Source organism: Paenibacillus sp. LjRoot153, assembly GCF_964253085.1.
Lineage (GTDB): Bacteria > Bacillota > Bacilli > Paenibacillales > NBRC-103111 > Paenibacillus_E.
The window spans coordinates 2,536,542-2,594,212 of record NZ_CAXUQH020000001.1 but is presented as its reverse complement, the minus strand read 5'-3'; the positions used below and the strand labels follow the sequence as shown (position 1 = coordinate 2,594,212).

Here is a 57,671-nt window from a genome sequence, read left to right as displayed (position 1 = left end):
TCGGCAACATTCCAACCCTCGAACGCACGATCATACACCGGAATATCGAGGGTGACCGTTTGTGCGAAACGATTCGAAGAATCAAGCAAGCTGGTGCTTGCGCTCGCGCTTGGATTAGCCGAGGTGGTCGCGGATGGAGATGCTTTGTTCCCGCTGCCGTTATCATTGCAGCCCGCCAAAAGACTGGTACTCATCACGGAGGCCAAAATCACAGGGACCCATTTCTTAATACTCATCGTATTTCCCCCAATATAAAATTAGTTACTACGCAAATGCAGCTATAAGGTTATTCCTTAACCGCCCCAAGCATCGTTCCCCGAACAAAATACTTCTGAATAAACGGATAGACGCAGACGATCGGCAATGTTGCGAATACAACGACCGAAGCCTTGAGCACCTCGGGATTGCTAAGCTCCACTTGGGTGCTCTCCAGCTGAAAGCTTTCGGTCGCCTGGATAACCAGATAATAGAGTTTCAACTGTAACGGCCGCAGGTCGGTATTCTGTTTAATGTAGAACAGAGCATCTTGATAAGCATTCCAGCGGCCTACCGCATAAAAGAGTGATAACGTTGCCAAAATCGGCTTGCAGAGCGGTAGGACGATATTCAGTAAAATTCGGAAGTGTCCGGCTCCGTCAATTCTTGCCGATTCCTCCAAGCTAACCGGAATACTACTCGAGATGGAGCTCCTCAAAATCAGCAGATTGAATGCGCTGAACGAAAGCGGCAGTATGAGTGACCATATGCTGTCCAACATTCCCAGGCTGTTCATTAACATGTAGTCGGGAATAATCCCGCCATGGAAGTACATGGTGAACACAAAGATAAAAGTCAGCAGCGTACGGCCTTTCAGCTGCTTGCGCGATAACGGATAGGCCGCGCAAATCGTAACGATCATCCCCAGAATCGTGAACAGCACAGTAATGAGGACGGAAACGTAAAGTGATCTTAGGATACTGTCGTCTGCAAAGATTTTCTCGTAGGCCTGGGCAGTGAAGCCTTCAGGCCAGAGATACACCTTGTTAGCGATTACAAATGCGTCATCGCTAAAGGATTTGGCGACGACATGTATGAACGGCAGAGTGCACGCAAGGGAGGCAACAATCAATACCAGGTGGATCATCACATCCCAAATGTCAAAGCGAAATCTACGTTTTACGGCATTCGTGCCAGCAGATGATTTCATGGGTTCGCATCCTCTCTAAATCAATCCGTCTTCGCCCAGTTTCTTCGCGATCCGGTCGGCGACCAAGACGAGGACGAGCCCGATGATCGATTGAAATAAACCTAATGCGGTCGCACGGCTGAAGTTGCCGCTTTCAATCCCCCAGCGGTACACCAGAACCGGTATGGTCGTGGTGAACTCAGTAGTCGCCTTATTCTGTAGGGCCATAATCCGCTCGAAGGAGCCACCCATTACACCGCCCAAGCTCAAAATCAGCAAAGTCACGATCGTCATCCGGATCGAGGGTAAGGTAACGTTCCACATTTTACGCCATCGGCCCGCACCGTCGACGATAGCCGCTTCATACATCTCTGGATTTATGCCGCTGATAGCCGCAAGGTAGATGATCGACCCCCAACCCATACTCTGCCACACACCGATGGCCAAATAACTGATCACCCAATTGGTATCCTCCTGTAGAAACGGGATCCTGATGCCTCCCAGCTTCTCGATGAGATTATTCACCATGCCGTTGCCTTCGCTTAAGAGCTGATAGGCGATGGCACCGATAATCACCCAGGATAGGAAATGGGGCAGATAGAGCAGCGTTTGATTCATGCGTTTGAACATAAGGTTTTTGACCTCATTGAGAATAAGAGCGAGCACAATCGGCATCGTAAAGCTGAACAAAAGGTCCAGGATATTCAACACCAGCGTATTCCGAATCGCTCGGCCAAAGTCGGGTTTGGCGAAAATCTCTTTAAATACTTCAAATCCTACCCATTCACTACCCCAGAAGCCCCTCGCGATTTTATAGTCTTTGAAAGCGATCGTGAGTCCGAACATGGAGGCATACTTAAAGGTCAGAACCATTGCTATAGGAAGAAGCAGCAGCACGTAGAGCTGCCAATCCCTGCGCAGATAGTGGTATATCCCCCATTTGTACTTCTTGGACAACGATAAAGCGGTTACATTTTTGGTATCAGAAGTTGCCATTGATTTCACAGTCTCACCTCCTCAGTACTTGGGGTCTCCGGTTGATTTACCTCATCGGTTCGTTCCGGATCGGTCTCATCATACCGTTCAGTTTGCTGATCGGTAAATCATGAGTATTGATTGAACCCGTCATTTTTGATTAATGTGCAGCAAAATCGCTATCCTGGGACTTTCTAATGATCAATTCTGATAGGTAGGAGCAAAAGTTAAGCTGCCTTTGTCGGCCATAAGGACCGAAAAGACAGCTCGATGACCCCTTGGTTTACGGACGGAGTGTCGTTCATTTTTATTCAGGATGTCCGTGACTTCGCCGCCTTGTAACTGCTCGGAGGCATCCCTTCGAATTTTCGGAAAAACCGGTTAAAACTTTGTACATTATAATAGCCAACTTCGAGTGCAATCTGCGTGATGTTCAACCTAGAATCGACCAACAGCTGCTTCGCCTTCTCGATTCTGAGCTGGTTGAGATAATCGATAAGACTCATGCCTGTCATCTCGTACACGATCTTGCGCATATAAGAGTAGCTGATCCCAATTTCCTTTGCCATATCCTCAAATACGATTTCTTCGCGATAGTGTTCGTTAATATAGCTGATCATGCGCTCCCCATAGTTGTTAGTCTCACCTGGTGAGCGCGCCAAGTGCTGCACAATCTCCCTATAGAAATCGCGAAAATAATCTTCCAGCTCCTCAAGCATATCAATGGATGCGAGAGTCGCGTAAATATTGCCTCTTCCGGCGAAAATCCGAGCCGTGTTCACATAGTTCTCTCTTAGGTGCTTGATGGTTACACCTGCTAATTGATGGTAAATAAATAAGATATTATCGTAGGAAATGTATTCGGCGGAACGGATTTCGCCGCTTATGATTTCCAATTCTTTGATAATGCTGTCGAGTTGACCATCGTTCAAGTAGTTTAGAATTCGTCTTTCGCTGTTGGCAGGATAAATATATCTCTTGTCGCGCCCCTCTTGCTCCTTCCAATAGTTGATTCCACCACTGCCTGCAATCATGCGGTGCTTGACTCCCTCCATCGCTTCGATCACGCGTTCCGCGACGCTGTCACTTGACTCTGTCGGACTGCTTACTCCTATCGTGACAGAGTGTTCCAAGAGTTCCTCCGCTTTTTCACGAATTTCACTGAGTGCGACGTCAATCCCGGCACCGTCCCTTTCAAATTCCAGCAGTCCAAAGTTGATCACAATAGCGAAGCAGCCGGCTCCTTGATATACGCATCGTGTATGAACCACATTCGGAAACATGCTGTCGCATTGGGAGATCAGCAGTTGACGATGGGTACTACGCATCTCTGGATTGTTCTTGCTCACATACTTCCTGTATCGATCAATTGAGATGACGGCAACAATAAAATAACGTGCCGGAAACATGGCGGCGGCAGCCGGGGTCAGTTCGCCCCGCAGCAGATTATGAACCGCAAAGCTGCTTGCATCCTTTTCACGGATATGGAGCAGCCCATGGAGCGCATCTTCTTCCTCCTGCATTCGCCGGAACGCCGCATCCAGATAAGCGAGCTCGTTCCTGCCTTTTACACCCAAATGACCGCGCTTGCGTAATGTCCGGACCAATTCCCTGGCCGGCTTAGATAACCATGTCGCGAAAACGATGGTCAGAATGGTCCCTGCAAAAATAATGCCCGCTGTAAGGAAAATGATATTTTTCTGTAAGGTATGTGCCTTGGTCATCAGTTCATTGACCGAGTAAATCTTCACGTAAATCCATCCGAACTGCTTCGACCGAGACCACGTGTAGAGCAACCGTTCTTTGTCAAGCTCGCGTAATTCATATCCCTCCGCTTTGTCCTGCGCTAAGATCTCACGAATAACGGTCTCCTCACTGCCGTTCTTAAACAGCATGCTCTTGTCATAGTGTGAGATAATGGTTCCCTTTGAATTCATGAGCATGTATCTTTGCTCACCGCTACTTGATGAGCGGATATCATTCTCCATTTGGGTTTCACGCAAATTCACGACAATCGTACCGCGCATGGTAGTTGAGAGCCGGTTGAGCGGCAGCACATAGGAGATAACGTCCACACCCGAATCAAGCTTACGCGGATACCAGACCCCACTGATTCCTTCCCGCTCGGCAAGGGCTTCCTTCATCCAATCGAAATCCTCGTACCGCTCCAACTTCGTGATGCCTTTATCTGTCGACACGACATAGTCCGAATCGCTCACGTAAAAGAAAGAGGAATAAACTCCGTCGCCGATCCGGTTAAGACTCATCAGATCTTGCTGTACGGATAATGCGTTAAAGACATTTTCGTAATTCGAATTGATTTGCTCAAAGGTTTTGTAAGGGCGGATCTTGTCAAAGAAGTGGGTCCCGGCAAGACGTATCGTGTTCTGGGCCAAGATGTCGAGCGTTTTCTCGTTCAGATTGCGGTTGGCATTCAATCCGGCGAGAGCAGAATCTGCAATGGCATGCTCCGAATTCCCTAAAATCTGTGCACCGCTGTACCATGTTAATGTCGCTGTTGGAATGGCCATAACGCAGAACAGAATTAATGCTAATTGAAGCATCATTGGAAACCGCTTCATAGCGCCCCTCCTCATTTGATCGGATTCGTCTTCCAGAGCTCTAATTTCCTTCCACGTCTTAATGCGTATGAGAATGTGGGGCTACAGACATTATCCAATTCTCCTTCACAATAGCAGAACCAATTTTGCATACTCTAACTAACGAATCACCCAAATTAATCTCCGAGCTTTCCTCTTAATTAAGTACGTAAAATAATACATATTCTACCACAAATAACTGCCAGTTAGTTTAATCGTAAAGAACTCTACCTTTCCTACAATGCTTCGGTACTTATTATTGGGTTTTGACAAGAAACCTTATCTCATAAAACAAAAAAAACGCGATTTACGCGGCAATGTTACATCTGAATATCTTCTGCAAGTCTTAGCAATAAAGAATATTTATGCCACGGCTCACGTGTTTTAAAAGTTGTATTGATCCTCACTCACTTTTTCCATCCATTCGACGGTCTTTCCGTCAAGCCGTTCTTGAATAGCTGTATGCGTCATTGCTGTGGTAGGCGAAGCGCCATGCCAGTGTTTCTCGCCGGGCGGAAACCAACCACGTCACCGGGACTAATTCCCTCGATTTGACCTCCGTTGAATTCGCCCTATTTGTTTAACTTTTTTGAAGGATAGCCATAATCCGAACTGAAATATACTGCCTTCTGTCTTTTTCTATTCCACTGAGGAAATTCCCATATATCGATATGACGTGTTTTTTATTTTTGGCAATTGTTGTAGAATGACAATATTACATAGACCTTTCGAGGAATAGCTATCCGATTGGAGCAAAATAATGATCTATCGAAATTTAGAAGAATGCTTAGTTGATTTAGAAAAGAACGGACATTTGGTTCGTATTCATGAAGAAGTTGATCCTGAACTTGAAATGGCAGCCATTCATATGAAAGTTCATGAAGCCGGTGGCCCGGCCTTATTGTTCGAGAATGTTAAAGGTTCGAAGTTTAGGGCGGTATCCAACCTTTTCGGTACAGTAGAGCGCAGCAAATATATATTTCGAGATAATTGGGAAAGCGTGAAAAACGTAATCTCTTTGCGAAGCGATCCTATGAAGGCAATGAAAAGTCCACTTAAACATATCGGTACGGGGCTTGCTGCCTGGAAAGCACTGCCGATCAAAATAACCGGTGGTCTGCCTGCTGCTTTTGAGGAAATCAGCATTGCTGACCTCCCACTCATCAAGCACTGGCCAGAGGATGGCGGTGCATTCGTCACCCTGCCTCAAGTGTATTCGGAAGATCCGGAGAAACCAGGAATTATGAATTCCAATCTGGGGATGTATCGGATTCAACTGAGCGGGAATGAGTATGAATTAAATAAAGAGATCGGCTTGCATTATCAGATTCATCGCGGCATCGGAGTCCACCAGGCAAAGGCAACTAAGCAAGGAGCCCCTTTAAAAGTAAGCTGTTTTATTGGCGGGCCGCCGGCGCACACGTTGTCAGCCGTTATGCCCTTGCCCGAAGGCATGAGTGAGATTACTTTTGCGGGCTTGCTCTCAGGGCGCCGATTCCGCTACAGCTATATTGATGGCTATTGTATTAGTCATGATGCTGATTTTGTTATCACAGGAGAAATATATCCTTTCGAAACCAAGCCGGAGGGCCCTTTCGGCGATCATTTGGGCTACTACAGCCTTACGCATCCTTTTCCTCTCATGAGAGTCCACAAAGTATATGCAAAGAAGAATGCGATCTTTCCATTTACTGTCGTCGGCAGGCCCCCTCAAGAGGATACGGCGTTCGGAGCGTTAATTCATGAACTCACAGGAGATGCAATCAAGCAAGAAATTCCAGGTGTCAAAGAAGTTCATGCCGTAGATGCTGCGGGCGTACACCCCTTGCTCTTTGCGATTGGCAGCGAACGTTACACGCCCTATCAACAAGTCAAGCAGCCGGCAGAGCTACTCACGACTGCTAATCGAATTTTAGGGACGGGACAAGTTAGCTTAGCCAAGTACTTATTCATCACAGCAGAAGAGAGCCAGCCTTTGGATTCTCATGATGTAGAGCATTTCTTAACTTACATTTTGGCTCGAATAGACCTTCATCGGGACCTTCATTTTTATACCAATACGACTATCGATACCCTAGATTACTCAGGATCAGGTTTGAATAGCGGCAGTAAGGTTGTATTCGCGGCAGTCGGAGATAAAAAAAGGGATTTATGCGTAGAGGTTCCTGGCGTTTTCAATGAAATACCGGGGATCCAACAAGCGCGTTTGGTAATGCCGGGAATCGTCGCGATTCAGCTTTCTGAATTTAAAAGTTACGGCGAGACACAGGTTGAAATGAAAGATTTATGCGAGGCTATTGGAGCAAAGGGGCCACTACCTGCTTGTCCATTGATCATCGTATGTGATGACTGCCATTTTATGAGTGAGAGCATTAACAACTTTGTTTGGGCTACATTCACACGTAGCAATCCTTCTCATGATATATATGGCGTGAACAGTTTTTATGTGAATAAGCATTGGGCTTGCGATAATGTTGTGATTGATGCGCGAATTAAACCGCACCAAGCACCGTCATTAATACCGGATCCAACGGTTGAAAAAAACATCATGCGATTATTTGCAGCAGGCGCGAGTTTAGGCGGCATTCAAAAGTAGTAAAAGAGCAAAACAGCGTCACAACTTTAGGGATTGTGGTGCTGTTTTCTTTTGGAGCCACTGTCCATACTGATCTAAAAGTTTTGTTTTCTGTTCATCTGTTATTCTTTCGACTTCTACAATGACCTTACGTTTTGATTCGTCAACGCTAACCGTATAAACTTCAATACCTTGGAGTCTAAATTCGTCAATTTGTTCGTTAGTAAAATACATTTCAAGTTCAATCTAATTTCTCCTTTATTCGTCAGATGCTGAATAGATCATCTTCATCTTCATTTTTTTTAGATGATACATAGGTTAACAAGATGGAGAGGGCAAAAGCGCATACGTAAGCAATTCCACACTTCAATCCTGCTTTCACACCAAAGAAGAGATAGAGAATCCACATCAGGATGAAAGGTCCCGTAAAGAATCGAATCATTATCACATCCATTTTAAGTTTAAGTCCAATACCCGTTATCAAGCCAACCATTAGACCCGCTGCCATATAGATATGATTGAAATAAGCATGTCTTAATCCGTCAAATTCTCTTCCCTTCAACCAAAACGTGAACCAAAGACCATTTAAATACTTGGATACAAACAAGCCAACCATCAGACTTATGAGCCCAACTGCTGCATGCCTTAGATAATACAAATAAAACAACTCCCCAAAATATGATTCTTTGCTAATTTCCATTTAACATGTTCTGAATGTCTAAATAGCTTTGTTCGCTTATTATTTCATCATAATGCCCAAATCTAAAGTCAAGGAATTTACCATTCTCATACTCATATCTTAATATATATAATCCAGAACCAATGTCCTTGCTGTTTCCTAATGCCTTCACAACCTCTTTGTTAGTCATCTTCTTCGTTATTTTTCGCAATTGTGTTGCTGTTACCTTTTTTATCTCGTTTGATAATACTAATTTTTCAATATTATTTTCATTACCGACTGTTTTTTCTTCTTTAACAACCGTACCTTCTGACTGACTATCGTTGTTGGTGCAACCGAATATAACCGTCAAACATGTCACGGATACTAAAAGTAGAGCAATCATGCGGAAATACATTGTACATTCTCTTTGCTAAATTGTGGTTACCTTTTATACGACTCATTTGTACTATTAGTTGTATACAAACAAAAAAACGTTCTTCATATCAGTGAATATTCACAAAAGTAAACATCCAGGCTCATCCGCCAAGATGATCAGTGGATCCTTGAAATCCCCAACGTAAATCCTTCTAGAATAAACCCTTTTGCAAAGAAAAATCGCCTTTCCCCTATTTACGCTAACTTACTTATTCGATGATGAGTACTACCTTTAACAACAACAGACTGCCGATTAGGTCGGCAGTCTGTTGTTGTTAAGTGACCCCTGATCTTACTTTTACCAGGACTAAAAGTAAAAGTCTTTACAAATGAACACATATTTGCTCATTATCAACCGAGACATCGAATTTCTCCACACTTACTTCATAAGATTTGGTGCGCATGGCTGCATCTACAATCATGCAACCTGTCTTGATATCGAATTCCCATTGATGCCAAGGACAGCGTACGATTTCCCCTTCCCTTTCGTACTGGAAATCTCCTACCTTCGATGAGACAATGGCCGCCGTTGTTAGACCTTTGCAAAGTTCTGCTCCCTGATGCGGACAAATATTGCGCAGCGCATAGAACGCTCCATTTATGTTATAGATACCAATACTGCGTCCTTCAACCGATACAATGAGATGTGTACCCGGCAGAATTTCGGACACCGTTGCGACGATATGTTTCTTCTGCATTATCTTTCACTCTCCGTCTTGCGCGGTGGCAAACCGTATAGTTTCGCAGCATTTTGATAGAATACAGCGTCCCATAATTGCTCATCCAATTTAATGTGTCACAAATCCAGCCCCTGTTGGAGGACTATTAATACCTTCCCCCTCCATCCCGACATGAATCGTGAATGGCAAGTTATGACGCTCACATGCCTCATAAATAGGATCATAATACCGGTTGCCATAAGGGAGTGATGCACCATTGGATACAATGACCTGAACCATATCGTTTCGTCCACCGACTCGATCAATTTCTTTCGCGGATAATCTTGGCTCTTGCTTCGGAATAAATACAGATCCCCGCAGCCTGCTGTCTTGTGACAGCCAGTGCTCGATCGTATAGTCATTGACGGCACAGCATAATGCTGCAGCGTAATCGTAATTTATTGTACTATGCATCGCATAACTTTCCCCAGTCAGAATGCCATATTCGACATGACTAGGATCCAAATGATGTTTCTGCATAAAAGCCAGATCACTTCCAGCAGGTCCACCGTTGTCAGGGTATGCATCGACCATTCTTCCCCCAAGTCCTCCATTAAAGTGCATGCCGCTCGGCAATGCGGGGCCATAAAGTCCTACGAGATCTTGGTAGGCACGAGGTAAATAAGGTTTTAATATTTGAATTCCTGTACTGTGATGAATGTCGCAATCAATAATAGATCGTTTCTGTTTGCGTCGTTTCCTTACATTTGTGTTCGTATCCGGTTGATTGGTTGGCATGTTGTTCCCCTCCAAAATGTCATTTTGGTTAACCAGTTGATCCGATTCGCAATCAGATCAACCAGCTACCAAACTTCTATCTTACCTAATCTCCAACTAACGACTACTAGTTACTGCCTGAAACTGGATTCACGATGAAATTATCAAATTTCACTTTCTGGAGGTGAGCATATAGTCCGATTTTCCCATTAGCAAAGGAAGAGTCCGATGCCGTTAGAAGCAATGTGCCATCCAGATAGCCAGTCAACGAGCTGCCATTCACCTCAATTGACAAGTGGTGATACATCCCTGAAGCAGGTGGAGAAGCGAGCCATTTATTCTGCAGCACGGTTTGAACCCCATTCTGTATCCTTACCAGCTGTAAAAGACTATACGTCGAATTATAGGACAAATAATAGTAATTCTGACTATCCACGTATCGGGCAATGAGCCCCACTTCCGATTTCCAAGTGTCCACTTTTACATCAGCGCTAACGTTATAGTCGGTCTATACGCTCTGCCCTGCAACCAGCTTCAGCCCTCCCTTCGTGTCGTCGCCATTGGCATAGACATGATTGGAGCTATCCTCTGAAATGATCTGCCATGTCCCCCAGCCATTAACATCCTTCCAGCCGTGAAGGTTACCATGCTCATAATTATCTTGCAGCAGTGAGCTATAGGTTACTGTTGTAACGGATCCACCAGCAGACGACTGTTTGCTTGCTGTATCCACCGCTTTTACAGCATAGGTGTAGGACGTATTCGGCAATAGCGTATTATCCGCGTAATTAAGTGTCTTTGCATTCACGCTGGCAATTTGTGTACTGTCTCGGTAGACCGCATAACTTACGACACCTGTATCATCCGTAGACGCTCCCCAAGACACATAAATCTGTGAGCCGCTTAACGGAATTGCTGTTACATCTGTTGGCGCTGTAGGCACTTCTGTGTCTTCTTTGACAATCATCAACCGCCTTAACTGCGTACGTGCAGTACCTCGCGATAAGCCATTATCTGTAAACGTCTGTGATTGGGCACTCGTCGAGGAAATAAGCGTCCCATCCCGATAGATCAGATACTGAGTTACACCAACTTGATCTGTTGCTGGGCTCCAAGATACAACTACTTGTGTGCTGTTTAGAGCCTGGGCTGTCACATTAAATCATACCGGCTTTTCCAACTTCCCCTTATTTCTGCCAAGCTTTCAAAAAGCTTGTAGGCACGACAGCAATGAAATATAGAAAAAAACTACAACAGGAAGTTTAATGAACAAACGAGGTCAGTCGAACTAACATCGACTGACCTCGTTTGTTGCAAATTTATGCGGATATACAACTTCAAATTCAGCACCGCACGGCCCACCATCCAGATTGATTTCCAAATCCACGGTTGAACCCACCGAAAAATAGACTTTATTTCTAAGAAACTCTGGAAAAGTTAGATCGATATTGTGAAAAGTTAAATAAAATAGGGATCGAGGCCAAAAGGTTTACAGCAAAAATAATTAGTGGAGTCTCTGTCAGCCTCCCACAACAGAAGAAAAAAAAAAAAAAAAAAAAAAAAAAAAAAAAAAAAAAAACGATTCGTGTTCGCGCATCTATTTCGCGATAGGAACCGTTTTTGTTTTTCTCGCTATTAGTGTTGTATTAAAGAATTTTACCACACACAAGTTGCTGATAAGATGATTACCAAAAGAACAAATAGAACCAAAACAGCTGCTGCGCTAGTACCTACTCCGCTCATATTTACTCATTCCCCTCAGTGAATTTTCATTACGATATAAACATATGCTCCCTACATAGTGATTGCTTGGACATAAGTCAGGCTGCTTGATGGAAAGAATAAAAAAACCGTTCCTCCAAAATAGAGAATGCGGTTTTCTGTTATTCTATATTATAGTCCTCAATAATGTCTTTTAAAATAGGTGATCTGTTACCCTTACTCAATTGCTCCCACTTCAAAAGGCCGCCGCATTCTTCTCACTTGATAAGGAATACTCTCCTTAAGAATCTCAAGAAATTAACGTCCTTAAAAGAATCCATTTGCTTGCTCAGATGGTGAAGCTCCCATTGTTTTCCTGCAAGGTTCTTATTTATTTCAGCTATCACCTTATCAAATTGGTCGAGTTCGTTATTCAGGTTGATTCTGGCGGTATGTTCTTCCCTCTTTAAGAAATCATACTCCAGGCTATAGGTTTGCCTTATGTTAGATATCATGTCCTGCAACTTGTTTTGATAAGTTTGTTCCAAGTTATTCAATATTGATTTCTTGTCTTTAAATTTTGATTTTATGGCTGTGATTTCACTACGAGGAACGGATTGGGGGATTTTAGTCCTATACTTGCGTTCTATCTTTTTTTTCCACTCTACCAGCGCTTTCGCTTGGGTTGGACTCATTCCTACATGAACCGAACCCCCGTTTTTTAATATCATATACACCTTTTCAATTTTTTTGCGGCCATAGGACTGGAAGATATTAATGTCCAAAAAATCAGCTGGCGTACGAATTCCGCTCGTTCTTAAACGCCGTTTGATTTCATCGTCTATATCCGGTATTTTTTCTTGGCTAATCCTATGCTTCATTAATTGATCTTCCAGCCAAGTTTTTTGGAAAGAGGCCAATGCGCCGGAAAGCTCGGTTTTTTCCTCCTGATCTATGATTTGTTTTTCACCCAAGATTTCACTTATATGACTCCGGAGTTCCTTCTGCAATTTTTCCGTTTCATTCTTTTCTCGTTCCGATACTTCCCCTTGCCTTCGTAATATATCGTTTACCTTGTCTTCCTCCATTTGTTGGAACCTATGCTTTATATCGTTGACTTCGTTCAATCCGCTTGTCAGATCGGAAACAACATATTTAAGCTCCTTAATTTTTTTAGGCGTGGTTCTCTTTACTTTAACAGTGGGAAGTTTCACATAACACCAACTTAAAAAGGCCATCTCCACACCTAATCCCAAAGTCGTGCAGGATACTACAGCTGTAACTGGAGCGTTTCCATACATAACAGCTGCAGCCGATACTGCGGTAGTTAATACCAATAATGAAATGGTTCTTTCCAACACGAATCTATCTTTTGACAAAGGCTTGCAAGGTATTTCTTCCGTTGTGAGATAATCCAGTACCCACGACGAACCAACAGGATACGATGTTTCTGCTTGTGATTGGACAACGGTTGACCGCATCTTCCTAGCGAGCCAATCAGAGAAGGCTGCTAGATGAGGAATTAATTTTGTTGCATAGGTGGCTGAGTTAGAGGCGGCTAAAGGATGCACAGCATCAACCAGTGATTCGGGATCAGGGGGCCGAGGTACGTTCGGCATTTCTATTGTCGTAACATCACGAAAGGAGTTTACCAAAAAACGTAACGTTTCATCATCAATAAGTTCCAGAAATTCAAAAGCGCGAGATGCGCCAGGCGAAACAAAGTCTTTTTGTCGAAAGAGGAGACATTCTTCACCCTCTCCCGCTCCAAGCGAATTCCATAATGAAGCATCCACAGAAACGGTTGCTATTGAAATCAAAATGACCCACGCTGAAAAGTTATCGATATACGGCCCAAAATGTTCTTCGTTTCTTCCGGGGTGTTGATAATTTCTGTGACCGAGCTCGTTGCTTTTCATGCCGTTTAAGCCTGGTACATACATACCATCATAATCGATCAGAATAATTTCATCATTGTGAATCAAAATGTTGCCATGCTGCAGGTCTCCATGCGCAATATTTGCCATGTGCAGCTCAGTGATCATTTTCACCCATTTATTTGCTAGTCCTTTCAATATTTCAACGTTATGCAAATTTCTTTGGATATACTGAAGCAGCGATTCCCCCTCAACCCACTGCATTTTAACGACTGGAAGCCAATTGCCATTAATTTTTATGCCTTCAGAGAGGTACTCAAAAGGGACGATATAAGGGAGATTAACGGAGCTTAAATGCAAGCTGATGGCATCGTAACGGACCTTTTGATCCTTCACGTTATTGGTAAAGCACCTGACCGCCCATTCCGTCTTTCCGCACTTTATTTTGTAAACACTAGCGAAGCTTCCAGAAATAGGACGCGGCAGTCCAAGTTTATCCAATTCAGGGAGTCCGGATTGAAGCTCCGGGTCCTTGAAACAAATTTGTGGATTTTGTATCGCTTCCCTATAATCCTGTGGAGTGGGCCATAACATCACCTCACATCCCCTTACAATAGATTTATCCGAATTAATGTAACATCATCATTTCTTAGATAAAAGCCGCTGTCGCGGTAAATTAACTTCCTTTCGGACTGAACTAAATTTATGAATTCAAGTTCACTGGCTAACTCATGTATTTTCTTTATTAGGCTTGGGTCTTCTTCGTAACGAGTTAATATCCAGCATGCCAGGGCATCGGTCATTAACAAAAAGGTGTCTCCCGTTTGGGCAGTACCGGTCCATTTTTTAACGAACATTTTAAGGTGAATGTTATTGGCTGTGTTACTCGATATAAGAACCGGCCTATTATGAAAATCATCGACGGAGCTCAAAGGAAAAAAGGCGATAATTTTATCACCCCGAACTTGAAATATACAGCTGTCACCGATCGCTACTGCATCAAACCCCGCGGATGAGGCATCCGTCAAACGAAAAGTGATTCCCGCTAAAGTAGAGAACGCCCCGCTTTTTAGCTTCTCCTCAGCGTACCAAGGAAGGTTTTTGGCATTTAGTTTTTTCTTCCATGCCTTTGACAATTTGGAAACGGATTTATCGATATGTTTACTATCAAATTTGCCATTGCAATAACCGCTTGCGAGCAAATCAGCCCATATGTCGGCAAACGAAGATTCACTAGCCCCATCGGCTATGGCAAATCTATAATACGCAGAATCCTTACTAACAAAAATGCTGCTGCCAACGGCATCTTCATATTCATCTTTGCGGTTTCCCGCCTTTGGCAATGAAAAACATGTGTTTTCTATTTGCACCATAGCCCCCCCTACCTAAGATTGGCGGGACGCGTTCCAATGTCAAGCGCTTGGATCACAAGGGTTAAATCGGCATTTAATACAAATCCCCTTGCTCCATCCGAAAGATTCAATTCATGTTCTTGATTGGCCACCTTGATCATAAATGGTGTCAGCATGCTTGAGCCTTCGTAGAGCATCCTGGAATATTGGTCAGGCAGTCCATCCGAGGTTTCCGGAAAACGCAGCTCAACCGCATTCGGACTGCCCGAGATATGCAAGTTGAACAGCAATACATTTCCATCGTCCGTAGCTAGTAGCCTTATTTGTTCCATTGCAGCAGTCGGATCACCGTCAGTGGATTCTCCATCGGTAATATGAATGACCACCGGCGGAAAACAATGAGAGTATTCACTGATCCATTGGCTCAAGATGAGATGGGCTGTATTCAACGCCTGGCACATTGGAGTACCGCCGTTCGCGACAGGATCAAACCAAACAGGAAACTTAACAAGCTGATCCACAAGCCCGCCTGCCCCATCCGGAACTTTTTTCAGACGTTTTTCCAATCTTGACGGATTATCTGCTATTTCACTAATCGGCACTAATTCCTTTCCGGCTAATACACCGCCGAATGCCGGGCCAACGCTGGCGCCATAGCCTATCACACCAACATGATAGTAGTCGCGTATACCTTCCGACTTTGCACACTTTATACTAAGATTTTGTAATAAACGATTTATTGCATCGGAAACACTTCCAGCTTTTGAGCTAGCCCCGAACGGGTCGGACATCGATCCGGACTGGTCAATAATAAACAGAAAACAAGACGGATCTGAACGGCTGATTTCTGCTGAATACATGATTTTTCCTCCTCAAAAAATGTACATATTCCCATCATATTCCGGCAGGAAGTGAAATTTGTACTTTTGAGGAAAAAAAATATTGGATGGTTATTTTGGATTTTATTTGCTAAGTAACGGTTGGTATGGAAGAAGCTTGGAATTCAAAAACGTCCATTTTCATGATGGACGTTTTTGAAGCATGTCACTAAGATTACTTCTTCAACAATTGTCCTATTTCTTTTCCATTAATTTCAATAAATTATAAATCATCTGTGCGGCCTCAGCTCTATTACCAACTCCCTGTGGTACAAATAAATTTCCTTGGCGACCTTGAATCAGATTCAATATCTTTGCGCCCTTTACATAAGGCATTGCCCAAGAGGAAATCATATTTTCATCATCAAATTTGCTACTGGCTAGAGTAACAGCTTCATTATGATAAATCTGATACGCTCGCATTAACATGGTGATCATTTCTTCTCGTGAAATAGAAGCGGAGGAATCAAAAAACGATTCAGTCTTTCCTTCAACAATACCTGCCTTAACAGCGATCGCAACTTCGTTGAAAAACCAATCCGATTCTGTTACATCAGAGAAAGCGATGTCGCCTTTACTTGTTAATTTTAGGGCTCTCACTAATAATGCCGTGAAGTCAGCACGTGATACTTCTCTATTCGGCTCAAAAGTAGTTGAACTTGTTCCATTCACAATTTGCTTAGCTGCTAACTGTTTGATCACATCACTTGCCCAGTACTCACGAGGAACATCGTCAAATTGTTTCTTAAACTCAATAGCTGCATACTTACTAAAATGATGAATTTCAGCAACAATCTCCCCGCTTCGATAATTGCCATCTATGAATTCGAGTGAGCCGCTATCCCCAATATAATAAATAGAGACTAGTTTCTCGTTCAATGATGGATCCATCTTAAACCTCAATGTAATTGGCTTAGTGAAACGTGTTATTAACGTTGACTCGTTGTTTTCTGTAATTAATTCCAATTTAAATTCATATACCTCACTGGCTAAGTTAAGGTTAGCTCCAGCTAAAACCCCAGCTTCAGTTATCAGGTTTTTGGCTGCAGAGTTTGATAAGGGATTCATTGTTAAGGAAACCGTACTGCTCCTCATCTGTTCCTCTGACATATTATTTTTTAACTCAAGAAGCAGCCCTGCTGGAAACTCCATACTGAGATTTTCTTTCATAACTACTAAACTGGTTTGTCCATCAATTTCAAAAAGGTTAAGCGGTACTTTTACTACCTTAACTGCTTCCGTTACTTCTACGGTTACTTTTCCATCACCATCGTTAGTAATCATATCGGGTGTTAGTGTAATTGAAGTACTTGGTTCGTTATTTAAAGGAATTGAAGGGATAGAAGGATTATCTCCAGACCCGGAATTCCCGCCACCAGCACCACCGATTACAACACTTACTTTAGCGTTGCTAGTAACTTCGGAAGAATCAAGCTGAGAGTTCACAAGGGTCAATCCCGTAAGGAAAATATCCGCTGTACCTGATGCTATACTTTTAAATGTAAGGGTATAAAGCGTTGCGTCCCCGTTCACCCCCGAGGATGCCCCTACGATCGTTCTCGCCAATTGAATCTTATTCCCATCCAGAATAGGATTGACTGAAAATCCGCCAGGTAATCCGCTTACTGCATTCTTAAACTGTAGCTTATTGGAGTCAAAGGTCAAATTAACTTCGTATGCATATAAATCTTTCAGCTGTGACCCGCTTAGGTTAATCATAATATCGTTACCAACAATAGAAGTATCGTTAGTCGTAGTCAAATGAAATTGTGGTGGTGTTTCCGCTTGTGCAGCCTTCACAGGAATAATCCATAATAAACAAAGCATCATAATGGCTAGTTTTAAGCTAATCGAACTCAATTTTGGTAACATAAGTTCTTCTTCCCTTCGTACAAAATAGCCGGAAGGAAGGCAAATCTGCCTTCCCCCTTGACTTGTATACTAATCTGTTAATAGTTCAAAATAAGTCTGGCAATATAAGCAAGATCAGTAATATCTATTCTGCCATTATTATTATGATCATAGCGTTTAAACACATTCCAGTTAGCAGTAATGGAAGTTTTGTTGTAATACTTCGACATGACTCCCAGATCCCCGACAGTAGCATGCGTATTAATTGATCCTACAAAAGATTGCAATGAACTGTTCAGCATCGAAACTGCTTGATCTACTTGATTCTGTGTAGCATTGGCATTATTTGAAGTCGCTTGTGCTCCGCTGATTGAAGCCTGTAGAGAAGTCTTAGATCCAGTAGGATATTGACCCCACAGGTTACCTTCTGAAGATTCATTTAACAATGCATTCGCAGTAGTAATTACAGTATTCAGACCAGCTTTATCAACAGTAGAGACAGAGCTTATGCTTACGTTGTAAGTGGGTCCATTTCCTACTTGTAATACCACTCCATTATCATCGGAAACTGTCACATTAGTTAAATATACGGAACTAGTAACGGTACCTGACAGAACTCCTGCACTGAATTGCAATTGAAGAAGGTCCCCACTTGAACTGATAGCATTCTCTTCCCCTTGCGTGTAAGCAAGTATGCGCACTTGTCCTGGAGCTACTTCGTGACTGTCGATGACTTCGAGCCCGGCTTTTAGAGATTGTACGCCAAGCAATTGAAGCTGCGATGCATTAAAGTTTACTGTAAGATCCTGAGCGTAAACGTTCTGGGTAACATTTACCAAACCATAGTTCACATTAAAAGACTGACCTGGTATGACACTGCTTACACCAGTTAATTCTGCCGAAAATGCCGTAGATGACGACGCCGGCTGAATACTCAGCGAATTGTGAATGGATGCCGTTGCCCCAATAGAGTCTGTTACACTAATCTGCACGGAATATGGACTTGATGTATCCGCGTCTACTGCTGGAGTACCTGTAAGCACCATCGTCGAAACGTCAAAGCTCAAACCTTGCGGAAGCCCTGTTACACTCCATGTGTAGGGAGCAGTGCCACCTACTACACCAAGATCAAGCTGTTGATTATAAGAAGTTCCTACCTTGCCGGCTGGCAGCACCGTATTCTCAGTCGGTTTATTGATCGTTAACGCATTTTGCGTAGTCTTTAGACTGTCAATACGAAGGTCAGGCTCATTAAATACAACATAAATCGTATGTTGTCCTACAGGTGCATTACTAACTACTGTTTCAACGTCCACGTAGCCAAGTTCATTTACCGTTTGATCGGCTGCTGTGGGCATTGTATAGGTCACTTTACCCGTAACAGGTACTTGAATAGTTGCAAAAGGTGCATTACTAGGAGAGTCAGCACGCAAAGTAATCGTACCTCCGCTTCCTTTAGTGCCCACTCGTGCTGTAATTTTTTGAGCGCCTGTAAAATCAACGTTCGGTAGAGCTGTCCATGAACCGTTTTCTTTGGACATAACTGTATAGTATTCACCTGCGACTTTATCTGCTCTCAGGCTTTCTATTGTACGCTCTTTAGAAGCTTCATTGTAGACAACTGCATGAGAAGCGAAGGAATGATCGAATACGTTGAAACCATCAGTTCCATTCAAAGAAGCAACATTTTCTCCTGCGATATTGATAGTGTGCTGAGCACGAATATCATCAGATGAATGACCTACCATTAGGGTATAATCGCCATTCTCAACGATATAATCCCCCTTGTTGACGTCCCAAATTGCAAAATCTTTTGGATCAACAGAAAGGGTAACAACTTTATGTTCTCCCGCAGTAAGAGGTACTTTTTCATAAGAAACCAATTTCTCACCAGGCGTGTACTGCCCATAGGCGGATCCATTTTTCTTAAGGTAAAGTTGTACGATTTCGGAAGTAGCAATACTACCCTCGTTCGTGATTTCTACCGACACATTAAATTTCCCATTGCTATTTGCAGAGTCAGGTGCAACAAAGTCTTTGTATGTAAACTCAGCGTAGCCAAGTCCATACCCGAATGGATAAGTAACCGGAGCATCTGTATACATATAGGTCAGCTTTGCTTCAGATGGATCGGCATTGTTCATGTCTGACACATAACGTGGATCTAATTGACTCAAAGATGTAATTGTTGTGTTACCTTCAGGAATAGAATACTTATCAATTGACGGCAGAGCAGTCATATCCGCATACCATGTTGCCGTAAGTCTACCAGTAGGCGAGTAATCGCCATACAGAACATCCGTCAATCCCTGAGCATCGAATTCTCCAGAATAAGGCTGTGTGACAATAGCGGAAATATTAGGATCATTCTGTAGCTCTTCAAGAATGACAGGTGAGCTTGTTTGCACGACAACAATGGTCTTTTTATTTTTGGCTGAGAAGGCTGACGCAACGTTATGGGCCAATTTATAATCGTTATCCCCTAGATAGAGGTTAGCACGGTCACTTCCCTCCGCAGCACTATTACTAGGATGCGCGCCAACGAAAACCAGAGCATAATCCTGCGTATTTGCCATAGCAGCGATATCCGCGCCAGCTTGTTTAACGATTGTTTTTTCAAATTTAACTGCATTGGATCGGCTGTTGAAGTTTGTAATATTTCCAATTGTAGAAGAATCGGTAGCAATATTGCCATCTTGAGTCGTCGTTAAAAACCGTCCGTTGAAGATACCTGTTTGGAATGCTAAACCATTAGCTACCAAGGAAACCGTACTATCACTGTTCTTTTCAATACGCAATTTTGGCGGTATGGTGCTATTAGTTGCCAAAGTTGTTAGAGAAGTCCAGTCAGGATTAGTCAAGGTCAATACAGCTGAAGAGGTATTGCCTACGCCAGCGCTATTTGTGGTTGGTGCTGTAACCCACAGGCCATTTGCTTTGGACTTCAAGCTATCAGCATTCTGACCCCAGTCCATATCCTCGAATAACTGTGCATCGGTAAATTGGTCATCTGTTGGCGAATAATTTGCTACCAGTTGACTGCCCGCTCCAGAACCTGCTGTCAAGTATTTCCCGTTTTGAACGGATTTCAGTGCAACAACCTCACTGCCATTTGCATATTGCACATTGCTTGCCCCGATCGTATTCAAAATAGAATACAATGAAGTTTTACCAGAATTAGTAATGTTCGGCGTAGCCGCAGAGTATTGAGCCTTCATCCTCATATCTGCGTATATGCCTGTAATTGCTGCTTTCTTATTTTTCACAAGCGGCAAAGCCTGATCGGTATTTTTCAACAAGACCACTGATTCCCTAGCTGCCTGCAGGGCAACTTGCTGATGCGCAGGTGTATTAAAGCTCGTAAGGCTCGTAGAAACATCCTTTGCTTGGTTCGCAAACGGATAATTCAAGGGAACTCCGTTTGCATCTACTTCGTTAAAGAAACCTATGCGGACAAGTTGGTTTACCAATGGCCTACCAGCTTCTTGAACATCTTTAAGTGTAATACCGTAAAGTCCTTCATTTACCGCATTAGCCAGTGTCACGACATCTGTTTTATCAGTTCCTGAGGCTCTCACTGACTCCGAATGAGCCAGAACCATTAGTGCAAGTGCATGCTTTCGATCTAGCGTATATTGCGTATCGTATCCATTGCTAAAGCTAGTGTTGAACAAATGATTTTCACCGTTGAAATCTGGTGAAGAATACATGCCATACCGGGCAATATTGTTCCCTTGAATCAAGTAAGGGGAAATAATATTGGGTATGCCGTTAGTACGCCCAAAGGAGGTCATAACACCAGAAACGGAGCCGGAAGCTAGGCCTTTAAATGCGGAAGGAGTCTGATATTCGTAGATGGCTCTTGCGCCTGCAGCTGTGCTGGAAGTCTGACGAAACCACTCTGCATTATATAATGAGTAATGTTTCGTACCGACAACCGCACGCTGCCAGAAACCGTCATTGCTATTACTTTGATTCGTACCAGCTAGTCCAGCCGCCATATTATCGACCATAGTAGCTGCCAAATAAGGATCTTCTCCATACCCTTCAGGAAACCGGCCGTTCAATGGATTGATCCGAAGATCCGAAAGCGCGGTGAATGCTATGGGCTTTGAAGCGTTCGCGCCGTTATGAATGTTAGCAGCACCTTGTTTGACGTTGATTTGACTAATCTTTTCGCTTCCCATGACTTGACCGACCTCAGTTAATAAATCCTTGTTCCATGATTGTCCCAAGGCTACTAGAGCCGGAAAGTCTGTCGATACCCCATACACGTTGTCTGCTGCCGCTAGCCCTCCGGGAATTACCTTCCCCTTATTCGGATTATCAGCCATAACCATCGTATAGTTATCACGAATTCCAGTTGCGTAAAGTGCAGCGCCCTCAAGTCCTATGTATTCGAAATAAGCATCTACGAAAGCATTAAGGTGGTCCGGATTACCGTCGAATAGCGGCATACCGTCGAAAACTCCACCTACTTGTTTATTGAAAGTAATACTACTTGCAGAAACTAAAGTTGGAATAACTACTACTGAAGAAAACGCTGACATGGATAAAGTAAGTGCAATACCAAGGGTCGCAGTCCGCTTGCAGAGCATCTTCGACTTAAAAAGTTTTTTCATCTTCTACTTTCTCTCCTTGTTTCATATTAGTATCCCAAGTAATGCGCTCCCACAGGAATTCATAATCTGTGAACCTAAGTAATGAAGGCGAAACGGTGTTCTTTCTCAAATCTCCTTTCTGTATAATGTAAAGTGTCTACACTATCCAATTACTTTTTTTCTAACAATTCAATCGTAAACGCTTTCATATATATCCACAATCTACGCATTCTTCTGTTGACGTCCAATTTTTTCGGGTGAATTTTTCCAAATCGATCTACTTAATAAGGGAGAAAACCTCTATCGAGACCATTCAAAGATGAGCGACCGCGTTTAGATAAAGGTTTTATCGCCAAATAGAAAAACGGAGTCCTTTGTGGATCTCCGCTTGTTTTTTATTTTTGATATTGTTCGTCTAAAGCATTCTGAAGTTTGAACATATACATTTCAGGCGAATAAGTCGACCCTGCAACGAGAAGCTGAGCATTATCCCACGCGGTCAATTGTGTTTTTGAATCGAAGAACGCTTCGAACCAGAGTGCTCCTCTTTTGGCAGAGTCAAACCTTTTTTGAACCATCTGAGTCAAAGGAGGTACTTCTTTTGGCATCGTTTCAACTTTAAATCCTGTAATCATCCCTAAGTCGTTCATCGCACGATCTCCGTATGAGCTAAACACAGCCTTCATCCAGTCTCCCACAGTCGAATCATAAGCTGCTTTAGAGAAGGAAGTTGTTAATCCTGTATTCATTGCGTAATCGTCAAGCGTTCCCATACCGTCCTTCACAAGGGGAATATTAAAAAAACCGATATTCTCGGTGCCAATTTTATTTATTACTGGATTATTGAAATCACGCAATTCCCAGCTTCCCGTATAAATCATAGCTGCCTTGCTTTGGAAGAACATATCTTTAGCTGATTTGATGTCAACGGTATTAACATTTGATCCAAAATATCCTTCGTTGTTCATTTTTTGAACGACCTGAGCAGCTTCGATAAAACCAGGGGATGTGACCTTAATCTCCCCTTTACTGACACGATCCATTACGTTTGGTCCGTATTTCCTTATGACATAACTACCAATATAACGAGTAATCGGCCATTTATCTTTACCAGCAACGGCATATGCCTGAATTCCTTGCTGCTTTAATATATCTGCGGCCTTTAACATGTCATCCCACGTCGTTGGCTCGCTAAGATTATTATCGGCAAATATTTTCTTATTGTACCAGAATCCCTCGATGTTCATTTCAAGCGGAAGTGCATACAATCCCCCACCCCTAATCTGCTCTTTCAATAACTTTACGGCGGCAGGATTCAGCTTATCGTAAATGTCTAGTTCTTTAAATGTTTTCTCCAGATCAAGAACTTCGTTCAGCATGTTTTGAAGCGGTCTTCCCGATTCGAAAGAAAATAACGTTGGCAGATCATTACTTGCAGCGAGCAATTGCACTCTTTGACGCAAATCCACTTGAGCGACCGTTTCAAAGCGGAAGTTTACCATTGAGTCCGTCTTCTCATACTCCTTAGACAAATCCTCGATAACTTTAGCTGCGCCCCCTCTTGCTGTGGTTAAATAACGAATCGTCTTCTCCTCCCGTTTATTCGATCCTAAAGAAGATTCGTTTTTAGCAGATAAACTGAATAGCCCGCAGCCGCCAACAAACATACTAAGCGCAGCCGAAAGCAACACGGTGATTATAACCCTCTTCATGATCCCTACCTCTTTCCATGCCAACTATTTCCTTCGCTGAATGTCCGATATTGTCTACGAGACAATATCAGATTACTTTATATAGCACGCTAAAGAAAGAGGAAAAGTCAAACCGCAAGGCAGAGATCTTTTTTTTTTGAACATTCTATAGAAAATAGAGACAAAATAGTATTTTATCATAGGAACTATAAAATTCTCACTAACCCTTAACTGAACCAGCCGTCATACCAGCTACTATTTTCTTATTAAAGAAAACGAATAACAGCAGAGGCGGAATTGTGATCAGTAAAATATTCATGAAAAGCAGGTTCCACTGTGTGACAAACTGACTTTGGAAATTATACAGGGTCAATTGTACCGTAGCATTCTTGGATCCTGGAAAGAAATATAAAGGATTCGTAAAATCATTGAAAATACCAACGGAAGACGTAACAATGATCGTAGCTGTAACGGGTTGAAGCAGTGGAAGAATCATTCTAAAATACAATTGCCCGCCTCCGCAACCATCCACAATCGCAGCTTCATCGATCTCTCTGGGAATGGCTGACATGAAACCTTTATACAGCAGCACACAGAAAGGGAACCCCAGCGCAACTTCGACAAGGACAAGCCCTGTCATCGTTTTGAACAATCCCAGACCATCCAGCACCCAGATCGTCGGAACGATGGCAGGAGGAATAATTAAACCAGATAACACGAAAAAGTTAATCCAAGGTGTCGCTTTATCTACCCTGCGCTGCATCACATACCCTGCCATTGAACACACCAGAATCAGAACAGCGATTGAACATACCGTCAACACGGTACTGTTATAGAAAGCGCGAAGCAGCATGTAATCTCTCGCTGTAATGACTTCTCGCATATTATCGAGGAAATGAATGGAGCTAGGCCACTTTAAATTTAATAAGGAGGACTCCTGTTTATCTTTGATCGCATTCACAATGACGAAATAAAACGGCACCCAGAACACGATAACGGTTGCTCCAATCGCAAATGCCTCCAACCAAAATGATTTTCTCGCCTTCATAAATTCACCTCTGAACGATTGAGATACAGGTAAAGCGGGAATGCAAATGCGGTTACAACGAGGAACAAAATCACGTTACCCGCCGTAGCAAGTCCGTAGAATCCGCCTTGATATTGCTTATAGATAATGGAAGCGATCAGGTCGGTTGTAAATCCAGGCCCGCCCTTCGTCATGGCCCACACAAGATCGAAAGATCTTAAACCACCGATGAAGGATAAAATAATAACGGAGTTTGTTGCTGGTCGACTCAGCGGAACGATAATGTTCCAAAATTTATGAAACGCATGCCCTCCATCGATCTGAAGCGCTTCGTAATATTCGTCCGGAATAGAAAGGATACCTGCAATATAAATGACCGTAGCGAATCCTACACCTTTCCATACATCAACCAAAGCAACAGAGAGTAGAGCAATTCGCTTACCTCCTAGCCAATCTGGCCCAGACATCCCCAAAGCTGAAATTGTTGCATTAATCACACCTTGTGTTGGATGCATCATCATGCTGAATGTAATACCAACCGCTATGGTACTTAACAAAGTTGGGAAAAAGATTACCGATCTTAAATAGCCTTTGGCTCTTATTTTGGATGTTAAGAAAACGCCAAGTAACAATCCAATCACAACCTTTAAAACACATGTTACGAGAGCATAGATAAGTGTGTTCTTGAAACCAATTGTAAGGGCAGGCTCTTGAAAGAAGGTAATGAAGTTATCAAGTCCGATAAATTGCCAATCCAGTAATGTCCATCTAGTTAAACTGAAAAAGAACGACATCACCGTAGGGACAATAAAAATGATGAAATATATGATCGCTGCGGGCAAAATGAATGCGTAGGTATACGTTCGCTTCATTATTTTGGTCATCGCATTCCCACCTCTCCATGAATGAGGTCGGCCCTGCTGGGAAGCTCACATGGCCGACTCCATTTATTTTTCTAATTGATTATTACCAACCCTGAAGCCCGAGCTGTTTAGCTTGCTTCTCTACGTCTTTATCATACGTGGCCGCATTCTCTTTCGCTGTTTTGAATCCTGCTCCTACTTCAACCGTGATTTGCGGAAGACTAGGCCCTTTAATTGGGGAGACAAATTCGAGTGCTGGAGCCGTTTTTCCTGAATCAAAGTACGGAAGCATATCTTTCACGACCTGAGCAACATTGTCTGGTAGCTTAGCGCCTTTCACCACATAAGGACCTGTAGGTTTGGATACAACTGCCGTTGCTGTCAAAGCATCTTGTGTGAGGGAGAATTCAACGAACTTTTTCGCCTCAGGAATATGCTTGCTTTTGCTGTAAATATAGTCTCCGTTTGGCATCCAAACAGTCAATCCATTGCTATCCGCACTTTCTCCAGGTTGTGCAAAGAAACCGATATCTTTCATTTTGTCTGGATAATTCTGTTCTAGTGTCGGGATCGCGAATGTCAGCATCGGCAAATGCGCTCCTTTCCCTTCTGCCAGCATCTTCAATCCAGCATCATAGCTTGTCGCAGTCAGGTCCTTGTTCATATAGCCTTTCTTCGCTAATTCTTCCAACTTCTCGAAGCTTCTAAACGCCGCAGGAGACTTGCTGAAATTTGTTTTGTTAGCCGTATAGTTATCAGCAAATTTAGGATCTAGTGCCTGAACGTTATAAAAATCAGCTAGAACGACTAATTGCGAAGTCCAATCATCTTTATAAGCGCCGATAACCGGTGTAATATTGGCCGCTTTAATTTTCTCATTATTAGCGATCAATTCCGCCCATGTCTTCGGAACACTGAGACCGAGATCAGCATATATTTTTTTGTTATAAAACCAACCGCCGCCCATCGTTGCTCCAGCTGGTGCTCCATAAATCTTCCCTTTGTAAGTGACTGTTGGTTTGAACGAATCGACGACATTTTGCATAAATGGCTCATTGGTTACATCAAGGATGTTTTGATCTGGATTCAGGGCCTGCATTAACGAACCAGAATTATAGGAAAATACGTCTGTCATCTCGCCAGTTGAAAGACGTGTTTTAACCAAGTTATCGCCTTCTCCTCCACCTGGGCGGGTCTCAAGTTCAACATGAATGTTTGGGTTCTTCTTTTCGAAAGCAGCAATTAGTGCATTGGCGCTGTTGACTGCGTCTTGCGAATTATCTACAAGAAAAGAAATCGTAACTTTCTTAGCAGGAGCCTCAGAAGCTGGAGCAGTGCTTGTAGCTGGGCTTGCCGCCGCACTGCTTGCTGCTGGCGTTGTGCTCCCATTGCTGCAACCTGCTAGTACACCTATTAGTAAAACTGTTGTTGAAGTAACCCCAATTGTTTGTAACATCTTTTGTTTGACCATTTTGTTTTCATTCCTTTTCTTGTTAAATTTGCTTTCTGTACGTATCGTAAGCGTTTTCTTTATCTTCGACAATTGCTTCATTCTTTAGTAACGTCCACTTTTTTTAGGTTAAAAACAAAAAAACGGATCCCTGAGGATCCACAGAAACAAAGGCAAACAGTGACAAACGTATAGCCGCTGTCACTCCTCTGGTTTACTTAGTTGCACATCAATCGCTTTCTGAAGCTCTTCCATATAAGATTGTGCTGTCATGCTGTCGCTACTAATCAGCAGTTGTGCATTGTCCCATGCAACAGATTGCGTCTTCGAATCGAAATTCGCTTCGAACCACAATACCGCGCGTTTCGCAGACTCTATCTTCTCCTGCACCATCTGGGTCAATGGGGGAATTTGTGCAGGCATATGCTCGACTTTGAACCCTGTGATTAACCCGCTATCCTTCATGGCCCTATCGCCATACTGACTGAAAACGGTTTTCATCCATTCGCCGATAATAGGATTGAAAGCTTCCTTGGAGAACGAATTCGTTAGTCCTGCGTTCATAGGAAACTCATCCAACGTCCCACTCCCATCCTTCACGAGAGGAATATTGAAATATCCGATGCCTTCTGATCCAAGCTTATTTCGGACTGGATTATTAAAATCACGCAGTTCCCAACTACCGGAGTAGAACATGGCCGCATTCCCTTGTAGAAATAAATCAATAGAAGATTGTGAATCTATCGTATTTGCATCTGGACCAAAGTATCCTTTCTTACTCATGTCATAAACAGTCTGTGCGGCTTCCACGAACCCCGGGGCTGTCACTTTCATCTCACCTTTTTCAACACTTTCCATCACATCAGGGCCATATTTCCTTACGGCATACCCACCTATTAGCCTTGTAATTGGCCATTTTTCTTTACCTGCCACAGAGAACGGCTGAATACCATTTTTAATAAACAGGTCAGCAGCCTGAAGCATGTCATCCCATGTACGGGGTTCTTCGATTCCATACTTAGCAAACAGTGATTTATTATACCAAAATCCTTCAATGTTGAGTTCCAAGGGCAATGCATACAGACCACCGCCATGGGTCTGTTGTTTTAATAAATTAACCGCAATGGGATTCAATTTCTCATAAATCCCCAGATCCTTGAATGTTTTTTGAAGATCGAGCACCTCGCTCATCAAGTTACGAAGAGGCCTCCCCGACTCAAAGGAAAACATGGTTGGCAGATCGTTGCTAGCTGCAAGCAGTTGAATGCGTTGCCTGAGACCAGACTGTCCAACATAATTGTATTCAAGCTTTACATTGGGATTTACCTTTGTATATTCCGCACTTAAATCCGTAATCACCTTTACCGTTCCCTCGGATTCTAAGTTTGAAGTTATATAGGTGATATTGGTAAGTTCATCCTCCTTAGGTACCGTAGAATGGGTTTCCTCTGCACGACAACCGACTAAGGTGGCGAAGAGCATAACGAAAATAGAACTCATAAGCATCCTTCTCATCTTTTGCTCAAACCCCTCTGCCCTTATTCAGATTTTCTATGCGTCTCACGATACTGACCTGGTGTAACACCGGTATACTTCTTAAATACTTCCGTAAAATGCCTATAATGATAATAGCCGACTTTTTCACTCACTTCGTTTATCAATAACCCGTCAAGAAGCAGCGTTTTGGCTTGCTCCATTCTCATTCTTGTTAAATATTTAATATAACTTAGTCCCTTGGATTCTTTAAAGAGCAGGCTAAAATAGGTAGCGTTCATCCCCACATGTGAGGCTACTTCTTTTAGCGATATATCTCGATTATAGTTAAGCGCCATGTAACTTACAGCTTTGTCGACAGAGTCATGCTTAATCCGCTGACGAGTATCGATCATCGATTTCATGATTCTATCAATATGATCTCGAAACCATCCTATAATTTCATCCAATGTTACAAGTTTTCGCAATTGAACATGGGGGAACTGATCCGCATCCATGATTTTTGCCATATCAACCCCTGCCTCTTTGGCCGCTTCCCAGCCTAGATAAACGAGTTTGAGGATTTCTAATTCGAGCAACCGCTTTTCCAGATTCTTCGCTTCAAAAGACTGCTTAAAGCGTTCTAGTTGTTGGAATACCCCTTTGGTATCACAAGTCCGGATGTAAAATACGAATAACTCTTCCCACGCCGTCAAGCCATCTGGCAAATCCCCGCACTCAGCGAGATCCTCATATCGTGTCCATCCCTCTCCCTCTAGATACATTCCGTATCGTAGCGCACTTTGAGCTTCCCTGTAGCTTTTGGTAGCGTCGGCTAGCTTCACATACGTTCTTCCTGAACCAACTGAAACGCCACCAGCGTGTTCTGCCCAATTGTTCATGCTTTCCTTTAATGGCTCGGTAGCCGGATTCACATGGATAACAAGTGCTATATACTCACTGCCATTCCGAACTTTGATCACACGGTAATCGTCATTTTCAGTCAGATAACCCTTTTCCGAAGAACATGCCAAGACGGTAACCCCAGCAATACCAGTTGCATTAACACCTAATGTAGACAGCCATTTCACTTCTGCTTCTGCGCCCATAAGCAAGAGATCTAAAGTTGCCTTTTCTAGTAATTCCTTTTGTTTATTCATTTGAATATTAACTTTCTGGAGTGCTTCTTGGATCTTCCGAAGGGTAATGGGTTTCTCAATAAAATCGATGACACCGATTTTAAGCGCTCGCTTCACATACTCAAACTCATTAAATCCACTAAAGACAATACATATGGTATCAGGCGCTTCTTGCGTAATGATCTCTAGGAGTTGAAGCCCATCCATACCAGGCATCCGGATGTCTGTGAAAATGATGTCTGGCCGCACCGAGCGAAATACGGCTAATGCCTCTATCCCATTTGCCGCTGTGCCCGCTAGATCAATCCCATAGTGAGACCAGTCAACCTTCGTTTGAAAGCCTTGGAGTACGATGAACTCATCGTCAAATACAACCGCTTTACGCATCCTGTTCACTGTCCTTCCGTATGCAACCTGATTCGAATATCAATCTTGGTCCCCTCATTAGGCTGGCTTGCGAATGTAAAGGAGCTTTGGTTCCCATAATACAGCATCACACGTTCACGAACATTCCGTAACCCATACCCTTGCTCAATCAATGTCAAATCTTCAATCCCAACGCCGTCATCTTCAACTGTAAAAATAACCACGTCCTTGCCTTCTCGTCGCGCAGTAAGTCTAATGGTTCCAGGACCGATTTTGGGCTCTAAGCCATGATAGATCGCATTTTCAACCAATGGCTGAAGCAATAATTTCAGAAAATCAATTCCCATTAGGGAAGGATCAACATGTTCTATGTAAGTAAAGCGATGATTAAATCGGATATTCTGGATGGTCATGTAGTGCTCAATATGCTTTAATTCTTTGAAAAAGGGTATCGTTTCCTTCCCTTTATTCAAACTTAATCGGAAGCTCTCGGATAAGGAATCCGCCATTAGCGCGATATCCGGCGTATCATGCATGATCGCCATCCAATAAATTGAATCTAAGGTATTATATAAAAAATGAGGCTTTATTTGTGCTTGCAGCGTGTTAAGTTCAGCTTCTCTTTCCTTTAATTGAGAATCAATAAGCCGTTCACCCAATTGCACATTTTCGATAGCCATCCGCTTAAATGTTTCTCCTATTGTCCCAACTTCGTCAGCTTCGAAATTTCCAAACCAATTCTTTACACCTGTCGACCATTCTAAGATCATTTTCTTCAGCTGTAGTAAGGGGCGAGTAATCGATCTGGCAATCCAAAATGCAAAAAGGAGTGAAATGAAAGCGATGATAGCCGAAATGATAGCTGTTGCAACGCCAATACGGTTCGATTGCTTCAGTAACTCTTTGGCCTCAATAATATGCATGAACGTCCACCCTGTTGTTTGATTCGTATATCTCGTAATCAAGTATCCTGTCTGCTCAAGGTTTTGGACCAAGTTTTCCATACCATCTTCTATAGACACTTCCTTCAACACATCAATTTTATTGGCATAAACCATACTGGAGCTACTAGAAGCAATCGGATTCATTACTAAGAAGGAACTGTTATCACTTTCATGTATAACGGTTTGAAACATACTCTTTTTAATATTCGTTACCAGTAAGCCAATGGGCTCACTCTCTAGATTGTCCGGGTCGCGCAACAGTTTTACACTGGAAAAAGATTCTTTAGAGGTATAAGGATCCAGCACATTATAACTGAAGAAAACTTCCTTCCCCCTTGCTCTGATGACGGGATCATACCACTCTGTCTTAGAAATGTTCATCCGAGTTTGATTCGTTCCATAAAGTCCAGCGCTCTCAGATCTACCATAACAAGTCGAATGAAATTCCCGATCAAATAAACAAACAGAATCAAAATACTGTGAATCTACTAGGTTACTCAAAACAATATGTTCCAGGCGCTGTACGGTACGGACACCAATTGTTGAAGCCGCTCCATTTCTGCCGCTTTCAATTAGCTGTTCTCTTAATTGATTATCCGAAAGGACAACACGATTCATATTAATGACATTCCGCAGGAGCAAATCCGCAACTTCACTTGCCGTTCTTAAATGGTTCTCATTCGTCTGTTCATGGTTTTGAACTAAAGTATCTTTTGCAATATTAAATGACACAAATCCAAGAACACATAGAGGCATTACCGATAACGTTATCATCGCCACTAGAAAACGAGTGCGTATCTTTTTAGGTTGTAATTTTCCTAGAAACCTTCTGAATAGCTTCATTTGAGAGACCCTCTTCTATAAAAAAACTACATTCTGTACGTATATTCATCTTACATGAATTAGGTAGACTCTGTAAGTCAGGTTTTTTTATGACATATCAGATTTTTTCAGGTTAACCCTATGCTTGTCGTCTTCCAACAAAAACAAAGTTGACAAGAACACCCATTTTCATAAGGAATCCTGGTCAACTTTTCAATTTGTAAATCTTCAAGCGTAGATATGTCCAAAAAATGTGGATCAACACAACGACCTTTATTTTCCACCTTCATTCGTTTTCATTCTGCAGTATAACAACCTGCAAAATTTCATTATTGTGACGATAAATTTTCACTTTAGTAATCAACAATGTCAGTCATAAAACAAAGTCCAGGGATAGATAGTTTACTCATCATTATTGAATGATTAAAGCCCTACGATTATTATCGTAAGGCCGATATTATTCATATTAATGAACCAACCACCCATCCCGAAACCTTACAACCCGCTTTGCACGAATGTATGATAGACTCCCCAAAACCACCACGGGAATCGTCCCAATCAGTAACGTTAGTAAAAGAAGTCGCATCAAATACTTTGATGATAAAAGTTTAAACATAAGGGGGGACACTCCTTCATTCATCAAAAGCCTATACCTGCAATAGCTTATTTCGGACATAACTAAGATGTCGGTACATATGAGTAAACGCTTCATGTGGATCCCGATTAACGAGTGCATTATAGATATCTGTATGAAATTGGACCGTTACATCACGTTCACGTTCCCTAACTTGTCTGTCCATTTTGTCAAAGCTTATAAGCAGCGGATCTATCATACCTTCAATGATCGGATTGTTCGCACTCAATGCAATAATCCGATGGAATTCCTTGTCCACTTCCGCATAATTGTTATCTACACTGCCCGCAATTTCATCAATAGTTTCTTTCAATCGTCCCAACTGCTCGTTCGTAATCTTTTCTGCCGCCATGGCCACAAGTCCCAGTTCTAAAGCCATACGTGCTTCGATGATCGCAGGAAGGTTGCCAACGGACAAAGCCAGCATTACCGAGAACGGATTGCTGCCTATTTTATTATTGAAATGGGTTCCACCACGTGTTTTTCGCGTAATCACTTCAAGTGCTTCAAGCGAACTTAAAGCTTCCCGCAGAACTGGCCGACTCACGCCTAACATATCGATCAGTTCCATCTCGGACGGCAGTTTATCTCCAGGTTTAAGCTGTCCGCTGATCAGCAGCTGAACAATACTATCAATGACTTGCTTGGGCAGCGTGTTTCGTTTAATAGACCCCAATTCTACGCTTCCTTTAAGTTCTACCATAATTGCCCTTCTTTCTTTGCTGATTAAAGTATATAGTCATATTGTAAGATGAATTAAATAAAATAACAATGTTGTCCTATTGCCATGATATATTATTTCATCTTGATTCCAATACTTATCAATCTGCATAACCTAGCTGTGGCAGCATGAATAAGCTCTTCAGCCGATACGATACATTACTCTAAATCCATAGGCCGGGGCACAATAATCATCAGAGCATCAATTCCATGTTGAAGTACATCCTCAGCGCCTTTACCTAAACCGGCACCGTAGCACTAGGGAATACGTCCCGAATCCCTCGTTCCATCGCATCAGCAACAGCAAGGGCAGATAAGCTTCCTTTATATGAATCGGGTGCCAATATAATTCGCATCGCGTTTCTCTCCTCTCTTTCTTGCATACAAAAATCTGATACTTCTATACTAACAAAGAAAACCCCTTATAGATGCTAAGAGGTTTACAACTGCTGCTTATCTTTTAACTTCAACCTTTGCCATTTTCTCGTAGTAACGAATCAAGCTCCCGTGGTCACAATCACCCATTCCATCCATCTTCAAGGCCTGCATCATTTCCATAACGGCAGCCGTCAGTGGTAGAGGCTCGCCTACTTCATGCGAAGTTTCCAAGACGTTGCTCAAGTCCTTTATATGCAGGTTGATACGGAATCCCGGATCAAAATTGCGGTCCATAACGAGCGGAGCTTTCGCATCTAAAACGGTACTGCCGGCCAAACCGCCGCGAATCGCCTGATAAACGAGCTCAGGTTGTACACCAACCTTGCTGGCAAGCACGAATGCTTCGGACATCGCGGCAATGTTAATAGCAACTACGATCTGATTAACCAGCTTGGTCACATTCCCTGCTCCGATGTCTCTTGTACGTATGACAGAGGCTGCCATTGCTTTTAACACAAATATTTCAACGACCAATGCCGGCACAATACTCGCTGTTGAAGCGACACAACCTACAGCACCGCAAACCAATGAACCTAAGATCATGAGCTGCTCATGATCCAGTCCATAAAATTCTCCGTTACTGCCTAAAGAAAGGATACCGTGCACCCTTCCTGCGATAACGTGCTCGACTACTCTTCATAGTCCCTGCTCTTTCACACATTCATCAGCATCAACCGGTGTAACGATAGGTGGAATGACATCGAGAATAAGACTATAGTCCACTGTAATCTCTCCTCCATTTCATTTTATTATCTCGATTACCGTACAAGGCAAGGTTGTTTATGATCGAATTTCCAGCCAGGAATCAAATACTGCATTGCAATCGCATCATCGCGCGCTCCAAGCCCTTTCTCATTATAAAGCTGGTGCGCTTTTTCAATTTCAACCATATCAATCTCAATGCCCAAACCTGGCTTGTTAGGAACTTCCACCATGCCACCAACAATTTGGAACGGTTCTTTGGTCAAACGCTGCCCGTCCTGCCAAATCCAATGTGTATCGATAGCTGTGATTTTTCCCGGTGCAGCGGCTGCGACATGGGTAAACATGGCCAACGAAATATCAAAATGATTGTTAGAATGCGAGCCCCACGTCAGCCCCCATTCATGACACATTTGTGCGACTCGAACAGAACCTTGCATCGTCCAGAAGTGCGGATCAGCAAGTGGTATATCAACCGAATTCAGTTGAATCGCGTGTCCCATCTGGCGCCAATCCGTGGCGATCATGTTCGTAGCCGTCGGCAGCCCAGTAGCACGGCGAAACTCTGCCATTACCTCACGTCCAGAATAACCATTTTCAGCTCCGCAAGGATCTTCCGCATAAGCCAATACATGGTTTTGATCACGGCAAAGGCGAATTGCTTCAGACAAAGACCATGCTCCGTTAGGATCCAGCGTTATTCTCGCTTGGGGAAAACGTTCGGCTAACGCGGTGACGGCCTCGATCTCCTCTTCTCCTCGAAACACGCCGCCCTTTAGCTTGAAGTCGTTAAAACCATATCGCTTGTATGCCGCCTCAGCCAGTTTAACGACAGCTTTAGGTGTAAGCGCTTCCTCATTGCGCAATCGTGTCCAGTCATCCTTGCCATCCTGTCCGCTCAAGTAAGGTAGATCCGTTTTATTTCGATCTCCGATATAGAACAAGTAACCTAACATCTCTACGCGTTGACGTTGCTGGCCTTCTCCAAGGAGCGCAGCTACAGGAACACCGAGGAATTTCCCCAGAAGATCTAACAGTGCAGCTTCCAGAGCAGTAACGGCGTGAATCGTGATGCGTAGATCGAAGGTTTGTAAACCACGTCCTCCAGCATCTCGATCAGCAAACTGCTTGCGTACTGTATTCATAATGTTATTGTATTGACCTATGGATTGACCAATGACGAGCGCCCGTGCATCCTCTAGTGTTTGTCGAATCTTATCACCACCTGGAACCTCACCAACACCCGTATGGCCTGCGTTATCTTTAAGAATGATAATGTTGCGTGTAAAGAAAGGAGCATGTGCACCGCTGAGATTAAGCAGCATACTATCGTACCCCGCTACAGGGATTATCTGCATTTCCGTAATAATCGGCGTGTCTGAAAAACGGTTATTCATTTGCTCATGTTTCATATCCTGCATCAAAGTGTTCTCTCCCCTTCATTTAATTATATAAAATAAGGAATCGGCTTGCTTCATAAGTCATATTGTAAGACAAATTAAAATATACGTCAATTTATTATTTATGATCAGCGAACGTCTCTTGTGCGGTAATCGGTACATCTTCTTGACCTCTATCGATAAACGGAACAAATTCTTGTCTTTGATCGATGACAAGAATTTGTTCCGTTTCCCCCGCCTAGAGTAAAAACGTCGTAGAATTTAAGCACGAAGGCAGTTGATTGACAGGTGAAATTAAGAGGAGTCCCGGGCTCTTATGTCAAGAATGATCATTCGTCATCGAAAAAGATAAGCTTCCATGTTGGTATCAAAAACAATGATCTTGCCCGTATCGTCGTAGTCCAATCATTCACCTGTCCCCCTAAACGATGATAAACATTTTCGGTATCACTCCTATTCATGGTACACCGTAGAACCGTATGTGACTAATGGACTTGAAGGGAAAAGGCGCGACATGCGGTATCTTTTCTCATTTCGTTTTAACCTGCACGCCCCCCTGTCTAGCAATATGATCAGCTGTACGAATAGCAAGCGCGATCGTAGTCAATGTTTGATTCTCAGCTCCGATGTAAGGCAGAGCGCTATTGTCGGCCACATAGAGGCCGGAGACTCCATGAATTTGACCGTATGGGTTCGCTACGGAAGTATTGGGATCGTCTCCGATTCGGCATGTGCCCGAGTCATGATGCAAATCGCCGAGCGGAGTCAGGCAAATAGGCGGTCTCCCGTTCTTGGCAACCAAATGTACACCCGTGTCTTTGGCAATGCGCTTTATCCCTTTCGTCATTTGATCCACGACGCTCCAATCTGCCTCGCTCAAGGAAAAATGAACCTTTATTTCAGGAACACCGTACTCATCAATTTTGTCCGGATTCAGCGTAATCCGATTGTCGAATCTCGGTTCGACTTTGCCATACCCATAGAAGTTGACCGTGGTTTCACCAGTTAGTGGTCTTTCAACGCTAATCGGATACCAATAGAAGGCTTCGGGCCCGGTCATTAATACGGAATAAGGAGTATTCGGTTCCTGCGGTATCATAACATTCAGCGGACCCCAAGGAACAGGAAAATCAGAAGTGGATATCGATCCTGTTGCTTGCACGAAAGTTTGATTCGTCAGAAAGTGCCCCAATGCCCGGTGCTGAAATCCCGAATGCAAGAGCAAGCGCGGCGTCTCGAACGTACTCGCGCTCACAACAACGGTTTTGGCTTTTAGGTTGTAAGCGGTTTTATCCGGTGAAACGACCGTAACTCCCGTGACTTTTCCGTTATCTTGAAGAATCTTTGTAGCACGTGCGTTGATCGCCAAATCGAAAGGCCTCTGATTCAGAGCTCTGGCAAGTAAGGAAATGGAACTCGTAAACATGTCTGTATGGATTTGCCCGAGAGACTGAGGCACAATATCAGCCGCAATCGGAAGAGGAGCCGCTTTCGAATAACCGCGCATCCATAACCGCTCCAGTAAAATTTCCGTGAACGACGCTCCCTCGGCGAAGGCTCTAGTGACATTCATGACTTGTTCTGCAATGCCGTAATAGCTTTCCATCTCATGGACAGGTATTGGCCACTTCGCCAGATCCCACGCATGTAACCGAGGAGTAAACGCATACCAGAATAACGTTCTGCCTCCCAACGCAAATAGCTGTCTGGCCCCCGGATATTCGGGTAACGAACCAGGCAGCGGCTTGGATAAGTAACTAAAATAAGCTACGAGGCGATCTTGGTTTAACGTCGATAAGTTTCGGGCATGCGTTGGGATGATCTGGTCGCCCCGTTCAATGATGCCAATTCGTTTCTTTTCCCTCTTCCATTGTTCGCAGAGTCTCCAGAGCACAGATCCTCCCCCGGCTCCCGTACCGATGATTAGAACATCATATTCCTGCTGAGCCATCTCGGAGAGCGGCGTGAGGGGAATCCAGTTGTTCAGCGTTTCTGCTGATGCAACTGGGCAAGTCGGTAAGGAATCAACCGTTGAAGCTCTTGATGTTGTTTCGGAAGGAAGATAAACTGACATGCCGGTGATGTCGAGATCAGGATGTGGAATATGCGGATTGAGCACAATGAGCTCCTCAACGGATAAAGCGTTTTTTATCGCAATAGCTCTAAGTGTTTCTTGCATGTTAGAGACCCATATCTTCAAAAACTCTCACTCTCCATCCGGCCTAATATTGTAACTTAACCTTTCAAAGTTATCACTTGAGCTTGTGATCAAAACGTTGCGAATGGCGCTGTGTTGCCGAAGGTCGCGCTGCTCCGTGAGCGGATGCCGCCCAACGCACCGCATTGGCGATTACCCGCAAAATTTGTTTATGATAATAGGTCGGATAAGCTTCATGTCCAGGTCTGAAATAAAATATTTTCCCAAGACCGCGCGTATAGGCACACCCGCTTCGAAACACTTCACCACCTTCGAACCAGCTTATAAACACAAGCTCTTCCGGCGCTGGAATGTCAAAAAACTCCCCATACATTTCCTCCGGCCTGAGATCGATATACTCTCCGATACCTTGTGTAATTGGATGGGCAGGATTGACAACCCACAGAAGCTCCCTTTTCGCATCTTCCCGCCATTTTAAGTCACAGCTGGTCCCCATCAATCTCTGAAATAGTTTGGATCGATGTCCGGAGTGAAGGACGATCAAACCCATTCCCTGCAATACCCTTCTTTGAATGCGTGTGACGACTTCATCAGAGACCTGATCGTGCGCTAGATGACCCCCTGAACGGTACACTTGCTATCTGCTTAATGCCGCCTGGCGGGGATAACCACGAAGCAGGAACATGCCGAATGGGCGATGATCCCTCTATTTCAGCCACAAATCGATATGGTCAAATTCATGGGATTTCAGGTCTATACGTCGCCGATAACAGTGTTCTTCCTTCCATGGGCGCAGTGAATCCAACATTGACTACAGTAGCTTTGGCAATCCGAACAGCCGATTACATCTGTAAGCAAATCCTCTGAGCCTTGGACCCGAGCGATTCGGGTTATTTTTTTTGTCCTTTCCCTTACCCCCAGTGTATGCCTAAATAAAAAAACAGATGACTGCCCCCAGCGTAAATCCCCATAAGAACTAACTCTACAAATTACATAATTCCCCTGATTCTTGGAAACTTCTACGACAACTCGCGGCGGCTTCATTATTTTGGGTTACTCATCATTGGGCAAGTGAGTAATGTTTTATGTTTAACATAGTAATCGTTCTAGTGATGAAGCATACAACCCAGATAAATTTTTTGCATTGGCAGCTTAAAATTAAGCATTACCTCACGCAAGTTGGCGTATTCGCAGGATGACATAGAAAGCACGGAGTATCCGGATACGTTACGCAAAAGGGCTCTGACCAGTTTCGTTAGAAAGACCGAATCCACTTCTTAGATAGATGTGACGAATGATAGGGGGCTTAACCCGTTGAGATAGGGGAGTGAAAATCACTAAGGGCACCGTGGAGGAAATCAAATTATACCCAAGGAGCTTAATCCACTGGCTGAGTTAAGACAGTAGAAATAAAAGAGTCAACGATGCAGTGTGTTGAATTAGAAGTGGAACTTAATTGGGGAACAAATAACGTGCCTATGAAGAACTTATGATCAGGTAGTTCAATCATTCTTGGGTTGCCAATGTAATCCGTTCCGACTATTCTTAATCCGGCTTCATGAATTTGTTTTTCATATTCCGAACTAAGTCCATAGTTACATCTGAACTGTTCAATTACATTTTCAACTTGATAAATATCATAGATTCTCGAGGGTTTCTTTACTATGACTTCACCTTTTTGGCCGACTAATGAGCAAGCCAGTTTACTAATAACTATTTGATTTGCGTGTGGATCGCGTTCTTCGTGCCCAGCATTCTCCAGCATCATTTTGTTTCTTGCATATTCCATAATGATGTATTGAAATCCACCGCATGTCCCTAACAAAGGTATATTGTTTTCGCGTGCAAATTGAATAATGCTAAGTACCCCATCAACGGAATCTGGGGACCCTGGACCTATCCAAAAACCCTGAAAGATTTCCTTGATGGTATTCAGTTGTTTAATTATGGTAGCTGTAGGAATCCACTCATACTCGATAAAAACGCCTAATTTCCTAAACGAATGTAGAAGTGCATCGTTAGTAGCAATCTGTGATGGATATTCTGGACGAAAGTCACCAACAATCCCAATTTTCATTTTGTATGCCCCTTTCAAATTCAACTAGGAATTCATACCATATGTTAGCAAATGTTTCAATGAGATTATTGAGATTGCCTTTAAATTCTTCAAACATAACTGCCCTTTACTTTAAATGATAAAATGAAAATAAGATCTGCTTCAATGCAGCTCCTGCCCTATAGGTCTTACGTTAGTTTAATCAAAGTGGATTAGAAGAAGTTGTTTCAAACTCCTTGGATAGCCCATTTTATGAATCCAAATATATAGAATAGCACTACAGATGTAGAAATAATTAGGGCAGAAACTGGAATTACTCTTTTACTGATTTTGAACATACCAATTATGCTAAAAAATAAATTTAATATTACAATAAAAGCTGTATATCTCAGCCCATTAGCTGTTAATTGAAGAAATGGCTTGCCTGAAGCTAAACCATATATCATTGAAAATACAATTGTAGTTGTAAGTAGTAGTAACCCAAAGCTTAAAGTAAAATGATTTCCTTTCATCCCCACACCCCGATTCATATTTCAATACCACACTTTCGCAAATAAATAACCTCATTAATATAGACGCTTTAAACACTGCGCTTGTTACGCATATCTGCCCTTTAGTTCAACAGGCTGCCGAAGCCGGCAGCCTGTTGTTATTGTGCTATCGTCTCCCTTTAGTATAACAATGCATCATCTCTGCAGTCCCCGAAAGAGTTAATGCACAATGAGGACTGGGCAACTTGATAGCTGTGAAACCTTGTGGCTGACACTTCCAAGCATCATTTCTTTTATGCCACTTAGCCCACGGCTCCCAATAATAATGAGTTGCTGCTCGGTATCCCCTGCATATTTTAATATTTCATGTGCAGGATCTCCCTTAAGATGAACTGTTTCCGGGTTAATCCCCGCAGATTTTAACTTAGATTTGGCTTGTTGCAGCTGTTCCAAACTCGCTTTCTCCATTTCGTTCAATATTTCTTCCAAGAATTTCTCTGGTACATATGTCATGCCATTCGACACATATTCTTGGCTGACATTAACCAATGTAACTTGAGTTTGTTTGTTTCGGGCTATCTCAATGGTTGCATCGAGTAGTTTGTTCGTTATTTCAGCTTTATCAATGGTCATAATTTTGTCAAACATATTTATCATCCTTTCCGTGGCAGCTCGTAACTATTTCGGCTACCTACAAAACGGTTTCTTGCTGCTCCTATACCGACTAAAAAGAGCAAGACCGCAGCGCCAAGCAGAATGAAAAGTGGCAGGTTCCAACTATTTGTCGCATCATGCAGATATCCTATAAGAGCAGGACCGACTGCGGCAAAAAGATATCCGATCGATTGCGCCATGCCAGATAGTTTCGCTGCTTGATGCGCATTTTCAGTACGTAACCCGAAAAACATCATGGACAAACTAAAGGCGAAGCCTCCACCAATTCCGAGCATGATGATCCACAACAGAATCATATTGGAGCTTCCGTAAAGAAGTCCAATCGTTCCCGTCAAAAGCAAAATGGTTGTAATGACCACTAACAACCGTTGGCTAGACATGCGCCCAGCAATAACGGGGACAATAAAGGCAAATGGAAGCATAGCTAACTGCATGATCGAGAGGTACCATCCTGATTGGTTTGGATCAATTCCTTGCTGCTTTAAAATTTCAGGCAACCATGCGATCAAAACATAGAAAACCATGGACTGTATACCCATAAACAAGGTTACTTCCCAGGCAATGAGGGATTGCCAAACATTCACATCGTTGCTGGCCATTTGTTGACTCGTCGTGGTTGTTTGCTTTGTTTGATTTCTTAATTGGGGTAACCAACAGAGGATTGATACAAAGCTTAGAATCCCCCATATTCCCAATGCTCCCTGCCATTTTAGACCTGCGTTTACGGCTAGAGGCACACTGATTCCCGATGCGATTGCTCCACATAAACTCATTGAAATGGAGTAAACACCTGTCATGGAGCCAATTTTATTTGGGAAATCCCTTTTGATTATACTTGGCAATAATACATTACATACGGCAATTGCGAATCCAAGAATTGCTGTCCCAATAAACAGTTTAGCTGCGCCAGTTAAAGAACGTATTACAATACCTACAGTCAGAAAGAGTAAGGCGATCATTATGATACGTTCAACCCCATACCTTTGTCCTAATTTTGGTACTAGAGGCGATAATAAAGCAAATGCAAGCAAGGGTACCGTTGTGATCAGGCCTGCTAATGTATTTGAAATATGAACGTCATCCCTTATCAGACTCACTAAAGGACTAACTGATGTTAAGGGAGTACGTAAATTAGCTGCAATAACAATAATGCCGAGAATGATCAGCCCTATAGAGGATGGTATGGCTTTATTATTTTGTTTGTTCGGCATTCTTAATTTCTCCTTCCTGAATTCTTACGTATTATTTACTTCCTTCTGATTGAAAAAAAAAACGATACATCCGCGCGAATAAATAAAGTATATTATAATATACTTTATTTATCAATAATTACTTTATAATATACTTTCATTCATCTAAAAACAAAAATACAACTCTGAAATTCCCGTCATGGAATTCAGAGTTGTATTTAATAAGTGGAGTTTTCGACTTTAGAAATCGTACTTTAAGGATATATGGAGCACTGTTTCGCTATCCGTATGATTGGTATAAGAATGAGGACAATCTGCACGAAAACTGATAGTATCATATTGATTCAATGTGTAAATCTCTCCATTGACTTGAATTTCAATGGAACCAGTCATGACTGTCGCAATTTCAGTTGTATTGACATGATGACCTTCAGGCTGATACGAGCTATTTGGCTGTAAGTAAGCCCGACACATTTCAATATCGTTACTTTTAAAGATTGGTTCAATGATCCAATTTTTTTGATCATTAGAAAACCGCAGTCCTTCACCTGCTCGATACAAACTAGCAGAGTCTTCTGATTTGAATAAAGCCAATAGCGGTAAAGATATACCTTTTGAAATTTTCCATATAATCGCCAAAGTTGGATTTGTCTCGCCACGTTCGATATTCCCCAGAGTAAGTTTGCTTACGCCCGTTAGTTCCGATAAGTCGTCTAAGCTCATGCTTTTTTCTTTTCTGTACTTTTTCAAGGCAACACCGATTTGTAATACAATTTCTTTTGATTCATTGATTTCATCCATTAGATTCACCTCAACAAAAAACAGTTATAGCTAGTATATTATTTATTTAAATTCTTTTCCATACGAGTAGTATTTGATGGTGGACTACACTCCTATGAAAAAATAATCTACCCGTTTAGTTTAATGAAACTTCGTCAGTCTAATACTTTATTTTTCAGTCTTAGTCTTAAAAATAACGACGATATAATTCTCTCCTACGCTCACCGCGTAGTTGAGCGTAAATCTGAGTTGTAGATGCTTTCTCATGTCCAAGCATCCCCTGAATAAATTCTAACGGTGCACCGTTATCTAACAATTGACAGGCATAAGTATGACGGAATCGGTGTGGATATACATTCGCAGTGATATCACATCGTTTAGCTAACTTTTTCAAAGACCAACGTATCGTAGGAATCGTCAATCGACGAATAGGATTCGTTTCGGTGACAAACAATGCTTTACAAGTATCATTTCTGTTCTCCAGGTACCTCTTAAGCCAAACCTTACACTCCGTAGTAAAATAAACCTCTCTTTGTTTTGATCCTTTACCATTCACAATAGCAGAGCAGTTCTCCCAGTTGATGTCTTCGAGGTTTATTTTCTGTACTTCTCCAACACGACATCCTGTGCAATATAGAAACTCTAATAAAGCATGCTCTCGATGAGAGTGACATGAAATCTTAAGATGAATTACATCCTCCTCAATTAGAAATTTTGGAATTCGTTTGTCCATCTTTGGTTCTCTCAACTTAACAGAAGGATTCCGCGAGAGATGTCCTTCTTCAAATGCTAAACGAAAAAGGGAACGTACAAATCGAATACGATGGCCTAAACTACTAGGTTTTGGTCTCTCTGATACCTTAGCCAAATAGTCTTTAAGTAAGATTAGAGTTATTTCCTCTAGTTCAAGATCACCAAGTTCAAGAACTAACATCTTTAATTGTAGAGAGTATGCTTTCATTGTGTGTGAACTAAAACCTAAAATACGTTTATCAGCTTCATACAGCATCCACAGATCCCCTAATTTCATATTAAAAACCCTCCCAAGTTTTGTTATCTCTAGTTTTGCTAGAAATAGGAGGCTTTAATCCTATGTTTCAATATTAAGCACTCGAATAGTGATTATCTATCTGCACAGGAATTGGAGACTCTTAATAATGTACGTTAAATAATTTCGGCTTACCCCAAAAATATGATCCTCATGTATTCTAAACAATGAAAAGTAGATTCAAGATTTACTGACGAAACTCTATTAATTAAGACAGAATAAAAAGACTGCACTCACCTAAGGAATAGGTGATTGTAGTCTTTTGGGTTGCCTGCAAATATCATCAAATTAGTATCTAAAGTTTCCTGTAGAACCTGAAACTTGTTGTTCTGCTATTTGTACTAACCGCTTAGTTATGTTGCCACCAATCGAGCCAGCATCGCGTGTAGCGAGGTTTCCATTGTATGCCTGAAGCTGAATCCCTAACTCTTGAGCGACTTCATACTTTAGTTGATCCATTGCTGCTTTCGCTTGAGGAACTGCTAATGTGTTGTTAGCCATGATGTTATTCACTCCTTATCTTGATGTGTTATTACACCTTGGAGTTTAGTGAATATTATACATGCGTTAAGCATTTTGACCTTTTCATTATTTGAAGAAATGCATCAAGATCCTCTTGGGCTAAAACTTCAGGGGAAGCTTGTTGCTTTTGTAATATTAATTCATTATTTTCTTCCCTAAGCCTAATGTTTTCTTGAAGCAACTCATCATACTTTTGCATTTGGTCATTGGCTATTCTTATGATCTTTTGCAAAGCTTCATTATAAGAAATAGACTGTTCAACTGGAATATCCGCGGATAAACTAACACTAGATATAGTAACTACTTGCCAGTAGACATTTCTTCTCCCCCATCCCGAGGTGGGGGTTGTTTGATATTCATTTTTTTCTTGATAGCCAGTTTTTCGCATACGATATGCAAAAGTTGCGACTATGTCATCATCATTCTTCTTAGTAATGCCCGAAACCCGCGTTGCTAGCTATCCTGCCTAGGCCACTTCCATGCAGTAAAGATAATTAGTAACGTAATTACCGTAACGAAGAAGGCCATTTCCATGCATACCAGATAATTAGACAAAGAAGAGCGACTTCTACAACAGCGCCAAACACCATGTGCACCCAAGCCTCTCCTGTCAAATTAAACAATGTATAGGGAATATACACCGCGGCAATAATGATATTTGCCCAGCGACTTACTTTTGCCGGCAGGGCAACAGAAAGGAAAATCATAAGAGCTGGAATTGTTACCGAAATCAGTGCTATCAATAGAAAGACATATGAAATGTCAAATATAAATATTTTTCCTGCCAGAATACCTTCTATTTTGCCCGGCATATATAAGGCGAAATAATCAACATAAATATAGAGAAACATAAAACTCGCCCACAGCGTAGCAATCTTCAGTTTCGAACTGACTTTGATGTCTTCCAGTGCATTTTGTGCTTTATTTTGTGTATTCATATTAATCTCTCCTTTAAGGTTATATGGTTTCTCTTGCCTACAACCTTAGTCTAAATGAGAAGTATAAACACCCTCGAAAGCAATTCTAAAAATTTTCTAAAATATAACATTTTGAGGGTTCATGGGTTTTGCCGCTCATCAACAAGTCCATCCACATCCATTGGTGGTTTTCCACTCACCTCAAAAGCAGCCAATTGTGTGCTGCCAGTCCTAATATGAGATAATACTACTTCGGCTAATAATTGATCATGCTCGTCATTCCAGGAGTCCTCACGTTTTTTATCACCCAACTCTAGTCACCTCTTTCTACTACTATTTATTAGAATTCTTACCTGTAATATTAAATTTATTCAAAGTTATTGCATAAAAGACCCTCCAGCACCTGAAAAACAATCTAGCAGCTCAAATACGCTCACCTTTCTAAGATTCCAAATATGGAGGGGAAATAACTATATGTCTTTCAGTAAATATGGTGCATTATGTACAGAGGTATATGACCACACAAAGAAAATTGGTGATTCTTTTGGTGGGGATGTAGAGTATCATCGAGATCAGTTAAAACATACAAAGGGACGCATTCTTGAAGCAATGGTTGGTTCTGGAAGAATATTAATTCCATTACTGGAATCTGGTCTTGTAATAGACGGTGTTGACTATTCTCCCGAAATGTTAGCTTCTTGTCGTAAACGTTGTGACGAACGAGGATTAAACACAACCTTATATGAGTCGGATTTACAGGTGCTTTCTTTACCACACAAATATGAAGCAATAATTATTCCTGGTGGGTCATTTTTACTCATAGAACAACGAGAAGAAAGGAATTTTTGAAAGGTTATTGATATAATAGAAAGGTGGGAGATTTTTGATAGAAACAAAACGTCTTATAATTAGAGAAATGGTGCAGTCCGATTATGATGAATTGTGCGGAATATTGTGTGATGAGGAAGTAATGCGTGCTGCTTATGAAAGTGCATTCAACTTAGAAGAAGCACAAAATTGGCTTAACAGACATCTTAAAAGATATGAAGAGTATGGTTTTGGACTTTGGGCTGTTGTATTAAAAGAAACAAACGAAATGATTGGTCAATGTGGCTTGACAATGCAAGGCTGGAGAGAAAAAGAAATTTTGGAAATAGGATTTTTGTTTCAAAAAGCGTATTGGCACAAAGGTTACGCAACAGAAGCGGCAATTGCTTGCAAGGAATACGCTTTCTCAGTTCTTAATGCAAATAGGGTTTATTCTATTATTAGGGACACAAATATAGCCTCTCAAAAAGTTGCTGTTCGAAACGGTATGAATATTATTGATAAAGATACTAAGAATTTTAGGAATATAGATATGGAATTTTTTCTGTATTCTGTAGAGAGAACAAAATGAGCATAATACAAAGTAAAAAACAATTGATAATGTAATATGCCTTTAAATGCTATTATGAAAGTCAAATTGATAAATTCCAAGTTGTAGAGATAATTTTGATTCTCTATCGTTTTCAATTGCGAATATAAAAGGAGGGAAAATTACATCCCTCCTTTAAGCATATCCATATACCAATATTATTATCTAACAGAGCTTAATTGATATAAAGAGTATCAGCACTTAAACTATAAAGTTTTGGTATAAGATTTAGTATATATACTAAATCTTAAGCCCTTTATTCTAAAGGGCTCAAGCTTATTCAGTATATATATTTCTTATAATAAGATATCAGCAACTCCTCTTTTTTTATTTAAGTAACTGGCAGCATAGCTTATAAAAACAATACTTAAGTCCACTCCAATGTGATATTATTTTCTAATGTCTATTTATTTAGCGGGGGTAATTATTATGGGAATTGATGAAGCCATCACGGTTACGATTATATTGAAACGATTAGTGTTGCCAGTCTAAGGCATACAGATATTCATCAGGTTCAGTACTAATTTAAGGCATGCAACGCACTTTCTCTCTAAATCGTCTATGTCGTCATCCGTATAACTAGTCAATTTATAAGTAATATATGGCGATGGTAAACTAAAGGAAGTCCAATCACTACTATGAACACTTGGTTTAAAATTGAAATGTTCATAAAATTTATCCCATACTAGCCGATAAAGTTCATTTGATAAAGGAACCCAATTGTCCATTAGTACACCTCGGATATACTCGTCATTTTAATCCCAGATCAATACTAACATATTTTGTGCAACTTTAATGGGTCTATTTTCCACGCTCTTCTGCCCTTTAGCTTAATAACAAAAAGAGACCCACAGCAACGGGCTGTGGGTCTAAGTTTATATTTTAAAGGGGGTCGGTTTTTATTATAACCTTTAATGATTAATACCAGATGAAAATAAGATTTCAATCGTGTAACATTTACTCAACTCTCGTTTCCGTTAGTTAAACAAACTACACCTTAGCTACCCACTCACTTTTACCAAGCTTGTAATAATTGTATCTCTCGTTATCTAACTCGATAACGCCTTGAAAAATAAACCCACATTTTTGTATCACTCTATTTGACGGTACGTTACGTATAAGAGCAATAGCATTAAGCATCTCAACGTTCGTATTCTCAAATAAATACTTGGTTAACCCTTCTGTAGCTTGCGTGGTATAACCTTTGCCTCTATGATCATTTGAGATTGCAAACATAATTTCTCGGTTTGGTGTCGGCAATTCCTCTTTAATTCCTGTACAGCACCAACCGATAAATTCTCCCGATTCTTTTAATATGATTCCCAAACGAAGACGAAGTTCACCTATGTCCCCACCTTCGAATACGGTATTTAGAAACTGTTTGTTACCAGGTATTTCATAATTGATTAACCAATCTTTCCGCTGTTCTTTAGATACGTTCCAACCCGGCAAGTATTTATGTATTTCAGGTTGCCATGTTAAAGCATGAAATTGATCCAGATCATCAATTATGTACTCTCTAAGGTAGACATCCTTACAATCAATAGTAAAGATATTTTGTTCGCTCAACGTCTTCACTCCATCACTGGTATTTGTATCCATTTGACTAATAAGCAGCCGATCGTATGGCCTGCTGTCTTCCTGCTTTTATTGATTCAACTAACGTTCGCCGTTAGCTTAATCATCAATTAACTATAAATGTACAAGTCAAAATCCACGTCTGCATTTATTGAATAGGCAAAGCTAATGAACCTATGATGTAAATACATCGCAGGTTTTTCATTATTTTCAATTTTTATTACCACCATAAACTTAAACGATACATTGTACTCATCCCGGATTTTGTTAAGTTCAACTACCTTACTTTCCAGTGCATCTAAGAGGTAATACAACTGGTCATTAATATCATAGGACTCTTGATAGTCTGAGCTAAGTTCCCAGGACGATTCTTTTCTATAATGGATGATTGAACTAATCAGATTATCATTCTTAGGTCCAACTATAACATCACCTATGCTATACGATTCGGATGGTTCGATACCAAGCAATTGCGTAACTTCATTTACAGGAAAACTGTCTCCGAAAATGCTGAAATAAGCCATGACAGTGGTTTTATCCATTATCAGTCACCCCAGTCTAATCATGACTTTCTGTAGTTGTATCTAAAACTCAACAAAATTTATCCGTTAGCGTAGCCATTCTATTCAATATCTATAGAAATAAACTCAGTAACTTTTTTTGGAAAATCATCAGGAAACGAACCACAAATTAAATCTTTTGTTATTACCTGATATAAGAACTCACTCATCGAAACAGGGTAAGAAAAGTATTCAGATGACCTTGACGTGTAGACGATTATTTCCCATGTATCAGGTTCTCCGACAGTTAGCCAATACAATTCGTCACCATTATCAGTGTAACCCCATGGTAAGATTCCACAATTTGAAGGGAAAACCTCATGTTTAAAGTACATTGGGAAGTTCAGTTTAGATTGCAGGTATGCATCAGATAATTCTTTTTTCTTTTTCAAAAAATTAATGTTTTCATCCTTAACAAAGGGATTTAATATCCACAGAAAGCTGTCAATGCCTCCTGTTCCATAATTAATAACAAATTGTTTGTAATCAGAGGGAAGATTTGTTCCAATTGTATTAATGAAGTTTCCCCATTGAAATTCATCCCCACTGTTGTATGGCGAATTAGGGGGAGGAAGTACCTCAATTATTTTATTCAACTCAATGCCCCCTACATTCAACCTTTTAATATTAGGTATTTCTACTAAAACGAAATGAATCCTCTTTTTGAACTATCCTGCCCGTTACTTCAATTAAAACGACAGGCTCGGTGAGATGAATTTCTTTGCACGCAAAGTCTCTGGTTCACCCGGTGCTGAATTACGTATAGGTATGATGGACAGACATATCAGGTTCTACTGGTAATCGGTTTCTATCAACTACATCACTTGTTGTGGAGCAACTGTAAGCACAGAAATAGTGCATACATCAAACAAAGGGGGCAGCTCCGAAGTCATGGGTATGACTTCGGAGCTGCCCCCTTTTTAGTTTGACTCTAGCATCCAAACCCCAATCAACCTTCCCAGCCCCTCCTTCAACTGCACTTCATTCACAAAAGAATAGCACAACCGTATCCATGACTTCTGCTCTCCTGAAGGATCGAAGATCGTCCCAGGGACAAAGGAGACAGACTGTCCAATACTTTTCTCAAATAGAGCTTCTACAGAGACCCCCTCTGAAAGCTTCACCCATAAGTTCAACCCGCCTTGCGGACTGACCCATTCCCAACCGGTGGCGGACAATGCGTCTTCCATTATATTTTTTCGGATGTGCAGAGCTGTTCGGAGCTTCTCAATATGCTGCTGCAACCTCACCGATGTAAAGTAATGTAGAAAGATCTTTTGGTTCAGCAACGGAGTTCCATTGTCGGACAGTGATTTGGCTGTTATCAGATGCTCCATCATGGACCGCCTACTGGCAACAGCGCAGATGCGGAGACCCGGGGCTACATATTTACTAAAACTGCGAATATACACGACCCAGCCTTCCGTATCATAGGTGAAAATTGGCGGCGGAGGCTGCTGATCAAAATACATATCATGAAAGGCATCATCCTCTACCAGCAGACATCGATATCGTTCAGCCAGTTCCACAAGCTGCTTTCGTTGATGAGAGGGAACGGTGTAACCCGTTGGATTATGAAAAGTAGGATTCAGGTAGAAGAAACGCGGCTTATACTTCATCATTAGTGCTTCTACATGCGCAAGATCATAGCCGTCTGGACGAATATCTATGGGTAAAAGACGCGCCCCCTGGTGACGAAAAATATCAATAGCCGCGCTGTAGGTAGGTCGCTCCACAAGCACTGCATCCATAGGTCGGATAAGAATTCTTGAGATCAAATCAATGGCCTGCTGAGCACCCGAGGTTATTAACAGCTCGTCCGCAGAAACTTGAATGCGATGCCGCTGCAGCATATAGTCCGCAAGAGCTTCCCGCAGCTCTTCATCTCCTTGCACGGTGGAGTAGGTACCCATCAGCTTGGGGTATATATCAAACACCTTTTTCACATATTCGGATAAAAAAAGATTAGGCAGCAGATTCGGATCAATAAGCGCCTGAGAAAATTGGTAAACAACCGGAATCCTATGGATTTCGGATAGATGGTTTCTCAATAAACTTGAGGTAACTATGGTTGTGTCCTCGAAAGGCTCCAACATCGTGCTGCTTGGATGTACATAATAGCCGGATTTATCTTTGACAACTACCTTACCATCCTGTTTTAACAGCTGATAAGCCTTGAAAACCGTCAATCGATGGACCTGCAACTCCTCAGCCAGCACCCGGATGGAGGGCAGCTTATCATGCTCCTTCCACTCTCCGCGGCCTATCCGATTCAGGATATAATCATACACCTGCTTAAAAAGAAGATTCGAATCTTCCTTCACAGTTAAAGCTTTTTTCATGTCTGCTTCACCTCCACACTCTTATTTTACACTATATTCTCTCCATCTGTTCTATGGTAACTTATCTGTTCTGTCCCCTCCCCTATATGATGATTAACAAGAGAGGGATGATATTGCATGATTATTGTTAACTACGTACTAGTTTGCTTGATATTTGGTACGACCTTTTTGGGTATCAAAATTGGCGTGGATGCCGGAGCGCCCCCTTTTTTCTCGGCGGGACTGCGTTTTTTTGTAGCGGGTTTGATTCTTTTTACATGGATGGTATGGAAAAAGAAAGCGAAAGCGTCTCTCCTGCTGCGCAAGGAGCATTTGTTAACAGGGATAGGCTTAACTTTCGGAACCTTCTCAGCGCTCTATTGGGCTGAGCAATATGTAGAGTCAGGAGTTGCAGCTGTCTTATCAGGCACAGCACCGATTATGATATTGCTGATACAATCGATACTTCTTCGCCAAAAGGCAAATATGAGGTCAATCTATGGCTGCATGGTAGGCCTCGCAGGGGTCATTATTTTATTGCTGCCCAGTCTATCGGTTAAGGCGAATTTGTTATGGGTGATGGGGGCGGTTATCATTTTAATCGGAGAAATCTTCTACGCATCCGGTACCCTGTATTCCAAACAAGTGATCCCGCGGTTTCCGAATATTTCGCCTATAGCACTCAATGCAGCTCAGATGATGTTTGGAGGTCTCCTGATGCTCCTTCTGTCACTGTTCACCGAGAATGTGAATCTCCAGACTATGCTTACACTAAAAACTAGCGGTTCACTGCTTTATCTAATCGTGATTGGTTCCATGGTGGGACACAGTCTTTACTATTGGCTCGTTGCTACAACGAATCCTGTATTCCCATCCACCTGGCTCTACATCTCCCCGTTGATCGCGTTGGGCGTAGGCGTGTTGTTTTATGAAGAGCAGATTTCATGGTTAACGGTACTTGGGGGCATTACAATCATTGCGGGAACGGTACTAGTGAATGTGGATGCTTTGAGGCAATGGCTTGCTCAAGCTCAATTCAGACGACTACAACGATTTATAGGAACATTGGGGAATACAGCTCAGAAAAAAAGGAGCCATTAGGCTCCTCAGACTTTATACGATTAGAATAACAACGATTCCAACTCGACAATTATTAATCATTTTATCAAATTCCACTTCCTTCTATATTCATATCTAACGAATATGGTTCGTTCTTGTATTTTCACTCAGAACTTTATTGACGTTATCTAGCTCTTGATAAATAAACAGCATTAATTGAAATAATTCGCGAAGTGTTCAAACTATCCTGCCATTTAGCTCAACGAGGCTGCCGTTTCATCCGGCAGCCTCGTTTTTGTGATTGTTAAAATCTCGTTCGATCTGTCGGTGCTTCCGTTCCTGCAACGGCTGCCATATTGACATTTGGCGGGGACTTACTATCAAGTAAAAAGATTTCTCTATCTAAGGTCAATTGTTTCTTCCCAATTGAACCCGCTGTAACGTTTCACGACAGTAGTTGCCTTTAATGTAAGTTTGTCAGGCAACTGATCCATCCCCGACCATAGCAGCGTCTGCTTAAAATGTCTCTTGCCCTCGCGCAACTCATCATCGATACTTCCGCCGACTTGATATTCCTTGCCCCGCTCATCGATAATAACCAAAAAAAGATAATATTGTATCTCTTCCGGCACAATGCAACTCAATTGGATCACATGGAACAGGAGACCTTTTTGAGTTTCTTTACTGATAGATTCAATCACAAAAGAGCTACCGTCCGCTTCAAATCTCATCGGTTGTCCATTCCACGTCTTCAAGTCCAAGTCAATCCGCACATCACTCGGTTCATCCGTCTGAATGGCATCGAGCACAAATTTTACTCGGTCGAGGTCGTTGATGGGAAGGAATCCGGCGCCATTTTGCCCGTTGACGCTGACCATGCCAGTCAGATCAGGATATAATCCAACAATCCGTCCATCTCCCGCAATCAAACGGTATTCAATCTGTTGTCTGCTCTTATTCTGGCTTTTATCTTTTTCATTGTGGAAAATCCGTTCGGGAGCCTCATCGTTCCACTCTGACCGGATCTTGGTTACAAAAGAACTCGGATGGAGTATAAGCTCATCCAACATGACCTTTATTCCTTGCGGTGATACGAACTGCTTGTTTTAAGGCAATGGCTTTAGATTCACCCCGAAAACCTCTACCAGTGCCCACACTTTTCGACCACTGCGAACCGGCCGCTCTATAAACCGCTGCCGCCGCCCCAAAACAAGCAATAAAAAAAGAGTCACCCGTGTTCCCAAGCCTCGGACTGTGATTCCCTCGGTGATAGTAGACTTTTGATTTTGTGATTTGTTCAATAGCAATTACGTATTTAGAAATGAGTTCATTTGGTTACATCATCGTGATTGTACTTATGAGGATCATAGTTGAAATTGCTATCACTACTCATGAGAGATACAGCAAAGTTGCAACCAACCGGCACACTGGGATCCCATTAATGTAGTTTTTCTTCTTCAAATGGCTTTGACACATTGATTTCTATACGATCTTCAACATATGTCCATCCCCGCGGGAACCCTTATAAAGATTGCTTCTTTCAAAATCGTATCTGGTGAGTACGAAAGATTGATAGTTGCATCTTCCTTTTTAACGTTATAAATGTATTGTCGATATTTAGTTGCAAATGTCTAAATGATCTTTGGTGATCGTATATGTTAAATATTCCTCCTGAGGGCATTCTATAATAAAAATGGATGGGGAGGAACAATGTTGGAACAGAAATACGTTAGAGAGACTAGATGCTTCAAAACTTCAAGAGTGTTTCCGCTGGATGTCAATAACCACAACACGATGTTCGGCGGTAAGCTCATGTCCCTGATCGACGATATCGCATCTATTACGGCTTCTAAATTATGTCGGGTGACGGCAGTGACGGCTTCCACGGACTCCGTCGATTTTCTGAAACCGATCCGTCCGACGGATTATGTATCCTTGGAATCCTTCGTCACTTGGACGGGCAAAACATCCATAGAAGTTTTCGTCAAAGTTATTACGGAAGATTTGCGCACTGGAAAAAGGGATATAGCTGCAACTTCGTTTTTAACCTTCGTTGGACTTGATGAATGCAACAATCCAATCCCTGTACCCCGAATCCTGCCAGAAACCGAAGAGGAACGAAAACTATACGAGACTGCAAGCCACCGCGCGGAAATGCGTAAAACCAGAAGAGAAGCAAGTAAAAATTTCGCTCACTATTTGGTCACAAAGTATCCGTGGGAATGAACATATCTAGGAAAGGGGAAAAAAAATGACTAGTTTTCAAACAACTGTTCATGAAATGAATGACTGCTCCTACATCATAAAAAATGCATTATCCATGGAACTGAGAGTAGATAATTCGAAAGTGGATCACATCGTGGAAATCATGGAGGATCTAGGCTTTAAGGGTAAAAACTCATGGGCCTCCATGCAATTATCCGACCATACTGTAATTGAGTTTTGGAAAAAAGAGCTTATTAAATCCTGAGTTCTCCGATAATAACGGCACTGGTCAGGGACCATAACTTGACTTCATAGCGTTGTAATTCTGTATCTTTGAGCTGTAGTAAATCGGGAATCAATATAAAAGATCAAATTCGGCGGCTGCAGTTGGCGAATAAACCTACATCTGAACGCGGTTGCCCAACTTCGAAAGACCTCAATAAAGTTTTATCTCATCGAAAGTTGGATTTATGCTATTTTCTCGCACGATATCCAGACTGGACTCGCATATGATAAGGGTATACTTGCAGTAGAGGAATATAAAGGAGAAATTTTAATGTCTGAGGTCGTTCTTAGCTAGCAATTTCATAGTGAAATCTGTTTTGCTTGGCGTACGCGAGTGAACCGTTCAATTGGAATGGTTTGTTTTGTCGTGCTCTACTGGCAGGTTGCATGTGATGCTGTTAAGAACATCAGTTTCTCCCTAAGCGGACTGGAAACGATTGTGGTTTCCAGTCCGCTTTTTTTGTACCCAAAAGGAGGCATTCATTTGAAACTTTGTCGCGTGTCCGCAAAAAGATAAACATACTCGACGACCGCATTCGCAAGAAACTCGACACGGCATTGTCCAAATACCTCAGTTATTTACAGGAAAGCATCGTCTCGACGAGAGGAGGCCGGTACGTGTTGCCCGTGAAGAAGGAATATCGCAATCAAGGTGGCGGTGCCGCGCTGGATGAGACGGCAAGCGTTCAGACTGTATTTATTGTGCCGGCTGGTATCGCTCGACCTGCATGTCAAACAATTGCACCTGCAGGCCGAGGAGGAAACAACGATAGTCAGCGATCTTACAGATCTGGTTGAGGACAATAAGCATGAAATTTTAATCAATTTGAAAACGATCGGCCATTACGAGTTTTATATTTGCAAAGGCTAAATACGCGAGAATAATCGAGGGCAAACTTGGGGTAACTGCGGCTGGGTAGGACTTGAAAAGATAAAGCCTTAGTCTAGTGCCGTTTGATTGAACTAACGTTCTGCGTTAGTTTAACGAACAAAGGTATTTATCGTGGTATTAGAATTCTGTTTCGAATAAATACATAAGTCATTAGTATTGCTGCAAGTAAAATAAACATTGGAATTATCGCAAGAAGACCTATACTTCCCATGTTTGGTTGCCACAAAGAAACAAGAGGTAAACTCAGAAGCAGACTAATGTACATAAAAATTGCCTTTTGAGTAACTGATGAGATTATTGAAAGTAAGCCCGCAGGAATCAATATTGCCGCAAGTCCTCCTATGTCTGACCCATTTTCAATTCTAATGACAATAAACAAGACAATTGTAATAGCCGAAGCAAGAAATCCAAGATAAGAAGCAAATTTATCAATAGGTATTTTACTCATCACTCAAAACCCCTTTCTTTACAATAATACCCATATATAATACACGTTTATCCGTATATTTGTTGCTGGAACACACCTAATAGTTAAACCTAAACAGCTTGCTACCACCAAGCTCTACCGCCCGTTACTTCAATGGAATCAAAAAAGAGCTACTTTAAAGCAGCTCCTGGAGTAATATCGTTCACCGTTAATTCAACGTTTCTTTACAAATTCAAAGCGATTAAATGAATGGTGCTTTCATTTCGGTATAAGCCACTCTACCTTCTGGATATATGGATGCAAGATGCTTCTTAAGTTTGGCATATTCTATTCTAATACTTTCTCTGGATGACTTTTGAGGTAATGGAACCCATGAAATTTTTAGGAATCCTTTGACAGGTCCTCTTTAACGGCGATTAGTGATGCCACAAATGAAGCATACATGCTTTATTCCTTTTACGTACTTAACGTTGTCATAGTATATGCATTTCATTGTCTCGTTCGCCTCCGAGGCTACTATGCCCGGTGGTTAATTGTGTACATTCATGTCTCCTAATTATGGCAAAGACAAAATGCGCGTTTGAATATTGAAACTTAATAAGGATTTAAAGTAGAAAAGAGCCGTACGACAAAATTCGCACGACTCCGTTCAAACTTATTTGTTATCGTATCCACCTTGCCAATTACCGCCGTGATGCTGAGCCGAATGAGGCATTCCCTGCCATCCGCTATGTTGACCATGTTGCATCCCAGGATGATACGTAGGAGTTAGATGGGGATGATGAACTGGATGAATAATTACATGATGGAAGTGGTGATGGTGGTGATGTTGTGGATGGGGATGATGGGGATGATGGGGATGATGGGGATGATGTGGATGTGATTGTGGATGGTGTTGTTGTGGTTGATGATGGCTTTGATTATAACTCATTGGGCAATCTCCTCCAAATTTTGATACACCAACCTATGTAGAAATGCATTAATTAGATGCTTGACTTTTATTATTTGGGCTTAATAAAACTGCTATTTTGGGATATACGGGTTGAGGGAAATCGCGAAGCAAATATCCACTTCTGAAAGTGGTTAAGGTGATGATTTTATCTCTATTTTCCAAGGAGGCGTTAATCGAATTTAAGTAATAAATTTACTTTCGTGTAGATATACGTTACTCAAAAAGAAAAAGGAGCTGTATACAACGAGCTCCTTCGCTATAGTAATGCGACGAAAAGGCAGGAAAAGAGCAGCAATTGTTGTGGCCCATGCCAGCCCTCAATAGTTGTTGATACACTTCGCCGTTTGAGAACAGCTCGTGGT

50 protein-coding genes and 4 pseudogenes (1 of these 54 only partly in view) are annotated in these 57,671 nt (G+C 42.0%); 8 read left to right on the top strand and 46 right to left on the bottom strand.

The genetic code is table 11. The features are described from left to right. From ACSQ8P_RS11365 to ACSQ8P_RS11345, 5 genes and pseudogenes are all read right to left on the bottom strand, one after another. Positions 1–236: the start of an extracellular solute-binding protein gene (locus ACSQ8P_RS11365; protein WP_436235266.1), read on the bottom strand. The gene continues 1,405 nt to the left of window position 1, outside the view; only the first 236 of its 1,641 coding nucleotides appear in the window; it begins with the start codon at positions 234–236; its stop codon lies beyond the left edge, outside the window. Positions 237–286: 50 nt separating this feature from the next. Continuing rightward, a complete protein-coding gene (locus ACSQ8P_RS11360) occupies positions 287–1,186 on the bottom strand; it encodes a carbohydrate ABC transporter permease (RefSeq protein ID WP_436235265.1) in 900 nt (299 codons plus the stop codon). A gap of 15 nt (positions 1,187–1,201) precedes the next feature. Then, positions 1,202–2,161: an ABC transporter permease gene (locus ACSQ8P_RS11355; RefSeq protein ID WP_436239503.1), complete on the bottom strand. Its 960-nt coding sequence runs from the start codon at positions 2,159–2,161 to the stop codon at positions 1,202–1,204. Positions 2,162–2,451: 290 nt separating this feature from the next. Next, entirely contained in the window at positions 2,452–4,722 is a 2,271-nt protein-coding gene (locus ACSQ8P_RS11350) for a helix-turn-helix domain-containing protein (protein ID WP_436235264.1), read from the bottom strand. 402 nt (positions 4,723–5,124) lie between these two features. Continuing rightward, positions 5,125–5,300: pseudogene (locus ACSQ8P_RS11345) on the bottom strand ((R)-mandelonitrile lyase); the annotation flags it as partial. Positions 5,301–5,500: 200 nt separating this feature from the next. Between ACSQ8P_RS11345 and ACSQ8P_RS11340 the strand changes: the two are divergent. Further along, positions 5,501–7,336 carry a UbiD family decarboxylase gene (locus ACSQ8P_RS11340; RefSeq protein ID WP_436235263.1) on the top strand — a complete coding sequence of 612 codons (1,836 nt, stop codon included), beginning with the start codon at positions 5,501–5,503 and terminating at the stop codon, positions 7,334–7,336. A 244-nt stretch (positions 7,337–7,580) separates the two neighbouring features. Here ACSQ8P_RS11340 and ACSQ8P_RS11335 read toward each other — a convergent pair whose 3' ends face one another. The 24 genes and pseudogenes from ACSQ8P_RS11335 to ACSQ8P_RS11220 form a co-directional block, all read right to left on the bottom strand. Then, positions 7,581–7,973, bottom strand: a complete 393-nt coding sequence (locus ACSQ8P_RS11335; RefSeq protein ID WP_436235262.1) for a hypothetical protein — start codon at positions 7,971–7,973, stop codon at positions 7,581–7,583. 31 nt (positions 7,974–8,004) lie between these two features. Beyond that, the gene (locus tag ACSQ8P_RS11330) at positions 8,005–8,391 is read right to left on the bottom strand and encodes a hypothetical protein (protein WP_436235261.1); all 387 of its coding nucleotides are present in this window, start codon (positions 8,389–8,391) and stop codon (positions 8,005–8,007) included. 343 nt (positions 8,392–8,734) lie between these two features. Further along, on the bottom strand, positions 8,735–9,109 hold the full coding sequence (locus ACSQ8P_RS11325) for a Rieske (2Fe-2S) protein (RefSeq protein ID WP_436235260.1): 375 nt from the start codon (positions 9,107–9,109) through the stop codon (positions 8,735–8,737). 90 nt (positions 9,110–9,199) lie between these two features. Next, positions 9,200–9,868: an amidohydrolase family protein gene (locus ACSQ8P_RS11320; protein ID WP_436235259.1), complete on the bottom strand. Its 669-nt coding sequence runs from the start codon at positions 9,866–9,868 to the stop codon at positions 9,200–9,202. Between the two features lie 106 nt (positions 9,869–9,974). Then, positions 9,975–10,325: a hypothetical protein gene (locus ACSQ8P_RS11315; RefSeq protein ID WP_436235258.1), complete on the bottom strand. Its 351-nt coding sequence runs from the start codon at positions 10,323–10,325 to the stop codon at positions 9,975–9,977. A gap of 30 nt (positions 10,326–10,355) precedes the next feature. Further along, the gene (locus ACSQ8P_RS11310; protein ID WP_436235257.1) at positions 10,356–11,003 is read right to left on the bottom strand and encodes a fibronectin type III domain-containing protein; all 648 of its coding nucleotides are present in this window, start codon (positions 11,001–11,003) and stop codon (positions 10,356–10,358) included. 823 nt (positions 11,004–11,826) lie between these two features. Further along, on the bottom strand, positions 11,827–14,019 hold the full coding sequence (locus tag ACSQ8P_RS11305; RefSeq protein ID WP_436235256.1) for a protein kinase domain-containing protein: 2,193 nt from the start codon (positions 14,017–14,019) through the stop codon (positions 11,827–11,829). Between the two features lie 14 nt (positions 14,020–14,033). Further along, a complete protein-coding gene (locus tag ACSQ8P_RS11300; RefSeq protein WP_436235255.1) occupies positions 14,034–14,798 on the bottom strand; it encodes a protein phosphatase 2C domain-containing protein in 765 nt (254 codons plus the stop codon). Between the two features lie 8 nt (positions 14,799–14,806). After that, positions 14,807–15,637 carry a vWA domain-containing protein gene (locus ACSQ8P_RS11295; RefSeq protein ID WP_436235254.1) on the bottom strand — a complete coding sequence of 277 codons (831 nt, stop codon included), beginning with the start codon at positions 15,635–15,637 and terminating at the stop codon, positions 14,807–14,809. Positions 15,638–15,850: 213 nt separating this feature from the next. Then, positions 15,851–17,527, bottom strand: a complete 1,677-nt coding sequence (locus ACSQ8P_RS11290) for an S-layer homology domain-containing protein (RefSeq protein WP_436235253.1) — start codon at positions 17,525–17,527, stop codon at positions 15,851–15,853. A 77-nt stretch (positions 17,528–17,604) separates the two neighbouring features. Next, entirely contained in the window at positions 17,605–22,128 is a 4,524-nt protein-coding gene (locus ACSQ8P_RS11285) for a glycoside hydrolase family 3 C-terminal domain-containing protein (RefSeq protein WP_436235252.1), read from the bottom strand. Between the two features lie 374 nt (positions 22,129–22,502). After that, positions 22,503–23,819, bottom strand: coding sequence for an ABC transporter substrate-binding protein (locus tag ACSQ8P_RS11280; RefSeq protein ID WP_436235251.1), 1,317 nt, complete (start codon positions 23,817–23,819; stop codon positions 22,503–22,505). Between the two features lie 199 nt (positions 23,820–24,018). Then, on the bottom strand, positions 24,019–24,846 hold the full coding sequence (locus tag ACSQ8P_RS11275) for a carbohydrate ABC transporter permease (protein WP_436235250.1): 828 nt from the start codon (positions 24,844–24,846) through the stop codon (positions 24,019–24,021). Next, entirely contained in the window at positions 24,843–25,709 is an 867-nt protein-coding gene (locus ACSQ8P_RS11270; RefSeq protein ID WP_436235249.1) for a carbohydrate ABC transporter permease, read from the bottom strand. Before ACSQ8P_RS11270 ends, ACSQ8P_RS11275 begins: the two co-directional genes overlap by 4 nt. Positions 25,710–25,791: 82 nt before the next feature. Further along, a complete protein-coding gene (locus ACSQ8P_RS11265; RefSeq protein WP_436235248.1) occupies positions 25,792–27,144 on the bottom strand; it encodes an ABC transporter substrate-binding protein in 1,353 nt (450 codons plus the stop codon). Between the two features lie 195 nt (positions 27,145–27,339). Beyond that, positions 27,340–28,620, bottom strand: coding sequence for an ABC transporter substrate-binding protein (locus tag ACSQ8P_RS11260; RefSeq protein ID WP_436235247.1), 1,281 nt, complete (start codon positions 28,618–28,620; stop codon positions 27,340–27,342). A 56-nt stretch (positions 28,621–28,676) separates the two neighbouring features. After that, complete coding sequence (locus ACSQ8P_RS11255; RefSeq protein WP_436235246.1) at positions 28,677–30,137, bottom strand: response regulator; 1,461 nt, start codon at positions 30,135–30,137, stop codon at positions 28,677–28,679. Positions 30,138–30,142: 5 nt separating this feature from the next. After that, positions 30,143–31,834, bottom strand: coding sequence for a sensor histidine kinase (locus ACSQ8P_RS11250; RefSeq protein WP_436235245.1), 1,692 nt, complete (start codon positions 31,832–31,834; stop codon positions 30,143–30,145). A 695-nt stretch (positions 31,835–32,529) separates the two neighbouring features. Next, complete coding sequence (locus ACSQ8P_RS11245) at positions 32,530–33,219, bottom strand: FadR/GntR family transcriptional regulator (protein WP_436235244.1); 690 nt, start codon at positions 33,217–33,219, stop codon at positions 32,530–32,532. A 271-nt stretch (positions 33,220–33,490) separates the two neighbouring features. After that, positions 33,491–33,592 (bottom strand): annotated as a pseudogene (locus ACSQ8P_RS11240) (glycerate kinase); the annotation flags it as partial. Between the two features lie 97 nt (positions 33,593–33,689). Then, positions 33,690–34,280, bottom strand: a complete 591-nt coding sequence (locus tag ACSQ8P_RS11235) for an NAD-binding protein (RefSeq protein WP_436235243.1) — start codon at positions 34,278–34,280, stop codon at positions 33,690–33,692. Positions 34,281–34,432: 152 nt separating this feature from the next. Continuing rightward, a complete protein-coding gene (gene gudD, locus ACSQ8P_RS11230) occupies positions 34,433–35,797 on the bottom strand; it encodes a glucarate dehydratase (protein WP_436235242.1) in 1,365 nt (454 codons plus the stop codon). A gap of 508 nt (positions 35,798–36,305) precedes the next feature. After that, complete coding sequence (locus ACSQ8P_RS11225; protein ID WP_436235241.1) at positions 36,306–37,976, bottom strand: GMC oxidoreductase; 1,671 nt, start codon at positions 37,974–37,976, stop codon at positions 36,306–36,308. Positions 37,977–38,028: 52 nt separating this feature from the next. Then, positions 38,029–38,568: a ThuA domain-containing protein gene (locus ACSQ8P_RS11220; RefSeq protein ID WP_436235240.1), complete on the bottom strand. Its 540-nt coding sequence runs from the start codon at positions 38,566–38,568 to the stop codon at positions 38,029–38,031. A 5-nt stretch (positions 38,569–38,573) separates the two neighbouring features. Between ACSQ8P_RS11220 and ACSQ8P_RS11215 the strand changes: the two are divergent. Then, positions 38,574–38,801, top strand: a pseudogene (locus tag ACSQ8P_RS11215) (GMC oxidoreductase); the annotation flags it as partial. Between the two features lie 511 nt (positions 38,802–39,312). Here ACSQ8P_RS11215 and ACSQ8P_RS11210 read toward each other — a convergent pair. The 10 genes from ACSQ8P_RS11210 to ACSQ8P_RS11165 all read right to left on the bottom strand — a co-directional run bounded on the left by ACSQ8P_RS11210 (position 39,313) and on the right by ACSQ8P_RS11165 (position 45,924). Beyond that, on the bottom strand, positions 39,313–40,011 hold the full coding sequence (locus tag ACSQ8P_RS11210; RefSeq protein ID WP_436235239.1) for a CTP synthase C-terminal region-related (seleno)protein: 699 nt from the start codon (positions 40,009–40,011) through the stop codon (positions 39,313–39,315). 206 nt (positions 40,012–40,217) lie between these two features. Then, positions 40,218–40,502, bottom strand: a complete 285-nt coding sequence (locus tag ACSQ8P_RS11205; RefSeq protein ID WP_436235238.1) for a hypothetical protein — start codon at positions 40,500–40,502, stop codon at positions 40,218–40,220. Positions 40,503–40,700: 198 nt separating this feature from the next. Next, on the bottom strand, positions 40,701–41,114 hold the full coding sequence (locus ACSQ8P_RS11200; RefSeq protein WP_436235237.1) for a universal stress protein: 414 nt from the start codon (positions 41,112–41,114) through the stop codon (positions 40,701–40,703). Positions 41,115–41,134: 20 nt separating this feature from the next. Further along, the gene (locus ACSQ8P_RS11195) at positions 41,135–42,367 is read right to left on the bottom strand and encodes a CynX/NimT family MFS transporter (protein ID WP_436235236.1); all 1,233 of its coding nucleotides are present in this window, start codon (positions 42,365–42,367) and stop codon (positions 41,135–41,137) included. Positions 42,368–42,586: 219 nt separating this feature from the next. Next, on the bottom strand, positions 42,587–43,147 hold the full coding sequence (locus tag ACSQ8P_RS11190; protein ID WP_171689533.1) for a helix-turn-helix domain-containing protein: 561 nt from the start codon (positions 43,145–43,147) through the stop codon (positions 42,587–42,589). Positions 43,148–43,313: 166 nt separating this feature from the next. Further along, a complete protein-coding gene (locus tag ACSQ8P_RS11185; protein WP_436235235.1) occupies positions 43,314–44,156 on the bottom strand; it encodes a tyrosine-type recombinase/integrase in 843 nt (280 codons plus the stop codon). A gap of 306 nt (positions 44,157–44,462) precedes the next feature. Then, entirely contained in the window at positions 44,463–44,675 is a 213-nt protein-coding gene (locus ACSQ8P_RS11180; protein WP_436235234.1) for a small, acid-soluble spore protein, alpha/beta type, read from the bottom strand. A 55-nt stretch (positions 44,676–44,730) separates the two neighbouring features. Next, complete coding sequence (locus ACSQ8P_RS11175; RefSeq protein WP_436235233.1) at positions 44,731–45,084, bottom strand: hypothetical protein; 354 nt, start codon at positions 45,082–45,084, stop codon at positions 44,731–44,733. A gap of 118 nt (positions 45,085–45,202) precedes the next feature. Next, positions 45,203–45,634, bottom strand: a complete 432-nt coding sequence (locus ACSQ8P_RS11170; RefSeq protein WP_171688075.1) for a DUF6326 family protein — start codon at positions 45,632–45,634, stop codon at positions 45,203–45,205. Between the two features lie 119 nt (positions 45,635–45,753). Next, the gene (locus tag ACSQ8P_RS11165; RefSeq protein WP_171688074.1) at positions 45,754–45,924 is read right to left on the bottom strand and encodes a hypothetical protein; all 171 of its coding nucleotides are present in this window, start codon (positions 45,922–45,924) and stop codon (positions 45,754–45,756) included. Positions 45,925–46,087: 163 nt separating this feature from the next. Between ACSQ8P_RS11165 and ACSQ8P_RS11160 the strand changes: the two are divergent. Further along, positions 46,088–46,444 (top strand): annotated as a pseudogene (locus tag ACSQ8P_RS11160) (class I SAM-dependent methyltransferase); the annotation flags it as partial. Positions 46,445–46,496: 52 nt separating this feature from the next. Further along, on the top strand, positions 46,497–47,012 hold the full coding sequence (locus ACSQ8P_RS11155) for a GNAT family N-acetyltransferase (RefSeq protein ID WP_436235232.1): 516 nt from the start codon (positions 46,497–46,499) through the stop codon (positions 47,010–47,012). Between the two features lie 506 nt (positions 47,013–47,518). On the opposite strand, the gene ACSQ8P_RS11150 is transcribed toward ACSQ8P_RS11155, so the two are convergent. The 5 genes from ACSQ8P_RS11150 to ACSQ8P_RS11130 form a co-directional block, all read right to left on the bottom strand. Then, the gene (locus tag ACSQ8P_RS11150; protein ID WP_436235231.1) at positions 47,519–47,758 is read right to left on the bottom strand and encodes a DUF2716 domain-containing protein; all 240 of its coding nucleotides are present in this window, start codon (positions 47,756–47,758) and stop codon (positions 47,519–47,521) included. A 262-nt stretch (positions 47,759–48,020) separates the two neighbouring features. Beyond that, positions 48,021–48,632, bottom strand: coding sequence for a GNAT family N-acetyltransferase (locus ACSQ8P_RS11145; RefSeq protein ID WP_436235230.1), 612 nt, complete (start codon positions 48,630–48,632; stop codon positions 48,021–48,023). Between the two features lie 86 nt (positions 48,633–48,718). Continuing rightward, positions 48,719–49,132 carry a DUF4279 domain-containing protein gene (locus ACSQ8P_RS11140; RefSeq protein WP_436239502.1) on the bottom strand — a complete coding sequence of 138 codons (414 nt, stop codon included), beginning with the start codon at positions 49,130–49,132 and terminating at the stop codon, positions 48,719–48,721. Positions 49,133–49,230: 98 nt separating this feature from the next. Next, a complete protein-coding gene (locus tag ACSQ8P_RS11135) occupies positions 49,231–49,764 on the bottom strand; it encodes an SMI1/KNR4 family protein (RefSeq protein WP_436235229.1) in 534 nt (177 codons plus the stop codon). 324 nt (positions 49,765–50,088) lie between these two features. Continuing rightward, complete coding sequence (locus tag ACSQ8P_RS11130; RefSeq protein ID WP_436235228.1) at positions 50,089–51,510, bottom strand: PLP-dependent aminotransferase family protein; 1,422 nt, start codon at positions 51,508–51,510, stop codon at positions 50,089–50,091. A gap of 117 nt (positions 51,511–51,627) precedes the next feature. Between ACSQ8P_RS11130 and ACSQ8P_RS11125 the strand changes: the two genes are divergently transcribed. Then, on the top strand, positions 51,628–52,590 hold the full coding sequence (locus ACSQ8P_RS11125; protein WP_436235227.1) for a DMT family transporter: 963 nt from the start codon (positions 51,628–51,630) through the stop codon (positions 52,588–52,590). Positions 52,591–52,946: 356 nt separating this feature from the next. Here the strand turns inward: ACSQ8P_RS11125 and ACSQ8P_RS11120 are convergent, their stop codons facing one another. After that, positions 52,947–53,618 carry a hypothetical protein gene (locus tag ACSQ8P_RS11120; RefSeq protein ID WP_436235226.1) on the bottom strand — a complete coding sequence of 224 codons (672 nt, stop codon included), beginning with the start codon at positions 53,616–53,618 and terminating at the stop codon, positions 52,947–52,949. 643 nt (positions 53,619–54,261) lie between these two features. Between ACSQ8P_RS11120 and ACSQ8P_RS11115 the strand changes: the two genes are divergently transcribed. From ACSQ8P_RS11115 to ACSQ8P_RS11105, 3 genes are all read left to right on the top strand, one after another. Further along, positions 54,262–54,774, top strand: coding sequence for an acyl-CoA thioesterase (locus tag ACSQ8P_RS11115; RefSeq protein WP_028554763.1), 513 nt, complete (start codon positions 54,262–54,264; stop codon positions 54,772–54,774). Positions 54,775–54,799: 25 nt separating this feature from the next. Next, entirely contained in the window at positions 54,800–55,018 is a 219-nt protein-coding gene (locus ACSQ8P_RS11110) for a hypothetical protein (RefSeq protein ID WP_436235225.1), read from the top strand. A 638-nt stretch (positions 55,019–55,656) separates the two neighbouring features. Beyond that, positions 55,657–55,836 (top strand): hypothetical protein, encoded by a 180-nt coding sequence (locus tag ACSQ8P_RS11105; RefSeq protein WP_436235224.1) that lies wholly within the window; start codon positions 55,657–55,659, stop codon positions 55,834–55,836. A 200-nt stretch (positions 55,837–56,036) separates the two neighbouring features. Here the strand turns inward: ACSQ8P_RS11105 and ACSQ8P_RS11100 are convergent, their stop codons facing one another. Then, positions 56,037–56,378 (bottom strand): hypothetical protein, encoded by a 342-nt coding sequence (locus tag ACSQ8P_RS11100; protein WP_436235223.1) that lies wholly within the window; start codon positions 56,376–56,378, stop codon positions 56,037–56,039. Between the last annotated feature and the right edge of the window lie 1,293 nt (positions 56,379–57,671).

Excerpts from the sequence above, each read along its gene's own strand:
- ACSQ8P_RS11245 (WP_436235244.1), bottom strand. The coding sequence starts at position 33,219 with ATGGTAGAACTTAAAGGAAGCGTAGAATTGGGGTCTATTAAACGAAAC.
- ACSQ8P_RS11340 (WP_436235263.1), top strand. The coding sequence starts at position 5,501 with ATGATCTATCGAAATTTAGAAGAATGCTTAGTTGATTTAGAAAAGAAC.
- ACSQ8P_RS11120 (WP_436235226.1), bottom strand. The coding sequence starts at position 53,618 with ATGTTGGATGAGCTTATACTCCATCCGAGTTCTTTTGTAACCAAGATC.
- ACSQ8P_RS11145 (WP_436235230.1), bottom strand. The coding sequence starts at position 48,632 with ATGGATACAAATACCAGTGATGGAGTGAAGACGTTGAGCGAACAAAAT.
- ACSQ8P_RS11290 (WP_436235253.1), bottom strand. The coding sequence starts at position 17,527 with ATGTTACCAAAATTGAGTTCGATTAGCTTAAAACTAGCCATTATGATG.
- ACSQ8P_RS11320 (WP_436235259.1), bottom strand. The coding sequence starts at position 9,868 with ATGCCAACCAATCAACCGGATACGAACACAAATGTAAGGAAACGACGC.
- gudD (WP_436235242.1), bottom strand. The coding sequence starts at position 35,797 with ATGCAGGATATGAAACATGAGCAAATGAATAACCGTTTTTCAGACACG.
- ACSQ8P_RS11260 (WP_436235247.1), bottom strand. The coding sequence starts at position 28,620 with ATGCTCTTCGCCACCTTAGTCGGTTGTCGTGCAGAGGAAACCCATTCT.
- ACSQ8P_RS11275 (WP_436235250.1), bottom strand. The coding sequence starts at position 24,846 with ATGAAGGCGAGAAAATCATTTTGGTTGGAGGCATTTGCGATTGGAGCA.
- ACSQ8P_RS11360 (WP_436235265.1), bottom strand. The coding sequence starts at position 1,186 with ATGAAATCATCTGCTGGCACGAATGCCGTAAAACGTAGATTTCGCTTT.
- ACSQ8P_RS11150 (WP_436235231.1), bottom strand. The coding sequence starts at position 47,758 with ATGGACAATTGGGTTCCTTTATCAAATGAACTTTATCGGCTAGTATGG.
- ACSQ8P_RS11285 (WP_436235252.1), bottom strand. The coding sequence starts at position 22,128 with ATGAAAAAACTTTTTAAGTCGAAGATGCTCTGCAAGCGGACTGCGACC.
- ACSQ8P_RS11190 (WP_171689533.1), bottom strand. The coding sequence starts at position 43,147 with ATGGATGAAATCAATGAATCAAAAGAAATTGTATTACAAATCGGTGTT.
- ACSQ8P_RS11250 (WP_436235245.1), bottom strand. The coding sequence starts at position 31,834 with ATGATAACGTTATCGGTAATGCCTCTATGTGTTCTTGGATTTGTGTCA.
- ACSQ8P_RS11325 (WP_436235260.1), bottom strand. The coding sequence starts at position 9,109 with ATGCAGAAGAAACATATCGTCGCAACGGTGTCCGAAATTCTGCCGGGT.
- ACSQ8P_RS11125 (WP_436235227.1), top strand. The coding sequence starts at position 51,628 with ATGATTATTGTTAACTACGTACTAGTTTGCTTGATATTTGGTACGACC.
- ACSQ8P_RS11175 (WP_436235233.1), bottom strand. The coding sequence starts at position 45,084 with ATGCGAAAAACTGGCTATCAAGAAAAAAATGAATATCAAACAACCCCC.
- ACSQ8P_RS11305 (WP_436235256.1), bottom strand. The coding sequence starts at position 14,019 with ATGTTATGGCCCACTCCACAGGATTATAGGGAAGCGATACAAAATCCA.
- ACSQ8P_RS11255 (WP_436235246.1), bottom strand. The coding sequence starts at position 30,137 with ATGCGTAAAGCGGTTGTATTTGACGATGAGTTCATCGTACTCCAAGGC.
- ACSQ8P_RS11110 (WP_436235225.1), top strand. The coding sequence starts at position 54,800 with ATGACTAGTTTTCAAACAACTGTTCATGAAATGAATGACTGCTCCTAC.
- ACSQ8P_RS11210 (WP_436235239.1), bottom strand. The coding sequence starts at position 40,011 with ATGAAAATTGGGATTGTTGGTGACTTTCGTCCAGAATATCCATCACAG.
- ACSQ8P_RS11270 (WP_436235249.1), bottom strand. The coding sequence starts at position 25,709 with ATGACCAAAATAATGAAGCGAACGTATACCTACGCATTCATTTTGCCC.
- ACSQ8P_RS11330 (WP_436235261.1), bottom strand. The coding sequence starts at position 8,391 with ATGTATTTCCGCATGATTGCTCTACTTTTAGTATCCGTGACATGTTTG.
- ACSQ8P_RS11300 (WP_436235255.1), bottom strand. The coding sequence starts at position 14,798 with ATGGTGCAAATAGAAAACACATGTTTTTCATTGCCAAAGGCGGGAAAC.
- ACSQ8P_RS11265 (WP_436235248.1), bottom strand. The coding sequence starts at position 27,144 with ATGTTACAAACAATTGGGGTTACTTCAACAACAGTTTTACTAATAGGT.
- ACSQ8P_RS11185 (WP_436235235.1), bottom strand. The coding sequence starts at position 44,156 with ATGAAATTAGGGGATCTGTGGATGCTGTATGAAGCTGATAAACGTATT.
- ACSQ8P_RS11295 (WP_436235254.1), bottom strand. The coding sequence starts at position 15,637 with ATGTATTCAGCAGAAATCAGCCGTTCAGATCCGTCTTGTTTTCTGTTT.
- ACSQ8P_RS11280 (WP_436235251.1), bottom strand. The coding sequence starts at position 23,819 with ATGAAGAGGGTTATAATCACCGTGTTGCTTTCGGCTGCGCTTAGTATG.
- ACSQ8P_RS11195 (WP_436235236.1), bottom strand. The coding sequence starts at position 42,367 with ATGCCGAACAAACAAAATAATAAAGCCATACCATCCTCTATAGGGCTG.
- ACSQ8P_RS11200 (WP_436235237.1), bottom strand. The coding sequence starts at position 41,114 with ATGACCATTGATAAAGCTGAAATAACGAACAAACTACTCGATGCAACC.
- ACSQ8P_RS11140 (WP_436239502.1), bottom strand. The coding sequence starts at position 49,132 with ATGGCTTATTTCAGCATTTTCGGAGACAGTTTTCCTGTAAATGAAGTT.
- ACSQ8P_RS11205 (WP_436235238.1), bottom strand. The coding sequence starts at position 40,502 with ATGAAAGGAAATCATTTTACTTTAAGCTTTGGGTTACTACTACTTACA.
- ACSQ8P_RS11350 (WP_436235264.1), bottom strand. The coding sequence starts at position 4,722 with ATGAAGCGGTTTCCAATGATGCTTCAATTAGCATTAATTCTGTTCTGC.
- ACSQ8P_RS11170 (WP_171688075.1), bottom strand. The coding sequence starts at position 45,634 with ATGAATACACAAAATAAAGCACAAAATGCACTGGAAGACATCAAAGTC.
- ACSQ8P_RS11130 (WP_436235228.1), bottom strand. The coding sequence starts at position 51,510 with ATGAAAAAAGCTTTAACTGTGAAGGAAGATTCGAATCTTCTTTTTAAG.
- ACSQ8P_RS11100 (WP_436235223.1), bottom strand. The coding sequence starts at position 56,378 with ATGAGTAAAATACCTATTGATAAATTTGCTTCTTATCTTGGATTTCTT.
- ACSQ8P_RS11355 (WP_436239503.1), bottom strand. The coding sequence starts at position 2,161 with ATGGCAACTTCTGATACCAAAAATGTAACCGCTTTATCGTTGTCCAAG.
- ACSQ8P_RS11180 (WP_436235234.1), bottom strand. The coding sequence starts at position 44,675 with ATGGCTAACAACACATTAGCAGTTCCTCAAGCGAAAGCAGCAATGGAT.